This window comes from Bacillus sp. RZ2MS9, assembly GCF_001816185.2.
Taxonomy (GTDB): domain Bacteria; phylum Bacillota; class Bacilli; order Bacillales; family Bacillaceae_G; genus Bacillus_A; species Bacillus_A cereus.
In genome coordinates, this window is the sequence record NZ_CP049978.1 from 3809091 (window position 1) to 3866761 (window position 57671).

Here is a 57671-nt window from a genome sequence, read left to right on the forward strand (position 1 = left end):
TAAGCGAAGACCCACTAATTGATCTTCAAATTTAGGCCACAGAATACCTGGTGTATCTAACAATTCCATTTCCTTCCCAACTTTAATCCATTGTTGAGCTGTTGTCACACCTGGACGATCTCCTGTTTTAGCAATATTTTTCTTTGCCAATTTATTAATCAATGTAGATTTACCAACATTTGGTATACCTACAATTAATGCACGAATCGCTCTCGGTCTAATACCTTTTGCAACCATTTTATCAAATTTTTCTTTAACAAGCACTTTACAAGCTGCTGCAATTTCCTTCATACCTTGTCCAGCTTGCGCGTTAATTGAAATTGCCATATGGCCTTTTTCTTTAAAATATGCGATCCATTGTTTTGTTAAACGATCATCTGCCATATCCGCTTTATTTAAAACAACAAGCCTTGGCTTATGTGTAATGATTTCATCAATCATTGGGTTTCGAGATGATAATGGTAATCGAGCATCTACAAGTTCAATTACAACATCAATTAATTTTAATTTCTCCGTTACTTGGCGTCTAGCCTTCGCCATATGCCCTGGAAACCATTGAATTACCATGTTGCCACCTTCTTTTTCATTTATTTCACAATACGTGCGTCTTCTAACGGCCAATATAACATATTAGCTTTACCAATTACTTGATCCATTGAAATCGTACCGATTGAACGGCTATCTTTACTAAAACGACGATTATCACCTAAAACAAATAATTGATCTTTTGGAACGGTTTTCTTGCCTGTCATTTCTTCAAGATTAAAATCATATGTAAGCGGTCCGTCAGCAATTTGCTTTTTCTGCTTGTCTAAATACGGCTCCTCATAAGCCTTTCCGTTAATATACAGTTTATCATTACGATACTCTATTTCATCGCCTGGCAGGCCTATAATGCGCTTAATGTAATCTTTATCTTCTGTTGCTCGAAATACGATAATATCAAAGCGTTTTGGATCTCCAATGTGATAACCAATTTTATTCACAATCATTCGATCACGATCATGTAAAGTAGGTGCCATCGATACCCCGTCTACGAGAATTGGCGCAAAGAAAAACTGTCTAATAACACCAGCTAATACAACAGCAATCAAAATTGCTTTAATCCATTCCCAAAGTGAACTCTTCTCTTTTTTCATGCATTTCCCCTCCACGGTTATGTAAACTGCTCGTATTATACCAAAATTTCATATAGATTGGAAAAAGGGAGCTTGTGCATTTACAAGCTCCCATACATGTCTTATCGAATTTCTTTAATACGTGCTTTTTTACCGCGAAGGTTACGTAAGTAGTATAACTTAGCACGACGTACTTTACCACGGCGAAGTACTTCGATTTTCGCGATTCTTGGCGTGTGAACTGGGAATGTACGCTCAACACCTACACCGTAAGAAATCTTACGAACTGTGAATGTTTCACTGATTCCGCCACCACGACGTTTAATTACAACACCTTCGAAAAGCTGAATTCTTTCACGAGTTCCCTCAACAACTTTTACGTGTACACGTAAAGTGTCACCAGGACGGAATGAAGGAAGGTCAGTTTTTAATTGGCCTTTTGTAATTTCTGCGATTAATTGTTGCATATTAAATTCTCTCCTTTAAACAGATGCTCTTATAAAGTCTTAATAAATTACAGCGGAACATCGTTAATACGGCTACTGATTTCAGTAGCACAAATGTTATAATAGCATATTACTAGGCCTGTTGCAATAGCAAATATATGAAGTTATTACTGCTCTCGCTTTATTTCCTCAAGCCATTTTTTCTCTTGTTTAGATAGCTCTCTCTCATCTAATAAATCAGGTCTACGCGTATACGTTCGGCGCAAAGATTCCTTATGTCGCCATTCATCAATGTTTTTATGATTCCCTGACATTAATACATCCGGTACCTTCATACCACGAAAATCAGCTGGACGTGTATAATGAGGATGCTCTAATAAACCTGTACTAAACGAATCCTCTACTTGTGAAGCATGATTTCCTAGCACACCTGGCAAGAGACGTACCACACTATCAGTAATAACCATAGAGGCTAATTCTCCGCCCGTTAATACATAGTCACCAATAGAAATCTCATCCGTTACGAGATGCTCACGAATTCGTTCGTCATATCCTTCATAATGCCCACATACGAAGATTAAATGTTCTTCCCCTGCAAGCTCTTCCGCTTTCTTCTGCGTAAATCTTTCGCCCTGCGGACACATTAAGACAACTCTCGGCTTACGCTCTGTCTCTTTTGTCAAATCCTCTACAGCATCAAAAATAGGCTGAGGAGTAAGCACCATACCAGCTCCTCCGCCGTAAGGATAATCGTCTACGCTATTATGCTTACTTGTTGTATAATCACGAAAGTTAACAACACGAAGGTTTACCGCTTCTTTTTCTTGCGCCTTCTTTAATATAGAAGATCCAAATACACCGGTAAACATGTCTGGGAACAACGTTAAAATATCAATTTTCATTATAGCAGCCCTTCCATTACATGAATGGTTACTAATTTATTTTCAATATTAACTTGAAGTACAACATCATCGATATAAGGAATTAAGAGATCTTGACCCTTCGGGCGTTTAATTACCCAAACATCATTTGCACCAGGAGATAGAATCTCTTTGATTGTCCCTAGCGCTTCTCCTTCTTCCGTTACAACACTGCAACCAATAATTTCATGATAGTAGTATTCACCTTCAGCAAGTTCGCCTAACTGCTCTTCTGGTACTTTTATTAAAGAACCTTTAAACTTCTCTACTTCATCTACATTGTTATATCCTTCAAATGTTAATAAATCGAATGTCTTATGTTGGCGATGAGAAGTTACCTTCACCGGAAGATAGTCTGTGCCTTTCTCATTCGATATGTATAGCGTGTTTCCTACTTTATATCGCTCTTCTGGAAAATCAGTACGAGAAATAACACGGATTTCTCCTCTTACGCCATGAGTATTTACAATTTTCCCTACGTTAAACCATTTTGTCATAAATAGTATGTCACCCCTGGTTTCTATATAAATTAAGCATCTCCATTTCGCAGATGGAACATGCAATCTCTATTTAAATGTTAAAAAAGGGAGAGGAATAACTCCTCGCCCTTTTTACGTTTATTGAATTTCCAGTGTTACTTTTTCATCATTATGATGTCCCACTGAATACAAGAGCATTCGAATCGCTTTCGCAACTCTCCCTTGCTTTCCAATGACTTTTCCAACATCCTCAGGATGTACAGTTAATCGATACTTTATCTCTCCGTTGCAAAGTTCCTGTGTAACTTTTACATCTTCAGGATAATCGACAAGAGGCTTGACAATCGTCTCGACTAACTTCTTCATAGTCATCGCCTCAATTACTTACCTTGTTTAGATAAGTGGAATTTCTCCATGATACCTTGGTTAGAGAATAAGTTACGAACTGTATCAGATGGTTTAGCACCATTTCCTAACCATTTTAATGCTGCTTCTTCGTTGATCTTAACTTCAGCTGGTTGAGCAACTGGATTGTAAGTTCCGATTTCCTCAATGAAACGTCCGTCACGAGGAGAACGAGAATCTGCAACAACTACACGATAGAAAGGAGTTTTTTTAGCTCCCATACGTTTTAAACGAATTTTAACTGCCATTTATAAAGCACCTCCGAATTTATTTCACACAGATAATTATATTAGCAAAAAGACTATTGCTTTGTAAAGTATTTTTTCTTAACAGAGCCATCTTTTTTTCCTTACATGAATGGAAACTTCAATCCACCTAGTCCTTTTTTCTTACCTTTTTGCATTCCCGTCATCGTCTTCATCATTTTTTTCATGTCATCGAATTGCTTAATTAGACGATTGATTTCTTGTACAGTTGTACCGCTACCTTTGGCAATGCGCTTTTTGCGACTAGCATTGATTATTTCCGGTTGTTCTCGTTCTAATTTAGTCATAGAACGAATAATTGCCTCAATATGCCCAATTTGTTTTTCATCAACTTGCGCATTTTTCAGCCCTTTAATTTTATTTGCACCAGGAAGCATTCCTAACAATTCATCAAGCGGCCCAAGTTGGCGCACTTGTCCAAGTTGTTCTAGGAAATCGTCAAGCGTAAACGAAAGCGTACGCATTTTTTGCTCAAGTTCTTTTGCTTTCTCTTCATCAACTGTAGCTTGCGCTTTTTCAATTAACGTTAAGACATCGCCCATCCCTAAAATACGGGATGCCATACGCTCTGGATGGAACGCTTCAATTGCATCTAGTTTTTCACCCATACCAGCAAATTTAATCGGCGTGTTTGTTACAGCCTTAATAGATAATGCAGCACCACCGCGCGTATCACCATCTAGTTTCGTTAATACAACACCTGTTAAACCTAACTGTTCATGGAAACTTTGTGCAACATTTACCGCGTCTTGCCCCGTCATCGCATCGACAACAAGGAAAATTTCATCCGGTTTCGCAACTTCTTTCACTTTCGCTAATTCATCCATTAATTCTTCATCAATATGCAGGCGACCCGCTGTATCGATTAAAACATAATCGTGATGATCTTCTTTTGCTTTTGCAATCGCTTGTTTCGCAATTTCAACAGGACTTACTTGATCTCCTAAAGAAAATACAGGCATGTCCAATTGCTTCCCTAATGTTTCAAGCTGTTTAATCGCTGCTGGACGGTAAATATCCGCTGCAACAAGCATCGGTTTACGATTATGCTTTTTACGAAGCAAATTCGCAAGCTTACCTGTCGTCGTTGTTTTACCCGCACCTTGCAGACCAACCATCATAATAACAGTCGGTGGCTTATTAGCAACAGCAATTTTGCTTTGCTCTCCGCCCATAAGTTCTGTAAGTTCTTCCTGTACAACTTTAATTACTTGTTGTCCAGGTGTCAAACTTTTCATTACATCTTGTCCGACAGCACGTTCAGACACACGCTTCACAAAATCTTTTACTACTTTAAAGTTAACATCCGCTTCTAAAAGAGCTAGACGAACTTCTCTCATCATTTCTTTCACATCGGCTTCAGAAACTTTTCCTTTGCCGCGGATTTTTTGCATTGTCTGTTGAAGTCGGTCGGCTAATCCTTCAAATGCCATATTGCCGCCCTCCTAATCTAATTTTTCGATAGCTTCAACAACTTGTTTCATTTCTTCATTCACATGCTCTTCTTCGCTGATTAGCTGTTTTAGCTTTGCAACAAGTCGCTGTCGCTCTTGAAACTTTTGAAGTAATACTAATTTTTCTTCATATTCTTCAAGCATCGCTTCAGTCCGTTTAATGTTATCATACACGGCTTGGCGACTTACATCAAATTCTTCCGCAATTTCACCAAGAGATAAATCATCTAGATAATAAAGCGACATATAACTTCTTTGTTTTTGCGTTAACAACGATTGATAAAAATCAAATAAATAGTTCATTCTCGTTGTTTTTTCGAGCATGTTGGATCATCCTTTGTTAAGTGATTTCCCTTTACATGAATTAGTTTACATGTAGTCCAAAAGAGTGTCAAGTTTTTTTCTTAACATCATATATTTTTTATAGAAAAAGAAGCGGAAATACCGCTTCTTTCGCTTATACTTCTTCTGTTTCTACTAAGTTCGCAAATAAACCATACACATATTGTTCTGGATCAAACTGCTGCAAGTCATCCATTTGCTCTCCTAATCCAACAAACTTCACCGGTACATCCATTTCGTTACGAATCGCTAATACAATACCACCTTTAGCAGTTCCATCTAACTTCGTTAAAACAATACCAGTTACATTCGTTGCTTCACGGAATGTTTTCGCTTGGCTTAAACCGTTTTGTCCTGTTGTTGCATCAATAACAAGCAATACTTCATGAGGAGCACCTGGTACTTCACGCTCAATTACACGCTTCACCTTCTCTAACTCTTTCATTAAGTTCACTTTATTTTGCAAGCGTCCTGCTGTGTCACATAGTAATACATCTACCTTACGTGCTTTCGCTGCTTGTACAGCGTCATACATAACCGCCGCTGGATCAGATCCAGATCCTTGTTTAATCACTTCTACACCAACGCGATCGCCCCATACTTCTAATTGTTCAATCGCTCCAGCACGGAATGTGTCTCCTGCCGCCAATAGGACTGACTTACCTTCTGATTTAAACTTATGCGCCAGTTTACCAATTGTCGTCGTTTTTCCTACACCATTAACACCAACAAATAAAACGACCGTTAATTGGTCCTCTTGCATATTAATTTCGTTACTAAAATCGCTGTCACCTTTGTAAATTCCTACTAGTTTTTCTGAAATAACAGCTTGTACTTCTTTTGGATCTTGAATGTTACGACGTTGTACTTCTTCTTTCAATTGGTCAATTAATTCCATTACCGTCGCAACGCCAACGTCTGCACCGATTAAAATTTCTTCTAACTCTTCGAAGAAATCTTCGTCCACTTTACGGTAACGATACACTAAATCATTCACTTTATCCGCAAATGAATTTCTCGTTTTTTCTAATCCTTGTTTAAATTTCTCTGTAACTGTATCCGTTTGTTTTGAAATTTTTTCTTTTAGTTTTTTAAAAAAACTCATACTTTCCCATCCTTCCTATTCACTTGCAATAAGTTCTTCTCCGGCGTCTAAACGAACCGAAACAAGTTTAGATACCCCCGATTCTTGCATTGTTACACCGTACAACACATCAGACTCTTCCATTGTACCTTTTCTATGTGTAATTACAATAAACTGCGTCTCATCACTGAATTTCTTTAAATACTGTGCAAAACGAGCTACATTCGCCTCATCAAGGGCTGCCTCTACCTCATCTAGTACACAGAACGGTACTGGGCGTACTTTTAAAATACCAAATAAAAGCGCAATTGCTGTTAAAGCACGCTCTCCACCTGAAAGTAAACCTAAGTTCTGCAGTTTCTTCCCTGGCGGTTGTGCTACAATATCAATACCCGTATTTAGTAAATCCTCGGGATTAGTCATTACTAAATCCGCTCTACCGCCTCCAAATAATTCAGAGAATACCGATTGAAACTCCATTCTAATGCCTTCAAACGTAGTAGAAAAGCGTTTTTTCATTTCTTCATCCATTTCGGTAATAAGCTGGTGCAATGTCGCTTTCGCTTCTTCTAAGTCGTCTCTCTGCTCTAGTAAGAATGTATGACGCTCCGCTACACGTTCATATTCATCAATTGCCCCTAGGTTCACTGTACCTAACTCTTCTATGGATAATTTGATTAATTTTACTTTCTTACGCGCATCTTCTGCAGGCATTGTCATTGTATATTTTAGTTTTGCCGCTTCAAATGAAATCGTATATGTTTCACGTAAATGTTGTAATCTATTTTCCAACTCTACATCCAGTCGATTTATTCTCACTTCTTGATCTTTCAACATTTCAAGAACATATTTATGTTTACCTGTCGTTTCTTTCAAATTGCGCTCTAAATGTTCTACTCTCTCTTGCAACGATACACGTTGTTCACGACGAGAGCGAATTAATTCTGAAGTTTGATTACGATCATATGCTTTCTTCTCAATCATATTCGTAATTTGCTCTTCACCACTTGAATTAGATGTCATTTCTTGTTTTAAGAACGCTAAATCCTCTTTCGTTTTTACAAGTGTCGCATCCGTTTCTTCTTTTTCCTTCGTCAATCGTTCAACTTTTTCTTTTTGATTAGATAAGCGTTGTTGCTTTTCAGCTGCCAGCACTTTTAACTCAGTCATTTCTTTTTGAACTTTTTCTTTCGAAGAATGTTGCTCACTTTTTTGTTTTGTTAAAGCTACAATTTTACTATCTAACTTAGTGATTTCAGCTTGAAGATTCGTTAAAACCCCTTCTAACTCCTCTTTACGCCCTTGCATTTTTACTCGATCTTGTAAAAACCCTTCAATCTCTAAATCATAAATAGACAACCGATCATTAATACGATGTTCTTCTAATTCTAAACGATTAATCTCTTCTCTTAATTTCTGCTCATCTACACGATCTGCTTCTACAGTTTGCCTTAGTTCGCGTATTTTCACTTCTTTTTCTTGAATCTCTTGTTTTACTGCTTTAACAAAGTTTTCTAACTTCGTTGTTTTTTCTTCCATATCAGTTAACTTGCGAGTCCACTCTTCCAGTTCACGTTGGCGTCCTAATAAAGAAGATTTCGCTTGCTTTACCGCCCCACCAGTCATAGAACCGCCAGGATTCACTACGTCACCTTCGATTGTTACAATGCGATAACGGTATTGCAGTTGTTTCGCCAACTCATTTGCTCCACGTAAATCTTTCGCAACAATAACAGTACCTAATAAATTTGAAACTACATTTTCATATTTATTGTTGTACTGCACAAGTTCTGCCGCCACACCTACAAACGATGGGTGTTGATTTGCAATGCGTAATTGCTCAAATGATAACGATCTGCTTTTAATAACAGCTTGCGGTAAAAACGTTGCACGTCCATGTTTATTTTGCTTTAGAAATGCAATCGCATTACGAGCATGTTCCTCTGTTTGTACAACAATATGCTGCATCGCTGCACCTAGAGCGATTTCCATTGCAACTTCGTATTCTTTCGGTACCGTTAACAGTTCCGCAACAGCACCCTCGATACCTTGCAACCTATTTTCTCTAGCTTTCAATACTTCACGTACACCTTGATAGAATCCAGAATAATCTTCTTGCATCTCTTCAAGCATTTCTTTTCGAGAACGTGCCTGTTGCACAAATTGATATGCTTGATACAGTTTTGTTTCATTTTCACTATACTGCGTCTTACATTTCCCAAGCGCCGCCTCTGTCTTCTGTATATTTGAGAGAATGCCAGCTACTTTTTCTTTCGCTTGTTCGTAACTTTCTACAAGTTTCGTCTTTTTCGCTGTAATTTCCATACGCATTTCTACATATTTCGCATTCTCTTCATCTAGACGCTCGTTTTTAGACGTTTGCTGTTTCGATTGTTCTTCAATCATAGATAATTCATTACGATGACTAGCTTGTTGATTTAAAAGCTCAATATAGTCACCTTTTAAATTCTCAATCTGTTCCTCTAAATTGTCAGCAAAAGTAGCAAGCAGTTGCTCATTATCATGCAATTTTTGCTCCAACTCTTTTACTTCATTCACAAATTGCATTAAAGATTCTGTACTTGACTCAATCTCACCATCGTAACTTTTAGCTTTCTCAGTTAATTCAACAATTAACTGCTCAAGTTGCGCACAATGCGTCGTAGCATTTTGCTTTCTTTCTTTTAACAACTCACGCTGCCCTTCTAGTTTTTCTAGCTCTTTACTAGAAAGAAGAAGTACTTCTTGCAACGAGTCTACAGACTCGTCTACCGCTTGTAATTGTCCTCGTAATTCCTCAAGCTCTTCTTCACTTTTTTGTAAATTCGTTGACATTTTAGCTTCTTCGTTTTTATTATGCCCAAACTGATTTCGAAGCGCTTCCCATTTCTCATGCAATTCTTCAATTTCATGAACAATAAGCGCAGCTTCTACTTTCTCTAATTCTTCTTTATTCTCAAGATAATCTTTCGCAATAGAAGCTTGTCTTTCTAAAGGTTCTACTTGACTACTTAATTCATGAATTATATCTTGTACACGATTTAAGTTTTCTTGTGTTTCTGCTAGTTTCCCTTCAGCTTTCTTTTTGCGAAGTTTGTATTTTAGTACGCCTGCCGCTTCTTCAAATACACCTCGACGCTCTTCTGACTTACTACTTAAAATCTCTTCCACTTTCCCCTGGCTAATAATTGAAAAAGCTTCTCTTCCCATACCAGAGTCCATAAATAAATCGATAATATCTTTCAATCTACATGATTGTTTATTAATATAAAAATCACTATCACCTGAACGAGATACACGACGTGTTACACACACCTCATTGTATTCAATTGGTAAACGTTGATCTTCATTATTTAAAGTTATTGTTACTTCAGCAACATTAACCGCTCTCCTCGTATCACTGCCTGCAAAAATAATATCCTCCATCTTTGCACCACGTAATGATTTTGCAGATTGTTCACCAAGTACCCAGCGAATTGCATCAGTAATATTACTTTTCCCGCTTCCATTAGGTCCTACTACAGAAGTTACACCTGGGACAAAATCAACAGATACACGCTCAGCAAAAGACTTAAACCCTGCTATTTCTAATCTTTTTAAAAACACGAAAGGCCTTCCTCCTATTCTCCGTCGTTATAAATGTTCTCTATATAAAAACAAGTATTATACGGATTTACCTTCTTTTTCTTTATAAACAAAAAGAAAGTTTCATTCTATGCATAAGGAATCCCCCTCATTCAAAGGGGGATTCCTTATAGTTGTTCTTTTAATTTTTTCAATGCTTCTGCAGCAGCTTGTTGCTCTGCTTCTTTTTTCGACTTACCACTACCAAGACCTAAAGCTACGTTATTTAACGTAACACGTGACACAAATTCTCGATTGTGAGCTGGTCCTTTTTCTTGCAAAATTTGATACTCAACATTGCCACTGCCATCACGCTGAATCAATTCTTGCAACTGACTCTTATAATCCATCACATGAGAAAAAGCACCCTCATTAATTTTCGGATATACAATTTCTTTTAAGAATTCCCAAACTGTTTCTAGCCCTTGATCAAGATAAAGGGCACCAATAAACGCTTCAAAGACATCCGCTAATAAAGCTGGTCGTTCACGTCCACCTGTCATTTCTTCACCTTTTCCTAATAAAACAAGGCTGCCAAATGACAATTCGTTCGCAAAACGAACAAGAGATGGCTCACATACAATAGCTGCACGTAGTTTTGTTAACTCTCCTTCGCTCATTGTCGGATATTTTTGAAACAGATACTGTGATACAGTCAGTTCCAATACTGCATCTCCAAGAAATTCAAGACGCTCATTATCTTCATGCGGTTTTTTTCGATGCTCATTCACATACGATGAATGCGTAAATGCTTGAATCAATAATTTTTCATCTGTAAACGTAATACCTATCTTTTCTTGAAACACTTTAAATGCTTCACGATATTTTGTTTCGTATTTTTTTTCTCTATATTTTCGGTACGGCATAGGTCCCTCCAGATATAAGCCAGAAAGCCCCGCTAAAAAACGGGACTTCACTTAAGCATTATAGATGACTCTCTATGTAAGTCACAGCATCGCCAACAGTAGCAATCTTTTCAGCATCTTCATCAGAAATTTCCATTTCGAATTCATCTTCTAATTGCATTACAAGTTCTACTACATCTAGGGAGTCTGCTCCTAAATCTTCCTTGAAGCTTGCAGCTGGTACTACCTCAGTCTCTTCTACTCCTAAACGATCAACGATGATTTTTGTTACGCGCTCTAAAACATCTGCCATTCCATTCACCTCCCCTCAAATATTATATTAAATATTGACCAAAAAAACTAGGTGAAATCGATTCTTTTATTACATTACCATACCGCCATCAACATTTAACGTTTGACCTGTAACATATTTGCTTTGATCAGAAGCAAAAAACGTTACAGCATTCGCGATATCTTGCGCTTCACCAAATTGAGCAGCTGGAATAACTTTTAACATTTCGGCTTTAATATTCTCATCTAGTACATCAGTCATATCAGTCGCAATAAAGCCTGGCGCAATTGCATTCACAGTAATATTTCGACTTGCTAACTCTTTTGCAGATGTTTTTGTTAATCCAATAACACCCGCTTTAGCAGCAACATAATTAGCTTGCCCTGGGTTTCCTATAACACCCACAACAGAAGCGATATTTATAATTCTACCGTGACGTTGACGCATCATATAACGAGATACTGCTTTTGTACATAAGAATACACCTTTTAAGTTTGTATTAATAACTGTATCCCATTCTTCTTCTTTCATACGCATTAATAAATTATCTTTTGTTACACCAGCATTATTTACAAGAATATCAACTTGTCCAAATGTATCTACTGTTTGTTTCACCATATTTGTAACATCATCAGCATTTGCAACATCTGCTTTTACCGCAATTGCATCAGAACCTAATTTCTTAATTTCATCTACTACTTCATTTGCTTTTTGTTCATTACCTGCATAATTTACTACTACATTTGCCCCTTGTTTCGCTAAATCGATCGCAATCGCGCGACCAATTCCACGTGAAGCGCCAGTTACTAATGCTACCTTCCCTTTTAACATCAGTTTTCTCCTCTCAAATTTGAAATGGTATCTTTTAATGTCTCTTCATCATATATCGCATATGCTTTCACTGATGAATCAATTGACTTCATAAGTCCAGCAAGTACTTTTCCAGGCCCAATTTCAATAAATGTATCTACTCCCTGCTTCACCATACATTCAATAGACGGGTACCATAATACAGGCGAATAAAGCTGTTCGATTAACTTTTCTTGAATGTCGGCACCACGCGTAATAACATCCGCCGTAACATTTGCAATAACAGGAATATTCGTATCATGAATTGTAATTTCATTTAAAACACTTTGGAACTTCTCAGCTGCCGGCTTCATAAGTGAAGAATGGAATGGCCCACTTACTTTTAGTGGAATTGCTCTCTTTGCACCATTTTCTTTCGCTCTTTGAGAAGCAACCTCTACGCCTTGCTTCGTTCCAGAAATTACAATTTGCTTCGTACTATTCATATTAGCGATTTGCACTGCATATCCTTCACTTGTTACTTCTTCTGTAACTTGTTTCAGCATATGTGGGTCAGCACCTAATATAGCTGCCATTGCACCTTCCCCGCCCGGAACAGCTTCTTCCATATATTCCCCGCGTTTCCTTACAGCATATACCGCATCTTCAAAAGTTAATGCACCAGCTGCTACAAGAGCGCTATATTCACCTAAACTATGACCAGCGACAAAGTCAGGTGTAATGTCATACTCTTTCAAAGCTGTCAAAATAGCAAAACTCGTTGTTAATAATGCAGGCTGAGCATTTGTTGTTAATGTAAGCTTTTCCTGCGGGCCTTCAAAAATCACTTCTGAAAGTGACTCTTGTAACACCTCATCTGCTTTTGCAAACACTTTTGCAACCTCTTTATTATTCTCTGCTAATTGTTTACCCATTCCAACTGCCTGTGAACCTTGGCCCGGAAAAAGAAATGCTATTTTTCCCATTTCAAATCCTCCTCTTATTGGAGTGACTCTTTCTCCATTACGCTTGAAATTGTAGGAATTACTTCTTTCGCTACCATTTCTCTCGTTTGACGAATCGCACTAAATATCGACTGGTCATTAGAAGAACCGTGAGCCTTAATGACAGGTGCTTTCAATCCAAATAATGCAGCTCCCCCATACTCCGAATAATCCATTTTATCTTTTAATACCATAAGTTTTGGCTTTAATACCGCCGCTGCTAATTTGCTCGTAAACGAACTCATTAGTTGTTCTTTCAACATAGAGAATAGCGCAAGTGCTGTTCCTTCTAATGATTTCAACGCTACATTCCCTGTAAAACCATCACATACAACAACATCTGCTACACCTTGCAATAAATCTCTTGATTCAATGTTCCCAACGAAATTAATTGGCGCATCTTTAAGCATTGCAAATACTTGCTTTGAAAGCTCGTTTCCTTTTCCATCCTCTGTTCCAACGTTTAATAGTCCAACGCGAGGATTTTCAATTCCTCTTACCTTCTCAGCATAAACAGATCCCATTACTGCATATTGATATAAATGAATTGGTTTTGCATCAACATTTGCTCCAACATCTAACATAACAAAACCTTTTCCATCTACAGTTGGCATTGTAGGCGATAAAGCTGGTCGCTCAATTCCTTCCATACGACCGACAACAAATAATCCAGCTGCCATTAAAGCTCCTGTACTACCTGCGGATATACAAGCGTCTGCTTCTCCATCCTTTACTTGTTGTGCCGCAAGCACCATTGAAGCTTGTTTTTTTCGACGAACCGCTCTTACTGGTTCCTCCGTTGATTCTATTTTTTCGTCTGTATGAAGAATAGTAATTCGTTCATCACTCGTTAAGTATTGACGAATTTCCTCTTCTTTCCCTACTAACGTAATATGTAAATCAGAATATTCCTTAATAGCTTTCATTGCCCCTAATACTACAGCCTTTGGAGCGTGATCTCCGCCCATTGCATCTATTGCGATTTTCATAAGTTGTTACCTTCCTCACTATAATTACTAGATCGATACATTTCAAAAGTGCCTGTAAAAACAAGTTCTTCTCCAACGAAGCTACGCACTTTGACAACCGTCCGTCCCTTATCATTCTCTACATCTTCAACGCGCGCTTTTGCAACAACACGCTCTCCTAATTTTACAGGGCGAATGTATCGAATGGTAGACTTTGCAGTTAAAGCTAATTCTTCATCAATAACTGCAACAGCTAGTGAGTTTGCTTGCGCAAACAGATGATGCCCACGGGCAATTTGATTTCTTTTAAATACATGTTCTACCTTTACTTCAAAGATAGAGATTGCATGTCTATCTAATTCAATATCAATAATTTCTCCAACAACCTCTTCTAACGGTAAAGATTTCACATCTTCTTCATGTTGCTTTGTAGCTACATGTTTAATTCTCTCTCTTAATTCAGGAATAGACAATTCCATACGATCAAGTCGTACTGTTTGTATACTCACTTGAAATTTTTCCGCTAAATCTTCATCCGTAATAAAAGGATTTGATTCGATTGTTTGTTGTAATAACTCTTGTCTTTCTTTTTTACTTCTTCTTTTTTTCATACCGCACCATCCATTTTTATGACTAGGTACTAACAGTAGTATATAATCATTAAAAGTAGAATGCAACAAAAACTTTTGTTGACTCCCTTTAATCGAGCTTCTCTCCTTGGAACACACCTGTCCCATCAAGATACGTACGCAAGGCAGCGTACTGATCATTGTGCCAAAACGCTTCTGAATCTACTAGTATCGCCGCATCTTGCCTTGCTGTTTCTAACGCTCGATAATCATGTACCATGTCAGCAACCTTAAATTCTGGTAAGCCACTTTGCTTACTCCCAAAGAAATCTCCAGGACCTCGTAATTCTAAATCTTTTTCTGACAATACAAATCCATCATTTGTTTCAGTCATTATGCGCATTCTTTCTTTCCCTGTTTCTGATTTAGGGTCTGCTATTAATAAACAATATGATTGCTCACTACCACGGCCGACACGCCCTCTAAGCTGATGAAGCTGCGATAAACCGAAACGTTCTGCATCATAAATAACCATTACAGTCGCATTCGGTACGTTCACACCTACTTCAACAACTGTTGTCGATACAAGAATTTGCACTTTATTTTCACTAAACTGTCCCATTATCTCTTCTTTTTCCTGAGACGATAATCTCCCATGCATCAATCCAACTTGGCATTTCCCTTGGTAATGATGCGTCAGCATACTATGTAAGTCGATAGCATTTTGCACATCAAGTTTCTCAGATTCTTCAATTAGAGGACAAATAACGTATGCCTGTCTTCCTTTTTTTATCTCCTTTTCAACAAAACCGAGAACGCGATCTAACATATCATGTTTTGCCCAATATGTTTCAATCACCTTTCTACCTGCTGGCATCTCATCGATTATCGAAACATCCATCTCTCCAAATGCAGTAATTGCAAGCGTACGCGGAATTGGTGTCGCTGTCATAAATAATACATCTGGACTTTCACCTTTCTCCCGTAAAACTCGGCGCTGCGCTACACCAAATCGATGCTGTTCATCTGTAATAACGAGACCCAACCTATGAAATATAACTTCATCTTGAATTAAGGCATGCGTTCCAACAAGAATATCTATTTCTCCTTGTTCTAACTTCGCTAAAATTTCTCGACGTCTCGCACCTTTAACAGAACTTGTTAACAGTTCCACCTTCATACCAAAATGCGAAAACGTTTCAGCAAGCGACTGATAATGTTGCTCAGCTAAAATTTCTGTAGGAACCATTAAAGCACCTTGATAATGAGCTAATTTCGATGCATAAAGGCCAATCGCAGCAACAACTGTTTTCCCAGAACCAACGTCACCTTGCAATAGTCGGTTCATCCGATAAGGAGATGTCATATCTTTCAAAATTTCATCTACAACTCGGCGCTGCGCACCCGTTAATGGAAACGGCAGTGCATCGATAAATTCTTGTAATTCTACTGACGGAATCTCTTTCTTCGTCCCTTTTGAATTTTCCCTCTCCATTTTCCGGAGCGTTTGCATTTTCAGCTGAAATAAGAAAAATTCTTCATATACAAAACGGCGACGCGCTTGCTTCAAATCTTCCTGTCCTACCGGAAAATGCAATGCCCTAAGCGCTTCATATCTTGGTAATAATTTATATCGCCCTAACAAACCATCCGGTAACACTTCGACTATAGAATCTCCATATTCCTTTAACGCTTGAGCAATAAAACGACGCATCTGTTTTACTGTAAGTTTCCCCTTTACTGAATAAACAGGTTCCACTTCTTGTTGACGTACAACCGGCCCAAAATGAAGTTCTGATACAGCAATTGTTTGACGATGTTGATCCCATTTACCAGTAATCGTTACCGTTTCATCTAACTTTAATTTTTGCTTATAGTAAGGCCTATTAAAACATACCGCCGTAATTAAATAACGACCGACGAGAACACGAACTGTTAAACGCGATTTCTTCTTACCATAATATTGCAGCAAAGGAGCACTATGAATCTTCCCTTCAACCGTTACACGTTCATCATGCTTTACTTCAGCAAGATCTTTCATCGCATAATCTTCATAACGGTATGGAAAATGTTCTAATAGATGAGAAACTGTATAAATACCCATCTCATGTAGTAACTCAGATGTTTCTCCTCCGATCCCCTTTACATCCGTAACAGGAACTTGTACAACATCATTCAAGATTCTCACACCCCGTCACATTATTTTCTTTATTGCATTTTATTTGAGTACCAATTAGCATCTGTAATCGCTCTCTTTCACCTTATATATTCTATCATAGGCATTCTAAGAGAAACTACTCAAATCCCTTATATAAAACAAGTAAAAAAGAGCCTCACTATTAGCAGCAAGGCTCTTTTCTCTCTTCAATATGCTAGCCTTTTGAATAAAAACTAGTAATAAACTTCATATTACTACTTCTTATCCATTAGCAAGTAAGTAATCCATTTATTTTCAAAACGAATCTTATCTTATTCTACAGAGAAGATGAAAGAATACACTGGTTGGTTTCCAGCATGCACTTCTACTTCTGCATCTTCAAATTTCTCTTCTACAAATTCAACTAACTCCGCTACTTCTTCGTCAGTTGCATCTTCACCTTGTAGAATCGTTACGATTTCAGAATCTTCATCAATAAGCGCTTCTAGTAATTGCTTCGCAGCTCCTACTTTTTCAGCATTTGTAGATACAATTTTCCCATCTGCAATACACATGAAATCATCTTTTTGAATTGCTACACCATCAATTTCCGTATCACGTACAGCATACGTAATTTGACCTGTTTTCACATGAGATAAAGCTTCTTGCATGTTTTCTTCATTCTCTTCTAACGTTCCAACTGGGTTAAATGCTAACATTGCTGCCATACCTTGAGGAACTGTTTTCGAACGAACAACAATAACTTCTTGATCTACAACTGATGCCGCTTGTTCTGCTGCCATTACAATATTTCCGTTATTCGGTAAAATAATGATTTTTTCAGCATTTGCTTCTTCAATTGCCTTCACGATATCCTCCGTACTTGGATTCATCGTTTGACCACCTTCGATAACTTTCGTTGCGCCGATGCTCTCAAATAAAGTTTTAATACCAGACCCCATAGCTACAGTTACGATACCATATGGTTGTTTTTCTTTCGATTGAGCTGGTTGTTCAGGAACCATAGTAGGTTCATCTAATAAAGCAGTATGCTGTTCACGCATATTTTCTACTTTAATCTTAATTAAACTACCGTATTTTTGCCCGTAGTTCATAGCGTCTCCAGGATGTTCTGCATGGATATGAACTTTTACAATTTCATCATCAGACACAACTAGTAGAGAATCACCATATACACTAATATCTTCACGGAATTTTTGTTCAGAGAAATTATGCTCTTTCACCTTTTCAGCCTCTAATTTCACCATGAATTCCGTACAATATCCATACTTAATATCTTCTGTACTCAATTGGCTTTGTACACTACGGTGATGTTCTGCGCGTACCATTTCATTCATAGATGGTTGCGTCGGTGCATCAGAAGAAATCGTTTCTCCTTTTAAGTCAGCTAAAAATCCTTCGTATACCACTACAAGACCTTTACCACCGCTATCTACAACGCCAACTTGTTTTAATACAGGTAATAAATCTGGCGTACGATTTAACGATGCGTTTGCTTCTTTCACAACGTCTTCCATAAACAAAACAAAGTCGCGCTGTTTTTTCGCAACTGTTACTGCATATTTACCCGTTTCTCTTGCAACCGTTAAAATCGTTCCTTCAATCGGTTTCATAACCGCTTTATAAGCCGCCTCTACTCCAGCTTCTAGTGCTGCAGCAAAATCAACTGTTGTTAATTCTTCTTTTTGTTCAATGGATTTAGAGAAACCACGGAACAACTGAGATAAAATAACTCCAGAGTTACCACGAGCTCCCATTAATAATCCTTTGGCTAAACTTACGCCGACTTTACCAGCATGCTGTGAAGGGTTTGCTTTCACTTCACGCGCACCTGAAGTCATAGATAAGTTCATGTTTGTACCGGTATCGCCATCTGGAACTGGAAATACGTTTAATGCATCAACAAGCTGAACATTGTTTGTTAAATTATTCGCTCCTTGCATGATCATTTGTGATAAACGTTTTCCATCAATTTTTTGAATTGACACAGATTTTCCTCCTTAATGCACATTACAAGTTTATTACTTTAACTCCTTGTACGTAGATGTTTACAGAATCTACTGCTAGTCCTACAGTTTGATCTAATGTATATTTCACTTTCGTCTGCACATTATGTGCCACTTCTGAAATTTTCGTACCATAGCTCACAATAATATACATATCAATATGTACTTCATCTTCATCTTTACGAACAATAACACCTCTAGTGAAGTTTTCTTTTCGTAAAATGTCTGTTAATCCATCTTTTAACTGATTTTTTGATGCCATACCTACGATACCGTAGCAATCTACCGCGGCACCTCCAGCAATTGTTGCAATTACATCTGTACTAATATCAATTTGACCGTACTTCGTTTTAATTTCAATTGACATCTCGTTTCCCCCTTCATAAATGGTGAAAGTGAGCTAGACTACTTTAGTTACTATCATATAATCTTTTTAAAGAAAATTCCATCGTTCTTTCTTTTCACTCTCATATTTTATGTTTTAAATTACACTTTTTTATGATGAGCAAAATAGTCCATTGTTATTATACAACATGTACCACTATAATATGTCAAGCAATTTTTATGGATTTCAACTTTTCTTCATTGACATATAGTGTCAAGTAAATTTTCTTGATTTCTTTTTTCTACGGTGTTGCATTCTCTTTTTAGTTGTGTTAAATTATAGTAGTGTTTTTAGCATCGCATAAAAGACTAACATTGAAAAATTACGTATGGTAAGGTATCAAGGGAGGGAAATATAAATGGCTCGTGTTTGTGCTATTACTGGAAGAAAAGCTCGTTCTGGTAACTCTCGTTCTCACGCAATGAACGCTACAAAACGTAAATGGGGCGCTAACCTTCAAAAAGTTCGCGTACGCATCGACGGAAAAGTTCAACGTGTTTACGTTTCTGCTAGAGCATTAAAATCTGGCAAAATCGAACGTGTTTAATAATAAAAAAAAGAGCCGATAGGCTCTTTTTTTACTATAACAATGGAAAAAGCACCGGTGATAGGTGCTTTTTTTAATCTTTTTTGAAGGTATTTAACATTGCACGAACTATTCCACCAAGAAATTTAGGTAACTTAATTGTATAAAATCTCATGGTTTCCCTCCTAATCCCCATTACTCCACTTGGTCACTATATGATGTAAGGAGCAAAATTGTTTCTTCAATCAGTGCTTCTTATCAACATTAATATGCCAGAAGTAAATGAAAAAGTACCTTTTTCCTCAACGAGTTCGTTACTAATACAAAGTGTTGATCCCCACTCTATTGTTTTATTAGTAAGAGGGTACTTAAAACCAAACAATGTAATCCCTTCCACTATTTCAGTAACTGGTACAAAAGATACATAAGGAAAATTTTTATTTTCTTCAATTATATGTGTACCCATTTTTTTAACTGTTATTTCATTTTTATTGTCCACAATACACATTTCTATCTCTACTTCTAACCCTTTTAAAAGCATCTGTATATTTGCCAAACCGTGATCAAGCCTTCCACCAGTAGCACCAAAAATACGAATTAGTGCCGGCTTCTGTTCTAATGCCCAGTTGATTGCAATTTCTAAATCCGTTTGATCTTTTTCCCGCGGAACAATATGTAATTCGTTCGTTTGCTGTCCCATCCATACTAATTCTTCTTCAGTAACTGAATCGTAATCTCCAAACGCAACAGCCGGGGTAATCCCTTTCTTTAATAGACGGTATACTCCCCTATCAACCGCTGCCCACACTACTTCCTCATTCTCGTATCGAGCAAAATCTGCGCAATATTCCGAAGGTCCTCCTGCCAAAATATGAATAATCATTTTTTCTTCTCCTCCCATTGTAAAAAGGCAATCTGCCATTCGGTAGATTGCCTTTTTACATATTTTTATCCTATCCTATAAATGCCTTACTAGGATAAAAGTTCATCACTACCCACGAATTACGCGAATTGCTTCACCGCGGTCTTTTTGATTGTATACTGCTGACCCAGCTACAAGTACATTTGCTCCTGCTTCCACACAAAGTCTTGCTGTTTCAGCATTTACACCACCATCAACTTCAATTTCCACTTCTAGATTGCGCTCTTTCACCATGTCTGCAACTTGTTTAATTTTCGGTAATACAGAATGGATAAACTTCTGTCCACCAAATCCAGGGTTTACTGTCATAAGTAATACCATATCTATATCTTCTAATACATGCTCAATCACTGAAACTGGCGTATGTGGATTTAATACAACGCCCGCTTTAATACCATGAGATTTAATTAACTGAATTGTACGATGTAGATGCGGACACGCCTCTACGTGAACAGTAATAATATCCGCTCCCGCTTGTGCAAAAGTCGGGATATAGTTATCAGGATTTTCAATCATTAAATGTACATCTAATGGTAATGATGTAATCGGACGGATTGCTTCTACAATTAACGGTCCAATCGTAATATTTGGTACGAAATGTCCATCCATTACGTCAACGTGAATGTAATCCGCTCCGCCCTTTTCTACATCTTTAATCTCTTCCCCTAATTTTGAAAAATCTGCTGATAAAATCGATGGTGCAATTTTAATCATAACTAATACCTCGGCTTTCTCTCTCTAATTTCTTCTACGAATTGTTTATAGTTCTTATAGCGATATTCTGTAATCTTCCCTTCTTCAACCGCAGCTTTCACCGCACATTTCGGTTCAGAAAGATGTGTACACCCTCTAAATTTACAGTATTGGCTCGCTTCTTTCAACTCTGGAAAACAATATGTAAGATCTTCTACTTCTATATCAATGAAATCTAGTGAACTAAAACCCGGTGTATCTGCTACTAGTCCACTCCCAATTGCAATTAATTCTACGTGTCTTGTCGTATGCTTCCCGCGTCCTAAATGGGAAGAAATATCATTTGTTTTCAGCTCTAATTCTGGACGTAGCACATTAAGCATTGAAGATTTCCCAACACCAGATTGGCCCGCAACGACAGAAACACAATTTTCTAAGTATGGTTTTAATATATCAATACTTTCTGACGTATTAATAGAAGTAAATAAAACATCATAACCCATCTCACGATAATCATTCGCATAAGCTTCAACAGTTGCTTTCATCTTTTCATCTACTAAATCCATCTTGCTAATACAAATAATTGGCTTAATGTTATGATATTCAATCAGCACTAAAAATCGATCTAACAGTCCAGGATTAAAATCTGGTTCTACTGCAGAGAACACAAGGATCGCTTGATCGACATTAGCAATAGGAGGTCTAACAAGTTCATTTTTTCGATCAAACACTTCAAGCACATAACCTTCAGTTGGATTATCTGCCTGAAAAACAACTTGGTCTCCTACAAGTGGTGTAATTTTATTTTTTCTAAATACACCTCGCCCACGACATTGCGTAACCCCTTCTTCATGCTGCACGTAATAAAACCCACTTAAAGCTTTTATAATTTTTCCTTCTGGCATAGAATTCTCCTTTTTTGTATAAGGTGATGCTGAATTTAAAAATGAATGGATTTAAATTTTCCAAATAACGATTTCAAAACCTACCATATATACTTTCGCTAATATACATTGAATTTCCCATTAAATGCAAAAAAATATTTACAGCTGCATCACTTTACTAGCTTTTTGAATCATATATTTTTGCCTGCTATACCGTCCACTTTGTAGACAGCATAACAGGCAATAATAATAAGTAGACTTTCACTATTATTGAGTTGGATATGGTACTTCTTTATCAATAATCGTTACTCCATCCCGTACAATTTTATAGTGTCCCTTTGAACCTTCTTGAATTACAAATTCTAAAGAAATAGTCGCTGATTCAGTAATTGTTCTCGTTTCAACCGGTCTATCCATTTTTTGCTGCATGTCTTCTTTATAAATTTCTATTGTTTGCGGCTTTTTTTCACCTGTTACAGCAGGCTCATATGGGATAGAGATATTGTCCACTTTTACCGTTTTAGTCACTTTAGGCTTTTGACCATCAGAGATAATAATAGTTACTTTATCTCCCTCTTTTAATGGTGTACCTGGTTTTGGAAATTGCGAAATTACAAGTCCTTTTTCGACTGTATCTGAATACTCTCGTTTTATATCTGACGTTAGTTTTCTCTCATTCAAATAACCAGTTACACTATTTTCAGTCCACCCCGAAAAGTCACCTGGTCTAATTTGATAAGGCCCTTTACTTACCCAGATTTTCAGTTCTTGCTCCGCTTCTATAACCATCTGATCAGGCGTCGGAATTTGTTCTACAATTTCACCTTTCGGCTTATCATTTTCAATATAATTTACCGTAACTTGTTTATATTTTTCTTCTAACTCAGCTTTTACACTCTCAAAGTTTTGACCTGTGAAATTTGCCATCTTACTTTTCTTTTTTCCACCTGATTGATAGATAGTAATTTTAGCGTTTTCTTTTACGACTCTTCCTGCTACAGGGTCCGTTTTTATTACATCCCCAACTTCAACATCATCTGTATATACAATATTAGGCTCCGTCACCTCAAAGCCCTTTTCTACTAATGTATTTACAGCTGTCGTGTATTTCATACCAGCCACATCAGGAACTTTCACATCTTTCGGAATAAATAATCCTGGAATAACCGTAAGTGCTAATGTTATTCCTATTGCTAAAAATAAAAATGTTGAAATTAAAACTTTAAGCCACTTGCTACTCCGTTTTTTCTTCTTATCTAACTCAGCTGCTTCTGCTCTTATCGGTTCTTCCATCTTACTCCCTTTTAAAACAATCGTTTCATCACTTACATTTTCAAATAATTGTTCTTGTTGAATAATCGGAATCGCTTTTGTCGCTTCCATATCTTCCGGTATGTAAAATGGTTGCTCATTTATCCTCTCTGGATATAGCGCAGTTTCAATATCTCGCTTCATCGCATTAGCAGATTGATATCGGTGAAACGGATCTTTTGCAGTTGCCTTTAATATAATATTTTCAACACTTTGCGGAATATTTTCATTCCATCTTTTTGGTGATGGGATTTCACTTTGTAAATGTTTTAAAGCTATGGCAACAGCAGATTCGCCAGAAAACGGTTGTCTTCCTGTTAACAATTCAAACATAACTATCCCAAGAGAATAGATATCTGATTGTTTATTTGCTATCCCACCACGTGCCTGTTCTGGTGATAAATAATGGACTGAACCGAGCACTGAATTTGTATGTGTAATTGTTGTTGCACTTGTAGCTGTCGCAATTCCAAAATCTGTTACTTTTATTATTCCATCAGCTCGAATTAAAATATTGTGCGGCTTTATATCACGATGCACAATTTCAAAATGATGGGCATGTGCCATAGCGGATGTTAACTGCTCCATAATATCAAGAGCTTCTCCTATAGGTAACATCCCTCGCTCAATTATGTATTGCTTCAATGTTTGCCCTGGTACATATTCCATGACAAGATAGTATATACCATCTTCTTCTCCGACATCATACATATTCACAATATTTGGATGCGACAACGTTGTAACAGACTGCGCTTCTCGATGGAAACGTTTAATAAACTCTTCGTTATTTGAGTAGTCGAGTCTTAATATTTTTACCGCTACATCTCGGCCAAGTATATCATCATGAGCTAAATATACATTGGCCATTCCGCCACCACCAATCATTTTCAGCAGCTTATAACGGTCATTTAAGCGTTTTCCAATCAGCACGTTGCACTTCACCTACTTTCGTTTGTCGAACCCGCATAATCAATAAGAACAAGTGTGATATTATCTTCTCCACCGCGATCATTTGCCAATTGAATGAGACGCTGCCCTTTACCTTCAAGCTGTTCATTTAACTGTAAAATTTGTCGCATATCATCAATAGAAACTTTGTTTGATAATCCATCAGAGCAAAGAAGTAATTGATCATCTTCCTCAATCACCAACGTTTTAACATCTAACCCAACTTTTTCTTCTGTTCCTAATGCTCTTAATAACACATTCTTTTTCGGATGATACTCTGCGTCTTCCTTTGAAATTTCACCATGTTTCACAAGCTCATTTACAAGTGAATGATCTTCCGTTACTAGCGTCATTTCTCCTTCTGATACCATATAGCAACGACTATCTCCTATATGCCCTATTGTCACAAAGCTTGGTGTACAAACAGCTATTATAAGCGTTGTTCCCATACCATTACATTCTGCATTTTGCTGAGCGTATTCATATATACGCTCATTAATAATCCCAACACTAGTATGTAACCATTGTTCTACTTTTTTCGGCTCATTCATATTATGTGTTTGCTTCCAATAATCATGGAATAATTGAATGGCCATCGAGCTAGCTACATCACCAGCTCGATGACCTCCCATTCCATCTGCTACTACCGCTAATACATTTCCATCTAAATTGTGAAAAACTCCTGCACTATCTTCATTATGTTGACGAACTTTTCCTTTATCCGATAGAAATACGGCTTTCATCTCGTCACCTCGTCTCTTCTTTGCGCTCCTTCGCACGCAACTGACCGCAGGCTGCATCAATATCATGACCTTGTTCACGGCGAATCGTTACATTCACTCCACGATCTTTTAACGTTTTCTCGAACAAGAAAATTTGTTCACGTGGCGTACGTACATAATCACGTTCAGGTACGTAGTTTACCGGAATCAAGTTCACATGACATTTTACACCTTTTAAGAGCGCAGCAAGCTCTTCAGCATGCTCTACTTGGTCATTTTCTCCTCCAAATAATCCATATTCAAAAGTAATACGACGCCCTGTTCTATTTACATAGTATTTAATAGCTTCCATTAAATCTGGTAATTTATAAGCACGGTTAATCGGCATTAATTTTGAACGTAATTCTGAGTTTGGAGCATGCAATGAAATCGCAAAATTAATTTGTAGATCTTCTTCAGCAAACTTATAAATTTTCGGGATAATTCCACTCGTCGAAACAGTCATATGTCTCGCACCAATATGAAGTCCTTTTTCATGGTTAATGATGCGTAAGAATCCCATTAAATTATCATAGTTATCAAATGGTTCTCCAATCCCCATAACAACAAGAGAACTTACACGTTCTTCTGTTTCATCAAGCGCGCGCTGAACTTCTACTACTTGCGCTACGATTTCTCCAGCTTCTAGGTTTCGCTTTAATCCACCAAGTGTCGAAGCACAGAACGTACACCCAATACGACAACCAACTTGCGTTGTTACACAAATGGAATTTCCATATTCGTGTCGCATTAATACCGTTTCAATAGAATATCCGTCATATAATTGGAATAAGAATTTAATTGTTCCATCCGAAGACGTTTGTTTTACTAACGTGTTTAAAGTAGTAATATCAAAGGAATTCGACAATTTATCACGCAATCCTTTAGAAAGGTTTGACATATCCTCATAATTTTTTACACGTTTTTTATATAACCAATCAAAAATTTGTCCAGCACGGAACTTCGGTTCTCCTTGTTCCTTTAACCAATCTTGCATTTCATGAAGTTGTAAAGAGTAAATTGATGGTTTCTTCGTTTCTAAATTTTTCTTTTGTTTTCTTACAGTCGTTTCCATGATGCTACACCTTCTTCCTTAAACAAGCAATATAAAAGCCATCCGTCGCAAAATAATGCGGTAAAATTTGTACTTGACCTTCATCAATATACGGAGTTAATTTTTCTGGCATACGCTCTTTAAGCGTAGTATCCCATTCAAATTCAGGATGTTCTTGTAAAAATTTCTCTATTACTTGTTCATTTTCTATTTTCTCAATTGTGCACGTACTATAAACAAGACGACCGCCTTGTTTTAATAATGGTGCTATTTTTTCTAGTATTGCAATTTGAATCGTCGATAATCTTTCACTATCGCCTTTATCTTTTCCTAACTTAATATCAGGTTTACGTCTAATTACACCAAATCCAGAACACGGTGCATCTACCAATATTTTATCAAACGTTTCATTTGCAAAGTGCTCTTGCACTTTTCTAGCATCTAGCGCTTTTGTTTCGACATTTTCTAGACCAAGTCGCTCTGCTTGCTGTTTAATTAAACGTACTTTGTGTGCATGTAAATCAAGGGACATGACCTTACCAGTTCCCTTTAATCGTTCCGCGATATGCGTTGTTTTTCCGCCTGGAGCAGCACAACTATCAAGAACTGCATCTCCCGTATTCGGTTCTAAAGCGCGTGCTACAAGCATAGAACTTTCATCTTGAATAGAAAGAAATCCTTTTTTAAACGCTTCTGTATGCGCTACATTTCCTCTTTCAATCTGAATTGCATCATCTGACAAGTCACCACGTTTTGCTTCTATACCTTCACTTGCCAACAACTCAATCGCTTCTTCTACCGTTACCTTATCAACATTCACACGCGCTGTTGGTACAGGTGGTAACATGTTTACTTCGCACATTTTCTCTGCAGTTTCTAAGCCATATGCAGAAGTCCACTCTTGTACAAGCCAAACTGGATGACTTGTTGTAATTGCAAGACGTTCTACTGGATCCTTGATTTCATCTACAGAAGGTACACCTTCTCTCTGAATCGAACGTAATACACCGTTCACCATACCAGCAATTCCTTTATGCCCGCGACGCTTTGCAATCTCAACCGCTTCATGAATAGCCGCTCTTTCTGGCACTCGGTCTAAATAAATCATTTGATATAAAGATAAGCGAAGCAATACTCTTACCCACGCCTCAACCTTCTTTTTTAAAAAAGGCTGTAAATAATAATCTAATGTGTCACGACGTTGAATCGTTCCATATACAATTTCAGTTAATAAACCAATATCTTTTCTATCAATTGTACTTTTTTCAATTAGATTATTTAAAAGTAAGTTGCTATATGCACCACTTTTTTCCACTTGAATTAAACCATCAAGAGCTAATTCACGAACATTTTGTCTCATGCATTTTCTCCTAACTTCGTTCCAATTTCAGGTTTTGTTCCACGTAAAAATTGTGAACAACTCATACGCTTTTTACCAGAAGGTTGCAATTCAGTAATTTTAACACCTGTTTCATTACTCGTTGCTACAACAAAACCATCTTCTTCGATTGCAACAATCGTACCTGCTTCAGCCGGTTCAGTTACAGGCACTTTTTCTCCCCACCATACTTTAACAACTTGTCCTGCTAAAGTTGTATAAGCAACTGGCCATGGATTCAATCCGCGAATGTGATTGTATACTTCTTCACCTGTTTTTGTCCAATCAATTTTCTCTTGCTCACGTTTTATATTGTACGCAAACGTTACTTCTTCTTCGTTTTGTTTAATCGGTTCTAACTTACCTTGGATTAATAAAGGTACTGTTTTAGATAGAAGGTGTGCTCCTGCTTCACTTAATTTATCAAATAATGAGCCTGTCGTTTCACGCTCTTCAATTTCAACTTCCACTTGCGTTAAGATATCACCAGCATCCAATTTTTCTACCATATACATAATTGTAATACCTGTTTTTTCTTTACCTTCCATAATTGCATAATGAATTGGTGCACCACCACGAAGTTCAGGAAGTAAAGACGCGTGAACATTAATACATCCATACTTCGGTGCTTCTAAAATTTCATTTGGTACAATCTGCCCAAATGCAGCTGTTACAATTAAATCTGGCTCTAATGCCAATACTTTTTCATATTCATCTTTTTCACGAATTTTTAACGGCTGTAACACAGGGATACCATGTTTTTCCGCTTCAACTTTAACAGGTGTAGGTGTTAATACTTTTTTTCTACCTACTGGACGATCAGGTTGCGTCACAACACCTACTACCTCATAGCCATCTTCAATAAGACGACGAAGCACCGGCACTGAAAAGTCCGGTGTTCCCATAAACACTACTTTTATCATTTAAAAACCGCTCCTTTTAACACCTATTCTAGTTCGTTTTCTTCATAATATCTTGTCACTTTCGATGTAAATAAAACACCGTGTAAATGATCGATTTCATGTTGAATTGCACGCGCTAAAAATCCTTCCGCTTCTAATAAGAATACTTTCCCACGGCGATTTTGTGCTCTTACTTTAATATAATCGGCACGTTCTACTTCACCATAAAGTCCCGGGAAGCTTAAACAGCCTTCGGGACCTACTTGTTCACCACGTTTTTCTAATATTGATGGATTGATTAACTCGATTTTCCCAGTATCATCATCGACATCAACAACCGCTACTTGCAAGCTTACACCTACTTGAGGCGCAGCTAAACCGACTCCGTCCGCAATTAACATTGTTTCATGCATATCTTTCAACAATTTCACTAACTTTTTATCAAAGTTAATTACTCTTTCGCATGGTGTTTCTAACACTTCATTTGGATGCTTTATTATTTCTAAAACTGCCATATTTCCCTCCGCTACATTAACATTGTTGGATTAAAATCAATTGAGATTTGTAGCTCTTTTTGCATTTCTGCTTGATAATGTTCATTTACCATTTTGAGCACGTTCTTTAAGTTTGGTTCCCGTTTGTATTTTATCATGCATTGATAACGATATCTATCTTTTATCCTTGGAATCGCTGAAGCAACTGGTCCTAGCACCATTGTTTGCTGTGAGCAATGCGTTCGTAAATACGAGGCAATTTTTTCCGTCACTTGTACCGCTTTTAATAATTCAGGATGAGATACAGTTACGAGTACAACATAGTAATATGGGGGGTATTGTCTTGTTCGTCTCATTTGCATTTCTTGGTCAAAAAACACATCATATTGTTGGTTCTTCGCTAACTCTATACTGTAATGTTCTGGCGTATACGTTTGAATCACAACTTCCCCTGGCAATTCATGTCTACCCGCTCGTCCACTTACTTGCGTCAATAGCTGATATGTCTTTTCACTCGCCCGAAAATCAGGTAAGTGAAGCATCGTATCTGCAGTTAACACCCCAACGAGCGTTACTTTCGGAAAATCTAATCCTTTAGCAATCATTTGTGTTCCGAGTAATATATCTGCTTTTTCTTCCCCGAACGCCTTTAATAATTTTTCATGCATTCCTTTTCGACTTGTCGTATCTACATCCATTCGAATGACTCGTGCCTCTGGAAATAGTTTTGTAATTTCTTCTTCTACCTTTTGTGTACCTGTACCAAAGAAACGAATGTATGTACTTTGACAAGCTGGACACTCAGTTGGCATATTCTCTTCGTAACTACAATAATGACATTTTAAACGATGATTCATTTTATGATATGTCAATGAAATATCACAATGCGGACATTGAACAACATACCCACAATCACGGCACATAACAAATGTAGAATGACCTCTTCTATTTAAAAAGAGTACCATTTGTTCTTTCTTTTCTAATCGATCTGCTATTTTTTCATGCAGCGCCTTAGAAAACATTGATCGATTCCCGTCACGAAGTTCTTCTCGCATGTCAACAATCTCTACCGTTGGTAAAGCTTGTTCATTCATACGTTTTTCCATTGTTAATAGTTCATAAACACCTTTTTTCGCCCTTGCAAACGATTCAAGTGTTGGTGTCGCACTACCAAGAACGATAGGACATTTATGATATTGTCCTCTCCAGACAGCTACATCTCTTGCATGATACCTCGGATTATCTTCTTGTTTGTAACTTGATTCATGCTCTTCATCAATAATAATAATCCCTAAATTCTCAAAAGGCGCAAAAACAGCTGAACGCGCACCAACTACAACTTTCACTTCTTTTCTTAAAATCTTACGCCACTCGTCATACTTTTCTCCAACAGACAACGCACTATGAAGAACTGCAACTTGTGAGCCAAACCTACCTTTAAAACGATCCACCATTTGGGGCGTTAGTGCAATTTCAGGAACAAGAACGATAGCTTCTTTTCCTTTCTTGAGCACTGCTGCTATAGATTGTAAATATACTTCTGTCTTTCCACTTCCTGTAACACCATATAGTAAAAATGGATTATAAGTTTCATTTGTAATTGATGATAAAATCGGTGTAATAACTTGTTTTTGTTCCTCCGTAAGTGGAAATGGTTTTGTTTGTTCAAAATCATCATCGTCATACGGATTTCGGTATACTTCCACATACTTTTCTGAAATGAATCCCTTTTTAACAAGTGCTTTTATTGGAGCATCTGTTATTTGTAACTCTTCTGTAATTACTTTCAACGGTGCACTTTTATAATTTTCCACAAAATAATAAAGTACATCTTGTTGTTTTTTACTTTTCAGTTCAAATGCCGCTAATTCCAATTTATCTTCTGGCAACTCCGGCTGAACCACTCTTTGCTTCTTCTTTTGTACTTTATCTTTCACTTGATAAACGACTTCAACCGTACCATTTTTAATTTCTTGTTGAATAGTTCGGTATAAATGTGGCTGTTGCTCGATTACTTCAAAATCAATTGCTTCTTTATCCTGAAATAAATATAGTATTTCAGGTGCTATTTCTTCCTGTTTACAAAGTTGTAGACGTTTTTTATACGTTGCTTTTATCGCAGTTGGAAGCATCACTTGAAAAGCTGAAATCATGTAGCATAACGTTTCACTTGTAAGCCAATATCCAAGCTTTAATAATTCATCATTTAAAACCGGTGTTACATCTAATATTTCATGGATTGTCTTTAACTTCTTACTTTCTACATCCACCGAATCTTTAATCCCAATAATAAAACCTTGCAATTTTCTTGGGCCAAACGGAACTACTACACGCATTCCTGTCTGTACAATATCTTCCCATTTTTTAGGGATAATGTAATCAAATGGTCGATCTGTCTGACGGGCAGGTACATCAACAATTACACTTGCAAATTTCATAAACGATCATCTTCTAACATCATTTCAATTTGCTTCAATATTTCACGAGCTACCTCTTTTTTCATTAAAATTGGCAACTCAATAACTTTTCCATCTTTTCTATACATTGTTACAATATTCGTATCCGTGCCAAATCCAGCTCCTTGCGCTTTTACATCATTCGCGACAATCATATCTGCATTTTTCTCACGTAGTTTTTTCGTTGCATATTCCTCTACATTTGTCGTTTCAGCAGCAAAACCGATAAGTAACTGTTTATCCTTTTTCTGACCTAACGTTTTTAAAATATCCACCGTTCTTTCAAGTTCAATGACAGCATCACCATTTTGCTTTTTCATTTTATTCTCATGAACATATTTCGGACGATAATCTGCAACTGCTGCTGTTTTAATGACAACGTCTACGTTTTGATAATGTTGAAGAACCACTTCTAACATATCTTGTGCACATTCCACTTGCACTGTCGTTACATGTAACGGTGGATTTAATGCTGTCGGTCCTGAAACGAGTATAACATCAGCGCCTAAATTCGCTGCCACTTCCGCAATCGCATACCCCATTTTTCCAGAAGAAAAATTTGTCATAAAACGAACTGGATCAACCTTTTCACGTGTTGGGCCAGCAGTTATTAATATTCTTTTTCCCTGCAATGGTTTGTGTTCTGATAAAGCTTCCTCTAACCGTGCAATAATTGCTTCAGGTTCTTCTAGTCGTCCCTTCGCTACATATCCACATGCTAAAAAGCCTTCCCCAGGCTCAATAAATGTATATCCTAGCGTTTTCAATGTCATCATATTTTTTTGAACTATTTTATTTTCATACATATGCACATTCATAGCAGGCGCAATCCATACCGGAGCTGTAGTAGCTAACAAAGTAGTTGTAATCATATCATCTGCAATACCACCAGCTAACTTTCCAATACAATTGGCAGTAGCAGGTGCGACAAGTACAACATCCGCCCAATCTGCTAAATCAATATGAGCAATAACAGCTGAGTCTTTCTCATCAAATGTATCCGTATATACATCATGGCGAGAAAGCGCTTGGAATGTAAGAGGCGTAACAAACTTCATTGCCGACTCACTCATCATTACTTTTACAATCGCGCCAGATTGTGTCAATTTACTCGTTAACGCAGCTGCTTTAAAAACCGCAATGCCTCCTGTTACACATAGAAGTATCTTTTTCCCTTTTAGCATATGACTCGTCCTCTTTCTTTTTCAAACTTATAATACTGAAATAGAATTCTCAGCTCGTCAGTACCAATATTTCATTCCTTTCGTAAAAAAATAACAACCTACTTGTAAATAGGTTGTTACCGTTACATAGAAAATTATAAAGTCTATGTTTTATTTTGTCGAAGGCAAAGGCTTATTCAGCTACTTTATCTTCACTTGGTACGTAGCTTAATGCTTCTGCATCGATTTCTTCTAATGCTTTACCTACACATTTATGAGAAACAGGTTTTTCTACAACACAGTTATTAGCAAGTTGCATTTCACGCGCGCGTTTTGCAGCTACTGTTACTAATGTGTACTTAGAATCGATTTTTTGTAGTAATGAGTCAATTGATGGATTTAACATAATTATAGACCCTCCGTCATTTCTTTATAATATTTTGCTACCCTTTCGCGGCGGCAATGTTCGCCAACCACAATTGCTTTAATTCTATCACAAGCTAATTCAACTTGATCGTTTTCTACTACATAGTCGTAAGCGTCCATCATCTCGATTTCTTCTTTCGCTACAGTTAAACGATTTTCAATAACATCTTCAGTCTCTGTACCACGTCCGACAATACGGCTTTTTAGTTCAGATAAACTTGGAGGTGCTAAGAAAATAAATACACCTTCTGGGAAAGCTTTCTTAACTTGAATTGCTCCTTGCACTTCAATTTCTAAGAATACATCTTTTCCTTCTTGTAATGTTTTTTCAACATAGTCAATCGGTGTTCCGTAATAATTACCTACGAACTCAGCCCACTCAAGTAATTTTTCATTACGAATCATTTCCTCGAATTCTTCTCTTTCTTTAAAGAAATAATCCACACCATCTACTTCACCTTCACGCGGCTTACGTGTCGTTACTGAAATAGAGTACTGAAAACGTGTATCCTCATGGCTAAACAGCTCTTTACGAACCGTCCCTTTTCCAACCCCAGAAGGCCCTGAAAGAACGATGAGCAATCCTCTTCTACTTCTCATAAATATGTAAAACCTACCCTTCCTCACTTAAATCTTCTTTATTATTCAAACGATGTGCAATCGTCTCTGGTTGAATTGGACTTAATACAACATGCCCATCATCCATAACAATAACCGCCCTTGTTTTTCTCCCATACGTAGCATCAAGCAAAGCATTATGTTCGCGTGCTTCCTGTACTGTTCGTTTAATAGGAGCTGACTCCGGACTTACAATAGCAATAATTCGATGAGCAGATACAATATTTCCGTATCCAATATTTAAAAACCGCATGGCCATAGTTTGCGCCTCCTAGTAAGTCTATCCGATTTCTCCACCACGTATAACTTTATATATTTTTTGAAAGCTACTCAATATTTTGTACTTGTTCACGAATTTTTTCAAGGTTATTTTTCATTTCTACAACATATTTTGAAATTGTTAAGTCATTTGCCTTAGAACCAATCGTATTAATTTCTCTATGCATCTCTTGCACGATGAAATCCATTTTCCTTCCAACAGGCTCTTCAATCTGCAATGTTTCACGAAATTGCTCTAAATGACTTTGCAAACGAACTAACTCTTCATGAATATCACAACGCTCTGCAAAGATTGCGACTTCTGTTAGCAATCTTTGTTCATCTAGATCTTGATTATGTAATTCTTTTAAGCGATTTTCTAATCGTTCACGATATTTTTGTGTAACAATTGGTGCATGTGGAATAATTGCATTTACACAATTGCTAATCTCTTGTAAACGATACGCTATATCTTTATGTAATCGTTCTCCTTCGCCATCTCTCATCGTTTTCAACATATGAGCAGCTTGACGAACAGCCTCATATAAACTGTTCTCAAAATGTTCATTTACATTTTCTATTTCTTCAATTGCTGTTACTTCTGGCATTGCCATTAATTGCTGAAGTGTAATAGAATCTTGTAATTGAAATTTTCCTTTTATATCTTCCATCATCGATTGGTACTGCTCAAGAAGTGACCAATTCACACTTAATTTTCTTTCAACAAGTCCTTCACCCGCTATACTAATAGACACTTCAATGCGTCCACGTCGAACTTGCTGTGCAATTATTTTACGAATTTTGTCCTCAAATACCATCATTTGCTTAGGAAGTCGAATACTCATCTCTAAAAAACGGTGGTTCACCGATTTCATTTCTACTGTAATTTGAAAAGTATCACTTTCTACTTTCGATCTTCCAAACCCTGTCATACTAGAAATCATTTTTATCACATCCAAGCCATAAAATAACTCAATGAAAAAGGTAATAGAGACAAGGCTCTACTACCTTCTGTAAATTATATCACATTTTCATAACATTGACTATTTCAAGTTTAATCCCTTCTTATATAATATCGGCTTTTTCTTCTTAGCCTTTTTCCCTGTTAATAAAGAACCTACTAGTAAGAAAGTCGGAATTGATGACAAACCTCCAATTAATAACCAATCTCTTGCTTGTATCGGCATTGTGCTAAAGATTGGTTGTAACGGTGGATAATATATAACCACTAGCATGAGTAGTAACGAAATAATAACCGCCCCTACTAAATACACGTTCCCAAATGGATTACGGTGAAAGACAGAATGCTCACTACGACAATCAAATACATGAATAAGCTGAGCAAGTACCAACGTCGCGAACGCTACAGTTTGTGCATATTTCAGTTCATTTGGATGTTGGTTATACGCAATAATAAACGCCACTAACGTCACTGCTCCAATTAAAAACCCTCGACTTATTATTTTCCACGCAAGCCCTCTAGCGAATACCCCTTCTTTCGGGTGACGCGGTGTTCTCTTCATCACATCTCCTTCAGCCTTATCCAAACCTAATGCCATCGCTGGTAAACCATCAGTAACTAAGTTCACCCATAAAATTTGAATAGGAACCATCGGCAGTGGTAATGCAAGTAACATCGCAAATAACATAACTAAAATTTCTCCAACATTTGACGCCAATAAGTAGCGAATGAACTTACGTATGTTCTCATATATATTTCTTCCTTCTTTAATTGCTGATTTAATTGTAGCAAAATTATCGTCTAGTAAAACAAGTGAAGAGGCTTCTTTCGCAACATCTGTCCCTGTAATTCCCATCGCTATCCCAATATCCGCTGTTTTTATCGCTGGAGCATCGTTCACTCCATCACCTGTCATCGCTACTATATGTCCTTGATTTTGCAGTGCCTTAACAATTTTCAATTTATGCTCAGGTGATACACGAGCGAATACATACGTATCTTCTACAACATTTTCTAATTCCTCCACATCCATATTCGCGAGTTCTACTCCTTCAACAACGCGTCCATCTGGTGGTAAAACTCCTAATTGTTCAGCAATCGCCATTGCTGTCACTTTATGATCACCTGTAATCATTACTGTTCGAATACCAGCTTCTTTACACTCTTTTACCGCCTGCGCCACTTCTGGCCTTGGCGGGTCAATCATACCTTGTATTCCAACCAACATAAAATCTTTTTCAACGTCTCTTTCATGTTCAATAGAATCCGTGACTTTTAAAGGTTTAAACGCAACTGCAATTGTTCGAAGCGCTTGACTACCTAAGCTATGAATAGCCGCCTGTACTTCTTTTCTATATAGCTCACTTAACGGCTGCTGCTTATCCCCCCATAAGATTGTTTGACTCAGTTGCAAAAGAACATCCGGTGCTCCTTTCGTAACAATAAACTTTTTCCCCTCTCGATCTCGTACAATAACACTCATCATTTTTCGAGTTGAATCAAAGGGGAATTCACGAATAATTTCAAATTTCCCTTTTAATGCCTCACGTGTTATCCCAGCTTTCATTGCTGCAGCTACAAGCGCTCCCTCTGTCGGATCTCCATCTAATACGTACGCCTTTTTCTTTTGAATAATATTTGCATTGTTACATAGTGAACCAAATGTAAGTAGCTGATAAAGTGATTTTGTCTTAGCTGGATTCACTTCTTTTTCACCTTTCATAAAAGAGCCATTAGGTTCATATCCTTGCCCTGTCACTTTCCACAATTCTCCGCCTGACCACATATGTGTTACCATCATTTTGTTTTGCGTCATTGTTCCCGTTTTATCAGAGCATATAACAGAAGCGCAGCCTAACGTTTCTACGGCCGGTAACTTCCTTACAATTGCTCTCTTTTTTATCATACGCTGTACACCAAGTGATAAAGCTACTGTAACAATTGCTGGCAATCCTTCTGGAATAGCCGCAACAGCTAGCGATACGCCAGCTAAAAACATATGATATACTTCATTCCCTTGATACACACCAGCCAATACAACGAGCGCTGTCAAAATAAGAGCTACAATAATTAATATTTTTCCGAGCTGTTCTAACCTTCTTTGCAGTGGCGTTTCCATTTGCTCTGCATTTTGCAACATATTTGCAATTTGCCCCATCGCTGTATTCATACCAGTTGCTACAACAACTCCTGTACCAGATCCTCGCGTAATCATTGTCCCCATAAAAGCCATATTTTTTTGATCCCCAATTGCAACATCTTGCCCTTGCAATGCTTCTACCTTCTTTTGTACAGGTACGGACTCCCCTGTCAAAGCAGACTCTTCAATATATAAACTTGATGCCTCAACAAGACGCACATCAGCCCCAATACGATCACCACTGGAAAACTTAATAATATCCCCTAAAACAAGTGCTTTAGATGGTGCTTTTACCCACTTTCCATTCCGCATTACAGTAACTTGCGGAGCGGCTAGTTCCTTTAAAGCTTCCAATGATTTTTCAGCTTTTCTTTCTTGAAAAAAGCCGAGAATACCATTGATAATAACAATGGCAACAATAGCAATAGAATCAATGTATTCACCTAAAAACGCAGAAACAATTGTTGCTCCAAACAAAACGAGTACCATGAAATCTTTAAACTGTGCTAAAAATACCATTAGTGCAGAAGGCCTTTTTGCTTCTTCTAATTCATTAGTACCAAATTTCTTTACTCGCCCTTCTGCTTCTTTCTCTGTAAGTCCAACCTTTACATTCGTATTCGTTCTTTCTTCCACTTCATGTGCTCGCATTCCATACCAGTTCATCCTGCTATCGACCTCCTGATTCCAGACATACTCTATTGAAAGCTTATTCAGCCTCGTCCAAAAAAATGCTATAATTAACATTTAGTTAGAAAGGAGTGTTCATTTATGGCATTCGATGGATTATTTACAAGAGCGATTACACATGAAATTGAAAATTCTCTTTACACAGGAAGAATTTCCAAAATATATCAACCTTCAAAATACGAGATTTTATTACATATTCGAGCGAATGGAAAGAACCAAAAACTAATTCTTTCATCTCATCCTACATATGCGCGTATGCACTTAACGAATCAAAACTACGATTCGCCAGCAATACCGCCGATGTTCTGTATGCTTCTTCGCAAACATTTAGAAGGTGGATTTATTGAAAAAATTGAACAAATCGACTTAGAACGCATTATTCAAATTACAGTTCGCAGTCGTAATGAAATCGGAGACGAATCATTAAAAACATTAGTAATTGAAATAATGGGACGACATAGTAACATTATCTTATTAGATACGAAAACAAACGTGATTTTAGATAGCTTAAAACACGTTTCATTAGCCGTAAACCGTCACCGAACTGTATATGCTGGTGCTGAGTACGTCGCGCCACCAGCCCAACATAAAATCAATCCTCTGCAAATTGAAACCGCAGATGATTTTATTAGACCGCTAGACTTTCTATCTGGAAATATGGATAAACAACTCGTCGGTGCTTTCATGGGAATATCCCCATTATTTGCAAAAGAAGTAGTAAAGAAAGCCGGTATGGCAAACGAGAAAGCATTATCAGAAGCATTTTTCTCTATACAAACACCATTACTATCTCATGCATATACACCTACAATGATTACTGCAAATGGAAAAGAATTCTTTTATCTTTTCCCTCTTACACACTTGCAAGGAGAAGAAAAAACATTCTCCTCAGTGAGCGAATTGTTAGATCGTTTCTTCTTTGGCAAAGCAGAACGTGATCGTGTAAAACAACAAGCTCATGATTTAGAACGCTTTATGCAAAACGAAAAAAATAAAAACGAGAAAAAACTCATTAAACTCGAAAAAACACTGCAAGATGCTGGAAAAGCAGATAAATATCAACTATTTGGAGAGCTACTTACAGCCAATATGTACGCTTTAAAAAAGGGCGATAAAGATATTGAGGTCGTTAATTATTACGATGAGAATGGTGGAACTGTAAAAATTACATTAGATCCTTTAAAAACACCATCTGAAAATGCACAACGCTATTTCCAAAAGTATCAAAAAGCAAAAAATTCAGTTGTTGTTGTAGAAGAACAAATCGAAAAAACAAATGAAGAAATTCTTTATTTTGATAGCTTACTTCAACAAATGGAAGCTGCTTCTTCAAAAGATATTGAAGAAATTCGTGAGGAATTAGCTGAAGAAGGTTATGTGCGCAATCGCAAAACGAAAAACGCAAAGAAAAAGCCTACTAAACCAGTATTAGATAAATATGTAGCAAGTGATGGCACAGAGATTTTCGTTGGTAAAAACAATAAACAAAATGATTATTTAACAACGAAGTTTGCCCGCCGTGATGAAATTTGGTTACATACGAAAGACATACCTGGCTCTCACGTTGTCATTCGTTCTTTAGAGCCTGCTGAAGAAACTTTACTAGAAGCTGCCAAAATTGCTGCCTATTACAGTAAAGCGAAAGAGTCTAGCTCTGTACCTGTTGATTTCACCAAAATACGCCATGTCAAAAAACCGAGTGGTGCAAAACTTGGTTTTGTTACGTACGACAATCAGCAAACCGTATATGTAACACCAGATGCTGATATTGTAATGAAATTAAAAGCGTAAATAAAAAATGCGTTGCTTATAAGCAACGCATTTTTTTATATTCGTTCACACTAATTCATATACCCATTTACTAATTCATAACACCTTGCTTTTGTCATCTTATATTTCTCTTCTGAGGCTTCGATACGCCTCATCGTTCCGTTATTTGTATCAGTACCAATTGCTTTAACTTTACTTTCTTTTTCTTTAACCCACGCAATTTGTTTCGTTTTTAACGACTGGAACGCATCAGCTGACATCGTACTTTTTAATGTACTGTAAATTTCATTTAGTTTATTATCCCACAGTTCATAATTTCCTTCTATTTCATTTACTATATCATTGGTTGACATAGCATTCGTATGTTTTTCTTGTTTATCTATAGCAGCTAATTCGCTTAAAACATTTGCTCTATCTATCTTTGAAGAAGATTCTTTTTGCGATTGTTTCTCGTCTTTTGAGCCTGTATACGCACTGGAATCCTTTCTCTGTACTTGTTCTGTTTCTTGAATATTTCTTTCTTTCGTTACTTTTTCATACCTATTTTCATCTACATTGTATGAAATAAGAGATGTTTTCGCATTTACAGTAATTAATCCGTTACTATCTTTGAATATATATTTCTTATCGCCACTATTTTCTTCACTTACAAATGACACATTCTTATCGTCTGGCATTTGTAAAATTCTATTTGCTTCTTCTTTTGTAAGTTTTAAATCTTCAGGAAAAACGAATGACCATTTATCCATTAACCATTCCCCTTCTTTATACACCAAATGAAATTCCCATTCTTGGGCCGCATGACCTATTTCATCTTCTAAACTTAATGTATGTACCGTTAAATTTTCTTTATCTTGTGAAGAAGAAAATCTTATTTCAGATTGAAAATAATTTGGGAATGGTAACATATCAGTCTCTCTCGATCTATTAAAGTTATTAAGCAATTCAGGAAGCTGATTCTCTACAAACTTTTTTGAAACTAATCCCTTAACTCCTTTTTTAACTGTCTCTAAATCCCCAGGATTATTTCGGCTCCATCCATTTTCTTTTTCCATCTCACTAAACGCGTTTGCTATTCCATCTACACTCTTTCTTACAATCTTTTTTGCTTCTTTTTCTGTCACTTCTGGCGCTTCATCAAGCTGGTCAATCATTTTATTCACTTGAACTTTGTTTTCACTTGTTTCACACCCCGTTATAACAAGCATACTAGCGGCCAAACAAAATGACATTACTTTACTTAATTTCTTCATACATTCACATTCCTTAACTCAATTTTTTCGTTACATCTCTTTACCTACAAAAAAACGTAACAATCCCTTATTATACCAATTTTTTAATTTATTTATACAAAAAATATAATATTTAAATTAAAAAGATTTTGTTTGCAAGTTTACATTATTGTTCATTCACATAAAAACTTACTGTAAAAATTATATATATATTTTACATCCGTCTAGTTTTTTTGACACACAGCTACCCTCTTCTCTTTTATTCTAAATAAATATATTGGCACAATTCTTGCTTTATTAATGTAAAAAGGAGGAATTAAAATGAATATAAGAATAACTAACATCCAAAAACAACTACATAATTACGGAATCGACGGGTTACTTATTACAAAGAAAGAAAACCGTCAATATGCAACAGGCTTTACAGGTAGCGCTGGCGTCGTCTTAATCTCTGCCGATCAAGCTGTTTTTATCACTGATTTCCGCTATGTAGATCAAGCGAAATCACAAATAAAAGATGCTGAAATTATTATGCATAAAGGAAATTTAGAAAAAGAAATTGCACATCAAGTATCGAAATTAAACATTCAAAAACTTGGAATTGAAGAAAACAACATGACATTGCAACAATATAAAAACTTGCAAAAATACGTACAGGCGGAAATGATTCAAGTGTGCGAAATTATCGAAAATATTCGTATCATTAAAGACACGCCTGAAATAGAAACAATGAAAATTGCAGCTAATATCGCGGACGAAGCATTTCACCACATTCTTACGTTTCTAAAACCAGGAATAAGTGAAAATGCTGTACGAGATGAATTAGAATTTTTCATGCGAAAAAAAGGGGCTACATCTTCTTCATTCCAAATCATTGTAGCCTCAGGCGTTCGTTCTTCACTTCCCCATGGAGTTGCATCAAATAAAATAATCGAACGAGGGGATATCGTTACATTAGACTTCGGTGCACTTTACGACGGATATTGTTCCGATATAACACGTACTGTAGCAATAGGGGAACCATCGGAAGAATTCAAAAAAATATACAATGTTGTACGAGAAGCGTTAAAACGTGGGACTGAAGCGATTAAGCCTGGAGAAACTGCGAAAAGTATCGATGATATAACGAGGGATTACATTACAGAACATGGATACGGTCAATACTTTGGCCACTCTACTGGGCACGGTCTTGGGTTAGAAATACATGAACCGCTTCGCCTATCCCAAGAAAGTAAGGTAACTTTACAAGAAGGTATGGTTGTTACAGTTGAGCCGGGCATTTACATACCGAACTGGGGCGGTTGTAGAATTGAAGACGATATCGTCATTACAAAAGAAGGCTATGAAGTTATTACAAAATCAAATCGGGAACTAATTGTAATCCCTTGTTAATAACAAAACTTTTTCTTTGCACATAGAATTCCTTCTCTGGAGTATTCATTTAAAGAGGAGGAATTTTAATTAAATTTTATAATTGAGAAAATAGAGGGTTTACAAGGAGAATTTTCAAATCTTGTTTCCATGATGAATTACGCTCGCTATACAACAATGCAAGCAGTGGAAGGTTTAACAATTGAAGAACTTGATTATTTATATGATAAGGACGCAAATTCAATTGGTATGTTATTGTACCATATGGCTGCTATTGAATTTTACTACCAAATTCATACCTTTGAAGACCGTGAACCGACGGAAGCTGAATTAGAACATTGGTTACCTGCTATTGAGTTAGGGAACCTTGGACGCGAGAAAATAAAAGGAAAATCTATAAAATTTCACATCAATACATTACAAGAAGTACGTTCCAAAACGATTGCAACATTTCAATCATTACCTGATGAATGGCTGTTTAAAACAACAGACTTTTGGTATGACAAACCAGCTAACAACTACTTTAAATGGTTTCACGTTTTTGAAGATGAAATCAATCATCGCGGACAAATTCGTTTAATTAAAAAAATGCAAAAATCTCATTCAGTAAAATGAGAAAATGCCACCGAATAAGGTGGCATTTTCTTTTATTCATTAACGAATAACTTTTCGTTTACTTTTTTAACGATTACCACTACCGACATTAATATACATATTAAATACAGCATTTTCGCAATAAATAACCACCCTTGAAACATTACAATTCCATCTAGTATCTCATTTCCTTTCAATAGCAAAAACGGAATTGTGCTGATTATAATGACAAACTCAATGCTGAAAACAATTTTCTTCTTTCGACTATATACTTTCCATTCCTTCCAGCGATACATAGGTGCAAAAATCAATGCTCCTATACATAATATAATCGGTATCCATTCACTTTTAAGAAATTGCCCTGAAATAACTGATAATAGTAAACAAACGAGCACACCATAATACCCTATTTTCTCTCTCATTCATACTCCCCATTCTACTTCTCTTTTAATATGTAACTTGCTATGCTTATAACAATTTTCAGAAAAATAACAACGACAATTACAATATAAAGACCTTTTGCAGACGACATCCATTCTTGAAAAATAGAGATTTTTTCCATTCGTTTCTGCCCTTCTATTAAAATAACTCCTATAAAAAATGAGCAAACAACAATGACACCTATCATAATTCCGATACTTTTCTTACTATATTGTTTCATATCATTCCAGTTATATAACAGTACAAAAACAAAGCCGAAAACAGGTATGATACTGATCCATTCATTGTTTGTAAACAAATTTAAAGTGATTAATAGACTACAAGATATAGTAAATCCCCAAAACCCAATTTTTTTGCGCATAAGCCCTCCTCTAATTCCATTTTTAGGATTATTTGTATTGTAACATCCATTTATCGTTCTTACCATTACAGTACATGAAATTTTACTTTTTTCTTTTTCCTATACTCACATACTTTCATTGCTTTCATACAATAAACTACACGAATGCCTAAAGGATGTGAATGTTATGGGAGTTGAATTAACGCTATTACACGCTCTCTACATTATTTGTTTACTCACTATTATTACCTTTTTTATTCTCCGAAAAGATACGACTATCATTTGTATTGTTTTTATCTTTTTATTAGCATTAACTGCAACAAGTTCTATCCCTCTTGCCATTAGCGGAATTTTTCAAAGTTTCATTTACGCCATTACTGAGCTATTACCAACTATATTAATCATCTCCATTATCGTATCAATGAGCAATTTACTCGTTCATACTGGCATAAATGATACGATGATTTCACCATTTACAAAAATGATTCGTACACCTACACTCGCCTACTGGATTATCGGCCTTTTAATGATGACCATTTCTTTCTTCTTTTGGCCTTCTCCAGCTGTCGCCTTAATGGGAGCTATTTTATTACCGGTTGCTGTACGTGTCGGCCTTCCTCCAATTGGGGTTGCAATTGCTATGAACTTATTTGGACACGGCATCGCCTTATCTGGAGACTTCGTTATTCAAGGTGCACCGAAATTAACTGCAGACGCGGCTGGTCTCCCTGTTTCCAGCGTCGTATCTGCAAGTGTTCCACTCGTTATCGTTATGGGCATTGTGACAACTTCTGTCGCTTTTTTCTTCTTACGAAAAGAGTTTCATACAGGCTTATCTATACAAGAAGCTATTCCATCAACTGAGTTTTCTAAAACGCTCACTTCATTATCTCCTCGCATAAAAAAATGGCTCGCTATTTGTATCCCTATCATATATATCATTGATATCCTTTGCATGATTCAATTTAAATTACAAGGAAGCGACGCAACTGCACTTATCGGCGGAACGACTGTTATTATGATTATCATCATTTCCCTCATCGCCTACAAAGGAAATGGACTGAATAAAACGACCGATTATTTCATAGAAGGGCTCCAATTTGGCTTTAAAATTTTCGGACCAGTTATTCCTATCGCTGCACTCTTTTATTTAGGAGATAGTGGATTTGTAAAAATTATCGGTGACTATTTACCGAAAGGTTCACACGGAATCATTAACGACTTAGGCATCGCTTTATCTCAAACTGTTCCTTTAAATCAATATGTATCGGCAGGGACATTAACCATCGTTGGTGTCATTACCGGCTTAGATGGATCAGGTTTTTCAGGTATATCACTTGCTGGTTCCATTGCCAATCTTTTTGGAACAGCACTTGGCCATGGAACAGCTACATTAACAGCACTCGGGCAAATTGCAGCTATATGGACCGGGGGCGGGACGTTAATTCCTTGGGCGCTTATTCCTGCTGCTGCAATTTGCAAGGTAGATCCATTTGAACTTGCACGCCGAAACTTTTTACCTGTTATTATCGGTTTAATTGTCACCACGATCGTTGCGATGTTTATCCTATAACGTAAGCAAGTGTTCTCTTGCTTACGTTTTTTGCTTGTAAAATTCATCATGAATTATCAGTTTTCAAGAGGGATTCGTTATTACTTAGCGAAATTATATTAGGAGAGTAATTATTTCAAAATGTTTACGAGAAACAGATTACTGCAATTAGAAAAGGGGACATACCTATGAATGAATTGATTTTCGTCTTATTAATTTGTCCATTACTTATCTTTATCGTTTCTGTTATTGGAACGCGCAAGACGAAAACGTATTACGTAATGCCGATTGTAACGTTTGCTAGTTTTTTAATAATAGGTGTTATCGCCTTTACTCCAAAATTTTTCTTTTGGGTTGGCATGTACAGCATTTTCTCATTTATTGTTTCTTATGTGACTCTATTGTTTGTAAAAGGATATAAGCTTGCAGAAAGCGCTAAGTAGTTAAGGAGATTGTAATATGATTTTCTTTGATATTGATGGAACTTTACTTGAAATTATAACAATGATATAAAAAAACGACCGCATTCCCCCGCGGTCGTCTTTTTTCGTGTTACGCTGTGATCCAAGCTTCGTTAGCTGGATTTTTACGCCACTCTTGTAATTTCTTCGTTTCAGCTTGTCCAATCATACCTTTTTCTGCTGCAACTTCAGTTAATGCACTGTAATCACTTAAAGAATATGATGCTACGTTCGCTGCTTCTAACTTTTCTTTTCCTGCTTCTAGCTCGTATGTGAAGATTGATACGATCCCTAATACTTCACAGCCAGCTTCGCGAAGTGCTTCTACACATGTAATTGCACTACCGCCAGTTGAAATTAGGTCCTCTACTACTACTACTTTTTGACCTTTTTCAGCTTTTCCTTCGATTTGGTTCCCTTTACCGTGACCTTTTGCTTTACTACGTACGTAGCACATTGGTAAATCCATACGATCGCTTACCCATGCAGCGTGCGCAATACCAGCAGTTGCTGTTCCTGCAATAACTTCTACAGTTTGGAAGTGCTCTTTAATCAACTCTTCTAATCCAGCTGCAATCGCTTGACGTACTTTTGGATAAGATAAAGTTAAACGGTTATCACAATAAATTGGCGATTTCATACCTGAAGACCAAGTGAATGGATCATTCGGTTGTAAAAATACTGCTCCAATTTCTAATAAATGCGATGCGATTTCTTTTTTCATACTGTTACACCTTCCCACTGTTGTTTTACTGTTTTATACGCTTCAAGCGGATTTTCTGCTTTTGTAATACTACGTCCAACTACGATGTAGCTTGAGCCAAGTTCCCTCGCACGTTTCGGTGTTGCTACGCGCACTTGGTCATTTACATCATCGCTTGCAAGACGAATCCCCGGTGTTACTGTTACAAATTCATTTCCGCATACTTCACGTAATTTTGGAACTTCAAGTGTTGAACAAACAACGCCATCAAGTCCACTTTCTTTCGTTAGTTTTGCATAATGAGCAACCGCTTCTTCTAACGTTTTCTCAATGCCGATCTCTTTTTTCATCATAGCTTCCGAAGTGCTTGTTAGTTGTGTAACTGCAATACAAATCGGTCTCTCTTTTCCTTCTTGCTTACCTTCCTCTAATCCCTCAATCGCAGCTTTCATCATACTGCTTCCCCCAGCAGCATGAACATTTACCATATCAACATCTAGACTAGCTAGGCTACGCATAGCGCTTTTTACTGTATTCGGAATATCATGAAGTTTTAAATCTAGAAAAATCTTATGTCCTTTTTCTTTTAAGTACGTAATAATCGCAGGGCCTTCTTTGTAAAATAACTCCATACCAACTTTGACAAATAACTTTTCCCCTTCAAAGTGGCGCAAGAATTGTTCTACATCTTGTTTCCCTGGAAAATCTAATGCAACGATTAACGACTGTGACATGTTTGCTTCCAGCTCCTTCCTTGACATTCCGAAATGTGATCAAATCCTAATTCATCTAGTAATGCTGGTAACTCTTCAATAATTGTCGGACATACGAACGGATCAATAAAGTTCGCTGTACCTACTGCAACTGCGCTTGCGCCAGCATAGAAGAATTCAATTACATCTTCCGCTGTCTCAATACCACCCATTCCGATAATCGGAATGTTTACCGCTTGGCTTACTTCATGTACCATGCGAATTGCTACTGGCTTAATCGCAGGACCTGATAATCCACCTGTACGGTTTGCTAAAATTGGTTTAGCTGTTTTTAAATCTAGACGCATACCAAGCAATGTATTAATCATCGTTAAACCATCTGCACCTGCATTTTCAATCGCTTTTGCAATTTCCACAATGTTTGCCACGTTCGGTGACAACTTCACGTATACAGGTACTTCAGAAACCTCTTTTACTCGCTTCGTTAAATCAGCAGCAATTTCAGGATTTGTACCAAAGGCGATACCACCTGTTTTTACGTTCGGACAAGAAATATTTAATTCTAGTGCATGGACATTAGGCGCTTTAGAAATTTCCTTCGCAACCGCTACGTAATCCTCAGCTTGTGAGCCTGCAACGTTCGCAATAATTGGAAGGTCAAATTGTTCTAACCATGGTAATTCCGAATTCATTACTTTGTCTAATCCCGGGTTTTGAAGTCCGATTGCATTTAGCATGCCGCCTGGTGTTTCAGCAACACGAGGCGTCGGATTTCCATAACGTGGTTGTTCTGTCGTCGCTTTAATCATGATTGATCCTAATACACTTAAATCGTAAAACTGTGCATATTCACGACCAAACCCAAAGCATCCAGATGCCGGTATAATTGGATTTTTTAATGATAATCCTGGTAATTCAACTTGCAATCTGTTCATAGTACAACCTCCCCGATTGGAAATACTGGTCCGTCGCTACACACCTTCTTGTAAGAATGTCCACTTGGATCTTCTTGTAAGTGGCATACACATGCGAAACAAGCTCCAATACCACAGCCCATACGTTCTTCTAATGAAATATAGGCTTTTTTCTCTTTGTAACGTCCTTCTAATGCACGAAGCATCGCTAACGGACCACATGAATAAAGAATATCAAAGTCAATTCCGTAATTATCAATTACATCTGTGACAAATCCTTTTGTACCGTGTGTACCGTCTACTGTTGCAACGTACGTATCACCAAGTTCCGCAAATTTTTCTTCATAGAAAACTACATCTTTCGTTTGAAAGCCTAAGATGTGAATAACACGTACACCTTTTGCAACGAGGCGCTGTGATAATTCATAAAGTGGTGGTACACCAATTCCCCCGCCTACTAGTAAAGCTGTTTGACCAGCTTCTGCTTCTTCTACAGGAAAACCGTGTCCTAATGGTCCTAGTACATCTACCATTTCACCTTGTTTTCTAGTTGCTAATGTTTTTGTCCCTTGTCCTTCGGCACGATATAGCATTGTAAATTCGTTCTTCTCTTGATCTACATTACAAATACTAATTGGGCGGCGCAGAAGGGGCGCAATGCCCTCTGCTACCTTAATGTGTACAAACTGCCCTGGTTCGTTCATTTGCTGTACTAACGTTCCTTGAAGCACTAATTCGTAAATATTTTTTGCGATTTCTTTTTGATTAACGACGATCATATTTTGCTTTTGCATCATGCATGTACCACCTCGTGACGCTTTGTTTGCGTAATTTCTTTCATTGAATGAGCTGAGAATGTCATAGATTCTAATACTCGTAAGATTGCTCTCGTTGTATCAAGTGATGTTAAGCAAGCCACACCATTTTCTACTGATTCACGGCGAATGCGGAAACCATCACGCGCTGGTTGTTTACCTTTTGTTAATGTGTTAATTACAAACTGTGCTTTTCCTTGACGGATAATATCTAGTAAGTTGTAGTCTTCAGAATCAATTTTGTTTACAACTTGTACTGGGATATTTTGCTCTTCTAATGATTGTGCTGTTCCAGCTGTTGCTAATAAGTTATAGCCGATTTCGTGGAAACGTTTTGCAATTTCCATTGCCTCTTCTTTATCTTTATCCGCTACAGTAATGATTACTGAGCCGTGCGTTGGGATGTTAATTCCAGAAGCAACTAATCCTTTATATAATGCTTTTTCAAGCGTTAAGTCTTTACCCATTACTTCCCCTGTTGATTTCATTTCAGGTCCTAATGTTGTATCAACTGAGCGTAGTTTCGCGAATGAGAATACCGGAGCTTTTACATATACTTCTTTCTCTTCTGGGTGATAGCCAGTTCCGTATCCTTGCTCTACTAGGTCTTGCCCTAAAATAACTTTCGTTGCAACATTCGCCATCGGTACGCCTGTAATTTTACTTAAGAACGGTACTGTACGGCTTGCACGTGGATTTACTTCAATTACGTACACTTGATCTTTGAATACTACAAACTGGATATTTAGTAATCCAACAATGTTTAATCCTTTTCCAAGTGCAATTGTATGTTCAATGATTTGTTCTTTTAGTTTTTCAGATAAACTTTGTGGTGGATATACTCCAATTGAGTCACCAGAGTGAACTCCAGCGCGTTCAATATGTTCCATAATACCTGGAATGAATACATTCTCACCATCCGAAATTGCATCTACTTCAATTTCTTTACCAACCATGTAACGGTCGATTAATACTGGGTGATCTGCATGAACTTTAACTGCATTTTTCATGTAGTGCAGCAGTTCTTCTTGACGATATACGATTTCCATTGCACGTCCACCTAGTACGTAAGATGGTCTTACTAATACTGGGTAACCAATTTCTTCTGCGATTGCTACCGCTTGTTCTACAGTCGTTGCTGTTTTACCAACTGGTTGCGGGATGCCAAGTTTTGTTAAAGCAGCTTCGAATTTATCACGATCTTCTGCACGGTCTAAGTCTTCAAGTGATGTTCCTAAAATTTTCACACCGTGTTCTTCTAGTTTCGCTGCTAAGTTAATTGCCGTTTGTCCACCGAACTGAACGATAACACCTTCTGGTTTTTCTAAATCGATAATGTGCATTACATCTTCAATCGTTAATGGTTCAAAGTATAATTTGTCAGAAATACTGAAGTCTGTTGAAACTGTTTCTGGGTTGTTGTTAATGATAATTGCTTCATATCCAGCTTCTTTAATTGCCCATACTGAGTGAACTGTTGCGTAATCAAACTCAACACCTTGACCAATGCGGATCGGACCAGATCCTAGAACTACTACACTCTTACGATCTGTTACAATCGATTCATTTTCGTCCGCATATGTGCTGTAGTAATATGGCGTTGCAGATTCAAACTCTGCCGCACAAGTATCTACCATTTTGAATACTGGCATCATATTATTTTCTTTACGCATATCGTAAATTTCGCGCTCCGTTTTGTTCCAAGCTGCTGCAATGTAGTGATCGCTGAAGCCCATTTCTTTTGCAGTTTGTAGTACTTCCATATTTCCTACGTTCGCTTTTACTTCACGTTCCATATTTACGATGTTTTCAACTTTTTGTAAGAAGAAGAAGTCCATTTCACACCATTCATTGATTTCTTCTTTCGTTACACCTTGGCGAATTGCTTCTGCTACAATAAACAGTCGTTCATCATCCGCTTTAATGATACGTTTTTTCATCGTTTCTTTATCAAGTTCTTTTAAGTGGTCTAATTCTAAGTGATAAATGCCAAGCTCTAAAGAACGAACTGCTTTTAGTAATGATTCTTCTAAGTTACGTCCGATTGACATAACTTCACCAGTTGCTTTCATTTGTGTTCCAAGCGTTCTGTTCGCTGATTCAAACTTATCAAACGGCCAACGTGGAATTTTTGAAACAACATAGTCTAACGCTGGCTCGAAACAAGCGTAAGTTTTTTGTGTTACTGGGTTTACAATTTCATCTAACGTTAAGCCGACTGCAATTTTTGCTGCTAATTTCGCAATTGGATATCCAGTTGCTTTAGATGCTAGTGCAGATGAACGACTTACACGTGGATTTACTTCGATTACATAGTATTGGAAGCTATATGGATCAAGCGCAAGCTGAACGTTACATCCGCCTTCAATTCCTAGTGCACGAATAATTCGTAATGAAGTGTTACGTAACATTTGATATTCACGGTCGCTTAGCGTTTGGCTCGGTGCTACTACAATCGAATCACCTGTGTGAACACCAACTGGATCGATGTTTTCCATGTTACATACTACAATCGCGTTATCATTTGAATCACGCATTACTTCATATTCAATTTCCTTACAGCCAGCAATACTTTTCTCTAATAAACATTGTGTTACTGGACTATGTTTTAAACCACTTGTTACGATTTCAATTAGCTCTTCTTCGTTATGGCAAATTCCGCCGCCCGTTCCTCCTAATGTGAACGCTGGTCGAACGATTACTGGGTAACCAATTTCATTTACAAATCCATATGCTTCATCAAGGTTATGAATAATTTCACTTGGTGGTGTTGGTTCATTTAAATCTTGCATTAATGTACGGAATAAATCACGATCTTCCGCTTGCTCGATTGCTGATAATTTTGTTCCTAAAATTTCAACTCCGCACTCGTCAAGTACGCCTGATTTTGCAAGTTCAACAGCCATGTTTAAACCTGTTTGACCACCTAATGTTGGTAGGATTGCATCAGGACGTTCTTTACGAATAATACGGCTTACGAATTCTAATGTTAATGGCTCGATGTATACTTTATCTGCTGTTGCAGTATCCGTCATAATTGTTGCTGGGTTAGAGTTAACAAGGATTACTTTGTAACCTTCCTCTTTAAGAGATTGACAAGCTTGTGTACCAGAGTAGTCAAACTCCGCTGCTTGCCCAATTACAATTGGTCCTGATCCGATTACTAAAATTGTGTTAATGTCTAGGCGTTTTGGCATAACTCTTCCCCTTCTTTCTTGAAGTTTTCAATCATTGTTAAGAAATCTTCGAATAAATCATTTGCATCTTCTGGTCCCGCTGAAGCTTCTGGATGGTATTGTACTGTAAATGCTGGGAACTTCTTATGACGAAGACCTTCTACCGTTCCATCGTTTAAAGCAACATGTGTAATTTCAAGATCTGTATTTTCAACTGATTCTTCTTCTACTGCGTATCCGTGGTTTTGAGATGTAATTGCTACTTTTCCAGTTGCAAGATTTTTTACTGGATGGTTTAAACCACGGTGACCAAATTTCAACTTACTTGTATTTGCACCTGATGCTAGAGCGAACAATTGATGTCCTAGGCAAATTCCGAATAAAGGAACTTTACCGATAATGTCTTTTAACATTTCAATTGCTTCTGGTACATCTTTCGGATCTCCAGGTCCATTACTTAACATAATTCCATCTGGGCTAAGGCGTAAAATTTCTTCTGCTGTTGTGTTGTAAGGAACTACAATTACATCACAGTCACGCTTATTTAATTCTCGTAAAATACCATGTTTCATACCGAAGTCTACTAGTACAACTCGGTGACCACGACCTGGGCTTGGGTATGGATCTTTCGTTGATACGCGTTTTACATGATCTGTAAATACTGTCGCTTTTAATTGACTTACAATGTACTCTACATCTGCATCCATATTACAAAGGCGTCCGCGTAATGTACCGTATTGACGAATTTTTCTCGTTAATTTTCTCGTATCAATCCCTGCTAATCCTGGGATATTTCTTTCTTTCAAGTAATCATTTAACGAAATTTCATTACGGAAGTTTGATGGATGATCACAAATTTCGTTTACGATTAAACCATTTACAGATGGGTGAATGGATTCAAAATCGTCACGGTTAATGCCGTAGTTTCCGATTAATGGGTACGTGAATGTTACGATTTGACCGCAATATGATGGATCAGATAATGTTTCTTGATATCCAGTCATTCCTGTTGTAAATACAACCTCACCTGACTTTTCGATTTCGCCTCCGAAACCTGTTCCAATTAATACTGTTCCATCTTCTAAGATAAGTTGTCTTTTCATACTAATGCACTCTCCTTTTGCCATGCGATCTTACCACCAACGATTGTCATTACCGGCCATCCTTGGCATTTCCAACCTGCGAATGGTGTATTTTTTCCTTTTGATAAGAATGTTGTTGGGTCAATCTCTTCTTCTTGTTCTAAATCAATGATTGTAATATCAGCTGTTCTACCTTCTTTCAGGCGACCTGCTTCTAAGCCGAATGTATCAGCTGGCTTTTCTGTTAAGAATTGAATTAATTGTTCTAATGTAATAATTCCTTTTTTCACAAGGTTTGTGTATAGAAGCGGGAATGCTGTTTCAAAACCAGTAATTCCAAACGGTGCTCTTTCAATTCCTTGTGCTTTCTCTTCCGCTGTATGCGGTGCATGGTCAGTTGCAATCATATCGATCGTTCCATCTAATAAACCTTCAATTAATGCTGCATGGTCTTCTTTTCCACGAAGCGGTGGGTTCATTTTAAAGTTAGGATCAGCTGATGGGATATCATCTTCACATAACACTAGGTGATGCGGTGTTACTTCTGCTGTTACTTTAATTCCAGCGCGTTTCGCATCACGGATTACACGTACCGAACCTTTCGTACTTACATGACATACGTGATAGTGGCAATCTGCTGCTTCAGCAAGCAGTATATCCCTTGCAATATGTACAGATTCACATACTGATGGGATACCGTTTAATCCGTGTTTCTCAGAAAACTTCCCTTCATGTACACAACCTTTATTAATAAGCGTATTCTCTTCACAGTGCGCAACTACTGCCATATCTAATTTTGCTGCACGTTTCATAGCCGCTAACATCATGCTCGCATCTTGTACGCCTACGCCGTCATCTGTGAAAGCAAATGCTCCAAGTTCTTTTAATGTTTCGAAATCTGTCATTTCAGAACCAGCTTGACGTACTGTAATTGCTCCGTATGGTAGTACGTTAACATGAGCTTTTTCTTCAATACGTTTTTGCAAGTCTTCCATATGTTCTCTGCAATCTGGTACCGGACGTGTATTTGGCATTGCGCAAATTGTAGTGAATCCACCTTTTGCCGCTGCTAGTGTACCTGTTTCAATTGTTTCTTTATGTTCACCACCTGGTTCACGAAGATGTACGTGTACATCTACTAATCCAGGTGCGATTAACTTTCCGTTCACATCGATTACTTCAGCATTATCTGCCGTAATATTTTCTGCTACCTTAGCGATTTTACCGTCTTGTACGAGAAGATCCGTTGCTACGATTTTTCCTTCTTCATTCATATAACGACCATTTTTAAACAAATAATTCATGTTTCATTCCTCCTAATACATTTGGTAAGGCGCGTTTTAGTACAGCCATTCTTACGTAAACTCCATTTTCCATTTGTTTAAATATGCGTGAACGCTCACACTCAACAAGTTCACTTGCAATTTCAACATCACGGTTTACAGGAGCTGGATGCATAATAATGCTTCCTTCTTTCATACGCTTTTCTCTTTCTACTGTTAATCCGTGTTTCTCATGATATTCTTTCATAATGTCTGTTTCATAATGATCATGACGCTCATGTTGTACACGGAGTAACATCATTACATCAACTTCTGGAACAAGTTCATCTAATGGTTTGTATGTTCCAAATGTGTTGTCTTCATCTTTCCACTCTTCTGGACTTGCAAAGTAAATTGTTGCACCAAGCTTCGTTAATGCTTCTGCATTAGAACGTGCTACTCGGCTATGACGAACATCTCCTACTATTGCGATCTTCAAACCTTCAAATCTTCCAAACTCTTGTTTAATTGTAAGAAGATCGAGTAGGCACTGCGTTGGGTGGTTTCCGCATCCATCTCCAGCGTTTAAGATTGGAATATTCACCTGATCTTTTAGTTCATCGAAGTAGCGATCTTGCTCGTGGCGGATGACCACTGCTTTTGTTCCGATTGATTCTAGTGTTCTTATCGTATCGTATAAAGTTTCTCCTTTTTGTACGCTAGATGCATCAGCTGAAAAGTTTAAAACATCAAGTCCTAATCTCTTCTCAGCAACTTCAAAGCTAAATCTCGTTCTCGTACTATTCTCAAAAAACAAGTTCGCAACAAAAGTTTGCTCTGTCGTTTTGCTCTCTTTTCCATTCGCAAAATCTTCTGCATCTTTTAGGATTTCTGAAATTTCTACTTCCGATAATTCACTCATCGTTAACAAATGGCTCATCGTCATCCCTCATCTTTCTGATTTTTATGTTACCACTTTTGAATTTTTATAACAACCTTTGCATAAAAATACCCTAGTCATGTGAGACTAGGGTGCAAGAAAGAAGCCACCCTTTCCGGTCTCACAGGACTGAATTAAAAGGTTATTATTATGAAGCAATCTGCTTAGATTGTTTTATTTGTTTCGTTTCCGGTAGTAGTAGATTTAACAGTACACCTACAATTGCTGCTAGTGCCATTCCTTCTACTTGGAATGATTCTCCTACGTGAAGTACCGCTCCACCAATACCGATTACTAATATTACTGATGCAATCATTAAGTTTCGTTTGTCACTTAAATCTGTTTTATCATCTACCATCATGCGTAATCCGCTTGATGCGATTACACCGAATAGTAAGATTGATACACCACCCATAACTGGTGTTGGGATCGAATGAATCAGTGCAGAAATCTTACCGATAAACCCGAACATGATTGCGAATACTGCTGAACCGATGAATAAGTATACACTGTATGCTCTCGTAATTGCTAGCACGCCGATGTTTTCACCATACGTTGTATTCGGTGGCCCACCGATTAGTGACGCAATTAATGTTGCTACTCCGTCACCGAAGATTGAACGGTGTAAACCTGGTTTTTCAATTAAATCTCTTTTAATAACATTTCCAAGAACAATTTGATGTCCGATATGTTCTGATATTGTTACTAGTGCAACTGGTACCATCAAGAGTACAATCTTCCATGAAAACTCTGGTGTATATGTTACAAATGGTACTGTGAAATCTGGTACAACAAACCATTTTGCCTCAGCTACCGGCTTTAAGTCTACTAGCCCTTGGAAGTAAGCGAAGATATATCCGCCGATAATGCCAAGTAACACTGGTATGATACTGAAAAATCCTCTTCCAAATATCGAGCATATAATTGTAATTGCTAATGTTACTAGCGCTACTGAAAAGTGTGTAAAGCTATATTTGCCATCCGCACCGTTCATCGCCATATTAACTGCTGTATGTGCTAAAGCTAGACCGATTACCATTACTACTGGACCAACTACGATTGGTGGTAGTAATTTCATAATCCACTCTGATCCTGATTTCTTAATTCCTAGTGAGATTAAGATGTACACAAGTCCTGCTAGCAAACCACCAAGCATTGCTGCTCCCGGTCCACCTGCCGTTTTCGCTGTTATAATCGGTGCGATAAAGGCGAATGATGATCCTAGATAGGCAGGTACTTGACCTTTCGTTATAAGAAGGAACGCTAACGTTCCTAATCCACTTGATATTAATGCTACTGATGGATTCAATCCTGTTAAAAACGGAACAAGCACTGTTGATCCAAACATCGCGAACAAATGTTGTATACTTAAAAATAACCATTTTCCCGGTTTCGGTACTTCATTAACGTCTAACACTGGCTTTTGTTCCATTGTTACATCCTCCTTCAGTTTAAATCTTTGCAATAAAAAAACTCTTTGTGCCTGTGCACAAAGAGTCCTACACTTTCGTATGCCAAATTTGACATATGAAAGCCAAGACCCTTTGGCAGCCTCACAGGACTACATTTAAAAGGGCTTTACTTATCGTATATGCTTACTCGATCTTGTTGATCTGTCTCTTGCAAATCAACTTCGATACGCTCTTCACTTGATGTTGGAATGTTCTTCCCTACATAATCAGCGCGAATTGGTAATTCGCGATGACCTCTATCAACAAGAACCGCCAATTGGATTTGAGATGGTCTACCTAAATCCATAAGAGCATCCATTGCTGCTCGAACTGTTCTTCCTGTATATAATACGTCATCCACAAGGATAACTTTCTTCTTCGTAATATCTACAGGGATATCAGAACCTTTTACAAGTGGTTCTTTATTTTTCGATTGTAGTGTTAAATCATCACGATATAACGTAATGTCTAACTCTCCAACTTCCATTTCTTTTCCTTCAATTTGACCAATTCGTTCTGCCAAACGTTGTGCAATAAAAATTCCACGAGTTTTAATTCCGACAAGAACACAATTATCGACACCTTTATTTCGTTCCACGATTTCATGACTAATTCGTGTTAAAGCGCGGCGAATCATTTGGTCATCTAAAACGACAGCTTTCTCTTGCATGCTCTACACCTCCAAGCTTTTTTCTTGCGTGAGAGTAATGGTATAAAAAAAGTCCTCTCAGCGTGTGCGAGAGGACTTTTGAAAAAAGGGTACAACATACCCTAAGTATTTCAAACCGTTACCTTCTCAACCTCACGGGGCTGTGTTAAAGGATCATTATTTAACTGTTGTCAGTATCTCAGTTTTCTTATGATTTGTCAATACTATTTTCGTAAAATATTTAATAAGTCTTCAAACACTTCTGGAATCGGTGCCTCAAACTGAATATATTCACCAGTACGAGGATGATCAAAGCCTAAAATACCCGCATGAAGTGCTTGTCCATTCATATCTAACGTTTTCTTCGGACCATACTTCGGATCTCCTGCAAGTGGATAGCCAATATATTTCATATGAACACGAATTTGGTGCGTACGTCCCGTTTCTAAGCGACATTCTACAAGCG

The 57671-nt window shown here is 37.3% G+C and carries 57 protein-coding genes (2 of these 57 cut by a window edge); 6 read left to right on the forward strand and 51 right to left on the reverse strand.

From position 1 onward, the window contains the following. The 20 genes from ylqF to BHV55_RS19325 form a co-directional block, all read right to left on the reverse strand. On the reverse strand, positions 1 to 567 hold the 5' portion of the coding sequence (gene ylqF, locus BHV55_RS19230) for a ribosome biogenesis GTPase YlqF (protein WP_000236702.1). Its footprint begins 324 nt before the window's first position; only the first 567 of its 891 coding nucleotides appear in the window; its start codon is at positions 565 to 567; the stop codon falls past the left edge of the window. A 20-nt stretch (positions 568 to 587) separates the two neighbouring features. After that, complete coding sequence (gene lepB / locus BHV55_RS19235; protein WP_000711851.1) at positions 588 to 1139, reverse strand: signal peptidase I; 552 nt, start codon at positions 1137 to 1139, stop codon at positions 588 to 590. Between the two features lie 101 nt (positions 1140 to 1240). Further along, entirely contained in the window at positions 1241 to 1585 is a 345-nt protein-coding gene (gene rplS, locus BHV55_RS19240; protein WP_001186516.1) for a 50S ribosomal protein L19, read from the reverse strand. A gap of 146 nt (positions 1586 to 1731) precedes the next feature. Then, positions 1732 to 2466, reverse strand: a complete 735-nt coding sequence (trmD, locus tag BHV55_RS19245) for a tRNA (guanosine(37)-N1)-methyltransferase TrmD (RefSeq protein WP_000686903.1) — start codon at positions 2464 to 2466, stop codon at positions 1732 to 1734. Further along, positions 2466 to 2981, reverse strand: a complete 516-nt coding sequence (gene rimM / locus BHV55_RS19250; protein WP_000170278.1) for a ribosome maturation factor RimM — start codon at positions 2979 to 2981, stop codon at positions 2466 to 2468. Before rimM ends, trmD begins: the two co-directional genes overlap by 1 nt. 120 nt (positions 2982 to 3101) lie before the next feature. Next, complete coding sequence (locus BHV55_RS19255; protein WP_000737401.1) at positions 3102 to 3329, reverse strand: KH domain-containing protein; 228 nt, start codon at positions 3327 to 3329, stop codon at positions 3102 to 3104. A 14-nt stretch (positions 3330 to 3343) separates the two neighbouring features. Then, entirely contained in the window at positions 3344 to 3616 is a 273-nt protein-coding gene (gene rpsP, locus BHV55_RS19260; RefSeq protein ID WP_000268750.1) for a 30S ribosomal protein S16, read from the reverse strand. 101 nt (positions 3617 to 3717) lie between these two features. Then, positions 3718 to 5067 (reverse strand): signal recognition particle protein, encoded by a 1350-nt coding sequence (gene ffh / locus BHV55_RS19265; RefSeq protein WP_000863460.1) that lies wholly within the window; start codon positions 5065 to 5067, stop codon positions 3718 to 3720. Between the two features lie 12 nt (positions 5068 to 5079). After that, positions 5080 to 5412, reverse strand: coding sequence for a putative DNA-binding protein (locus BHV55_RS19270; protein WP_000891062.1), 333 nt, complete (start codon positions 5410 to 5412; stop codon positions 5080 to 5082). A gap of 133 nt (positions 5413 to 5545) precedes the next feature. Then, positions 5546 to 6535 carry a signal recognition particle-docking protein FtsY gene (ftsY, locus tag BHV55_RS19275; RefSeq protein ID WP_000007655.1) on the reverse strand — a complete coding sequence of 330 codons (990 nt, stop codon included), beginning with the start codon at positions 6533 to 6535 and terminating at the stop codon, positions 5546 to 5548. Positions 6536 to 6550: 15 nt separating this feature from the next. After that, on the reverse strand, positions 6551 to 10120 hold the full coding sequence (smc, locus tag BHV55_RS19280; RefSeq protein WP_000478977.1) for a chromosome segregation protein SMC: 3570 nt from the start codon (positions 10118 to 10120) through the stop codon (positions 6551 to 6553). 146 nt (positions 10121 to 10266) lie between these two features. Then, on the reverse strand, positions 10267 to 11004 hold the full coding sequence (gene rncS, locus BHV55_RS19285) for a ribonuclease III (RefSeq protein WP_001146875.1): 738 nt from the start codon (positions 11002 to 11004) through the stop codon (positions 10267 to 10269). A gap of 58 nt (positions 11005 to 11062) precedes the next feature. After that, positions 11063 to 11296 (reverse strand): acyl carrier protein, encoded by a 234-nt coding sequence (gene acpP / locus BHV55_RS19290; protein ID WP_000786062.1) that lies wholly within the window; start codon positions 11294 to 11296, stop codon positions 11063 to 11065. A 69-nt stretch (positions 11297 to 11365) separates the two neighbouring features. After that, complete coding sequence (gene fabG, locus BHV55_RS19295; RefSeq protein ID WP_000911769.1) at positions 11366 to 12106, reverse strand: 3-oxoacyl-[acyl-carrier-protein] reductase; 741 nt, start codon at positions 12104 to 12106, stop codon at positions 11366 to 11368. Continuing rightward, entirely contained in the window at positions 12106 to 13050 is a 945-nt protein-coding gene (fabD, locus tag BHV55_RS19300) for an ACP S-malonyltransferase (protein ID WP_000515910.1), read from the reverse strand. The genes fabG and fabD overlap by 1 nt, the downstream gene beginning before the upstream one ends. Before the next feature lie 14 nt (positions 13051 to 13064). Continuing rightward, entirely contained in the window at positions 13065 to 14057 is a 993-nt protein-coding gene (gene plsX / locus BHV55_RS19305) for a phosphate acyltransferase PlsX (protein ID WP_000684098.1), read from the reverse strand. Then, positions 14054 to 14647 carry a transcription factor FapR gene (fapR, locus tag BHV55_RS19310; RefSeq protein WP_000747349.1) on the reverse strand — a complete coding sequence of 198 codons (594 nt, stop codon included), beginning with the start codon at positions 14645 to 14647 and terminating at the stop codon, positions 14054 to 14056. The genes plsX and fapR overlap by 4 nt, the downstream gene beginning before the upstream one ends. A gap of 88 nt (positions 14648 to 14735) precedes the next feature. Further along, a complete protein-coding gene (gene recG, locus BHV55_RS19315; protein WP_001000813.1) occupies positions 14736 to 16784 on the reverse strand; it encodes an ATP-dependent DNA helicase RecG in 2049 nt (682 codons plus the stop codon). A 290-nt stretch (positions 16785 to 17074) separates the two neighbouring features. After that, on the reverse strand, positions 17075 to 18751 hold the full coding sequence (locus BHV55_RS19320) for a DAK2 domain-containing protein (protein WP_000027129.1): 1677 nt from the start codon (positions 18749 to 18751) through the stop codon (positions 17075 to 17077). A 22-nt stretch (positions 18752 to 18773) separates the two neighbouring features. Next, entirely contained in the window at positions 18774 to 19136 is a 363-nt protein-coding gene (locus BHV55_RS19325; protein ID WP_000021109.1) for an Asp23/Gls24 family envelope stress response protein, read from the reverse strand. A gap of 376 nt (positions 19137 to 19512) precedes the next feature. Between BHV55_RS19325 and rpmB the strand changes: the two genes are divergently transcribed. After that, positions 19513 to 19701 (forward strand): 50S ribosomal protein L28, encoded by a 189-nt coding sequence (rpmB, locus tag BHV55_RS19330; protein WP_000124776.1) that lies wholly within the window; start codon positions 19513 to 19515, stop codon positions 19699 to 19701. Positions 19702 to 19774: 73 nt separating this feature from the next. On the opposite strand, the gene spoVM is transcribed toward rpmB, so the two are convergent. The 17 genes from spoVM to BHV55_RS19415 all read right to left on the reverse strand — a co-directional run bounded on the left by spoVM (position 19775) and on the right by BHV55_RS19415 (position 37715). After that, positions 19775 to 19855: a stage V sporulation protein SpoVM gene (gene spoVM, locus BHV55_RS19335; RefSeq protein ID WP_001213599.1), complete on the reverse strand. Its 81-nt coding sequence runs from the start codon at positions 19853 to 19855 to the stop codon at positions 19775 to 19777. A 66-nt stretch (positions 19856 to 19921) separates the two neighbouring features. Then, on the reverse strand, positions 19922 to 20602 hold the full coding sequence (locus BHV55_RS19340) for a thiamine diphosphokinase (protein ID WP_002062149.1): 681 nt from the start codon (positions 20600 to 20602) through the stop codon (positions 19922 to 19924). Between the two features lie 69 nt (positions 20603 to 20671). Continuing rightward, a complete protein-coding gene (gene rpe, locus BHV55_RS19345; protein WP_000589974.1) occupies positions 20672 to 21316 on the reverse strand; it encodes a ribulose-phosphate 3-epimerase in 645 nt (214 codons plus the stop codon). Between the two features lie 2 nt (positions 21317 to 21318). Then, the gene (rsgA, locus tag BHV55_RS19350) at positions 21319 to 22200 is read right to left on the reverse strand and encodes a ribosome small subunit-dependent GTPase A (RefSeq protein WP_001113932.1); all 882 of its coding nucleotides are present in this window, start codon (positions 22198 to 22200) and stop codon (positions 21319 to 21321) included. Positions 22201 to 22446: 246 nt separating this feature from the next. Continuing rightward, positions 22447 to 24420 carry a Stk1 family PASTA domain-containing Ser/Thr kinase gene (gene pknB, locus BHV55_RS19355; RefSeq protein WP_058840176.1) on the reverse strand — a complete coding sequence of 658 codons (1974 nt, stop codon included), beginning with the start codon at positions 24418 to 24420 and terminating at the stop codon, positions 22447 to 22449. An 8-nt stretch (positions 24421 to 24428) separates the two neighbouring features. Next, positions 24429 to 25181, reverse strand: coding sequence for a Stp1/IreP family PP2C-type Ser/Thr phosphatase (locus BHV55_RS19360; protein ID WP_070756914.1), 753 nt, complete (start codon positions 25179 to 25181; stop codon positions 24429 to 24431). A gap of 4 nt (positions 25182 to 25185) precedes the next feature. Next, complete coding sequence (gene rlmN / locus BHV55_RS19365) at positions 25186 to 26274, reverse strand: dual-specificity RNA methyltransferase RlmN (protein ID WP_000450541.1); 1089 nt, start codon at positions 26272 to 26274, stop codon at positions 25186 to 25188. A gap of 4 nt (positions 26275 to 26278) precedes the next feature. Continuing rightward, the gene (gene rsmB / locus BHV55_RS19370) at positions 26279 to 27613 is read right to left on the reverse strand and encodes a 16S rRNA (cytosine(967)-C(5))-methyltransferase RsmB (protein WP_070756915.1); all 1335 of its coding nucleotides are present in this window, start codon (positions 27611 to 27613) and stop codon (positions 26279 to 26281) included. Further along, positions 27610 to 28554, reverse strand: a complete 945-nt coding sequence (fmt, locus tag BHV55_RS19375) for a methionyl-tRNA formyltransferase (RefSeq protein ID WP_000598805.1) — start codon at positions 28552 to 28554, stop codon at positions 27610 to 27612. The genes rsmB and fmt overlap by 4 nt, the downstream gene beginning before the upstream one ends. Before the next feature lie 23 nt (positions 28555 to 28577). After that, positions 28578 to 29048: a peptide deformylase gene (gene def, locus BHV55_RS19380; RefSeq protein ID WP_000279455.1), complete on the reverse strand. Its 471-nt coding sequence runs from the start codon at positions 29046 to 29048 to the stop codon at positions 28578 to 28580. An 11-nt stretch (positions 29049 to 29059) separates the two neighbouring features. Then, complete coding sequence (gene priA / locus BHV55_RS19385; protein ID WP_000666715.1) at positions 29060 to 31465, reverse strand: primosomal protein N'; 2406 nt, start codon at positions 31463 to 31465, stop codon at positions 29060 to 29062. After that, positions 31462 to 32667 carry a bifunctional phosphopantothenoylcysteine decarboxylase/phosphopantothenate--cysteine ligase CoaBC gene (coaBC, locus tag BHV55_RS19390; RefSeq protein ID WP_070756916.1) on the reverse strand — a complete coding sequence of 402 codons (1206 nt, stop codon included), beginning with the start codon at positions 32665 to 32667 and terminating at the stop codon, positions 31462 to 31464. Before coaBC ends, priA begins: the two co-directional genes overlap by 4 nt. Positions 32668 to 32839: 172 nt before the next feature. Continuing rightward, positions 32840 to 33052 carry a DNA-directed RNA polymerase subunit omega gene (gene rpoZ / locus BHV55_RS19395; protein WP_000933960.1) on the reverse strand — a complete coding sequence of 71 codons (213 nt, stop codon included), beginning with the start codon at positions 33050 to 33052 and terminating at the stop codon, positions 32840 to 32842. A 2-nt stretch (positions 33053 to 33054) separates the two neighbouring features. Next, positions 33055 to 33672 (reverse strand): guanylate kinase, encoded by a 618-nt coding sequence (gmk, locus tag BHV55_RS19400; RefSeq protein ID WP_001257741.1) that lies wholly within the window; start codon positions 33670 to 33672, stop codon positions 33055 to 33057. 13 nt (positions 33673 to 33685) lie between these two features. Beyond that, positions 33686 to 33949 carry an extracellular matrix/biofilm regulator RemA gene (remA, locus tag BHV55_RS19405; RefSeq protein WP_001251456.1) on the reverse strand — a complete coding sequence of 88 codons (264 nt, stop codon included), beginning with the start codon at positions 33947 to 33949 and terminating at the stop codon, positions 33686 to 33688. Positions 33950 to 34016: 67 nt separating this feature from the next. After that, positions 34017 to 34892 (reverse strand): YicC/YloC family endoribonuclease, encoded by an 876-nt coding sequence (locus BHV55_RS19410; RefSeq protein WP_000625869.1) that lies wholly within the window; start codon positions 34890 to 34892, stop codon positions 34017 to 34019. A 99-nt stretch (positions 34893 to 34991) separates the two neighbouring features. After that, positions 34992 to 37715: a calcium-translocating P-type ATPase, SERCA-type gene (locus tag BHV55_RS19415; protein WP_001104775.1), complete on the reverse strand. Its 2724-nt coding sequence runs from the start codon at positions 37713 to 37715 to the stop codon at positions 34992 to 34994. A 105-nt stretch (positions 37716 to 37820) separates the two neighbouring features. On the opposite strand from BHV55_RS19415, the gene BHV55_RS19420 reads away from it, so the two are divergent. Continuing rightward, on the forward strand, positions 37821 to 39530 hold the full coding sequence (locus tag BHV55_RS19420) for an Rqc2 family fibronectin-binding protein (RefSeq protein WP_000863279.1): 1710 nt from the start codon (positions 37821 to 37823) through the stop codon (positions 39528 to 39530). A gap of 50 nt (positions 39531 to 39580) precedes the next feature. Here BHV55_RS19420 and BHV55_RS19425 read toward each other — a convergent pair whose 3' ends face one another. Next, entirely contained in the window at positions 39581 to 40762 is a 1182-nt protein-coding gene (locus BHV55_RS19425) for a lysozyme inhibitor LprI family protein (protein ID WP_000736527.1), read from the reverse strand. Positions 40763 to 41062: 300 nt separating this feature from the next. Between BHV55_RS19425 and BHV55_RS19430 the strand changes: the two genes are divergently transcribed. Both BHV55_RS19430 and BHV55_RS19435 read left to right on the forward strand, forming a co-directional pair. Beyond that, positions 41063 to 42133: a M24 family metallopeptidase gene (locus BHV55_RS19430; protein WP_001026208.1), complete on the forward strand. Its 1071-nt coding sequence runs from the start codon at positions 41063 to 41065 to the stop codon at positions 42131 to 42133. Positions 42134 to 42262: 129 nt separating this feature from the next. After that, entirely contained in the window at positions 42263 to 42727 is a 465-nt protein-coding gene (locus BHV55_RS19435) for a DinB family protein (RefSeq protein WP_070756917.1), read from the forward strand. 32 nt (positions 42728 to 42759) lie between these two features. Here BHV55_RS19435 and BHV55_RS19440 read toward each other — a convergent pair whose 3' ends face one another. Together BHV55_RS19440 and BHV55_RS19445 are read right to left on the reverse strand one after the other, a co-directional pair. Continuing rightward, the gene (locus BHV55_RS19440; RefSeq protein ID WP_030027591.1) at positions 42760 to 43128 is read right to left on the reverse strand and encodes a YoqO family protein; all 369 of its coding nucleotides are present in this window, start codon (positions 43126 to 43128) and stop codon (positions 42760 to 42762) included. A 14-nt stretch (positions 43129 to 43142) separates the two neighbouring features. Next, the gene (locus tag BHV55_RS19445; protein ID WP_001227566.1) at positions 43143 to 43508 is read right to left on the reverse strand and encodes a YoqO family protein; all 366 of its coding nucleotides are present in this window, start codon (positions 43506 to 43508) and stop codon (positions 43143 to 43145) included. A gap of 166 nt (positions 43509 to 43674) precedes the next feature. Here BHV55_RS19445 and BHV55_RS19450 point away from each other — a divergent pair, with 166 nt between their 5' ends. Together BHV55_RS19450 and BHV55_RS19455 are read left to right on the forward strand one after the other, a co-directional pair. Further along, the gene (locus tag BHV55_RS19450; RefSeq protein ID WP_048567499.1) at positions 43675 to 45060 is read left to right on the forward strand and encodes a membrane protein; all 1386 of its coding nucleotides are present in this window, start codon (positions 43675 to 43677) and stop codon (positions 45058 to 45060) included. Between the two features lie 167 nt (positions 45061 to 45227). After that, entirely contained in the window at positions 45228 to 45482 is a 255-nt protein-coding gene (locus BHV55_RS19455; RefSeq protein WP_048567498.1) for a YbeF family protein, read from the forward strand. A gap of 109 nt (positions 45483 to 45591) precedes the next feature. Here the strand turns inward: BHV55_RS19455 and pyrE are convergent, their stop codons facing one another. From pyrE to BHV55_RS19510, 11 genes are all read right to left on the reverse strand, one after another. Then, positions 45592 to 46224 (reverse strand): orotate phosphoribosyltransferase, encoded by a 633-nt coding sequence (gene pyrE, locus BHV55_RS19460; protein ID WP_070756918.1) that lies wholly within the window; start codon positions 46222 to 46224, stop codon positions 45592 to 45594. Next, positions 46221 to 46937, reverse strand: coding sequence for an orotidine-5'-phosphate decarboxylase (gene pyrF, locus BHV55_RS19465; protein ID WP_000083505.1), 717 nt, complete (start codon positions 46935 to 46937; stop codon positions 46221 to 46223). Before pyrF ends, pyrE begins: the two co-directional genes overlap by 4 nt. Next, entirely contained in the window at positions 46922 to 47851 is a 930-nt protein-coding gene (pyrD, locus tag BHV55_RS19470) for a dihydroorotate oxidase B catalytic subunit (RefSeq protein ID WP_001081049.1), read from the reverse strand. The genes pyrF and pyrD overlap by 16 nt, the downstream gene beginning before the upstream one ends. Continuing rightward, positions 47848 to 48627 carry a dihydroorotate oxidase B electron transfer subunit gene (gene pyrK / locus BHV55_RS19475; RefSeq protein WP_000983359.1) on the reverse strand — a complete coding sequence of 260 codons (780 nt, stop codon included), beginning with the start codon at positions 48625 to 48627 and terminating at the stop codon, positions 47848 to 47850. Before pyrK ends, pyrD begins: the two co-directional genes overlap by 4 nt. Beyond that, the gene (gene carB / locus BHV55_RS19480; RefSeq protein ID WP_001126101.1) at positions 48624 to 51842 is read right to left on the reverse strand and encodes a carbamoyl-phosphate synthase large subunit; all 3219 of its coding nucleotides are present in this window, start codon (positions 51840 to 51842) and stop codon (positions 48624 to 48626) included. The genes pyrK and carB overlap by 4 nt, the downstream gene beginning before the upstream one ends. Beyond that, positions 51827 to 52924, reverse strand: a complete 1098-nt coding sequence (locus tag BHV55_RS19485) for a carbamoyl phosphate synthase small subunit (protein WP_000828680.1) — start codon at positions 52922 to 52924, stop codon at positions 51827 to 51829. Before BHV55_RS19485 ends, carB begins: the two co-directional genes overlap by 16 nt. Beyond that, entirely contained in the window at positions 52921 to 54207 is a 1287-nt protein-coding gene (gene pyrC / locus BHV55_RS19490) for a dihydroorotase (protein WP_001108366.1), read from the reverse strand. Before pyrC ends, BHV55_RS19485 begins: the two co-directional genes overlap by 4 nt. Further along, positions 54191 to 55105, reverse strand: coding sequence for an aspartate carbamoyltransferase (gene pyrB / locus BHV55_RS19495; protein ID WP_000018849.1), 915 nt, complete (start codon positions 55103 to 55105; stop codon positions 54191 to 54193). Before pyrB ends, pyrC begins: the two co-directional genes overlap by 17 nt. Before the next feature lie 148 nt (positions 55106 to 55253). Then, complete coding sequence (gene uraA / locus BHV55_RS19500; protein WP_000435928.1) at positions 55254 to 56537, reverse strand: uracil permease; 1284 nt, start codon at positions 56535 to 56537, stop codon at positions 55254 to 55256. A 146-nt stretch (positions 56538 to 56683) separates the two neighbouring features. Then, positions 56684 to 57226 carry a bifunctional pyrimidine operon transcriptional regulator/uracil phosphoribosyltransferase gene (gene pyrR / locus BHV55_RS19505; RefSeq protein ID WP_001156491.1) on the reverse strand — a complete coding sequence of 181 codons (543 nt, stop codon included), beginning with the start codon at positions 57224 to 57226 and terminating at the stop codon, positions 56684 to 56686. A gap of 203 nt (positions 57227 to 57429) precedes the next feature. Further along, positions 57430 to 57671, reverse strand: partial view of an RluA family pseudouridine synthase gene (locus BHV55_RS19510; RefSeq protein ID WP_048567497.1) — the 3' end only. Its footprint extends 667 nt past the window's final position; only the last 242 of its 909 coding nucleotides appear in the window; the start codon falls outside the window, past its right edge; its stop codon occupies positions 57430 to 57432.

Excerpts from the sequence above, each read along its gene's own strand:
- BHV55_RS19440 (WP_030027591.1), bottom strand. The coding sequence starts at position 43,128 with ATGAGAGAGAAAATAGGGTATTATGGTGTGCTCGTTTGTTTACTATTA.
- BHV55_RS19270 (WP_000891062.1), bottom strand. The coding sequence starts at position 5,412 with ATGCTCGAAAAAACAACGAGAATGAACTATTTATTTGATTTTTATCAA.
- spoVM (WP_001213599.1), bottom strand. The coding sequence starts at position 19,855 with ATGAGATTTTATACAATTAAGTTACCTAAATTTCTTGGTGGAATAGTT.
- ftsY (WP_000007655.1), bottom strand. The coding sequence starts at position 6,535 with ATGAGTTTTTTTAAAAAACTAAAAGAAAAAATTTCAAAACAAACGGAT.
- fmt (WP_000598805.1), bottom strand. The coding sequence starts at position 28,554 with ATGATAAAAGTAGTGTTTATGGGAACACCGGACTTTTCAGTGCCGGTG.
- ffh (WP_000863460.1), bottom strand. The coding sequence starts at position 5,067 with ATGGCATTTGAAGGATTAGCCGACCGACTTCAACAGACAATGCAAAAA.
- BHV55_RS19410 (WP_000625869.1), bottom strand. The coding sequence starts at position 34,892 with ATGATTTCTAGTATGACAGGGTTTGGAAGATCGAAAGTAGAAAGTGAT.
- rsgA (WP_001113932.1), bottom strand. The coding sequence starts at position 22,200 with ATGCCAGAAGGAAAAATTATAAAAGCTTTAAGTGGGTTTTATTACGTG.
- pyrD (WP_001081049.1), bottom strand. The coding sequence starts at position 47,851 with ATGAACAGATTGCAAGTTGAATTACCAGGATTATCATTAAAAAATCCA.
- BHV55_RS19435 (WP_070756917.1), top strand. The coding sequence starts at position 42,263 with ATGATGAATTACGCTCGCTATACAACAATGCAAGCAGTGGAAGGTTTA.
- def (WP_000279455.1), bottom strand. The coding sequence starts at position 29,048 with ATGGCAGTTTTAGAAATAATAAAGCATCCAAATGAAGTGTTAGAAACA.
- BHV55_RS19340 (WP_002062149.1), bottom strand. The coding sequence starts at position 20,602 with ATGGCAGATTGCCTTTTTACAATGGGAGGAGAAGAAAAAATGATTATT.
- pyrB (WP_000018849.1), bottom strand. The coding sequence starts at position 55,105 with ATGAGCCATTTGTTAACGATGAGTGAATTATCGGAAGTAGAAATTTCA.
- priA (WP_000666715.1), bottom strand. The coding sequence starts at position 31,465 with ATGAAATTTGCAAGTGTAATTGTTGATGTACCTGCCCGTCAGACAGAT.
- BHV55_RS19420 (WP_000863279.1), top strand. The coding sequence starts at position 37,821 with ATGGCATTCGATGGATTATTTACAAGAGCGATTACACATGAAATTGAA.
- carB (WP_001126101.1), bottom strand. The coding sequence starts at position 51,842 with ATGCCAAAACGCCTAGACATTAACACAATTTTAGTAATCGGATCAGGA.
- rpsP (WP_000268750.1), bottom strand. The coding sequence starts at position 3,616 with ATGGCAGTTAAAATTCGTTTAAAACGTATGGGAGCTAAAAAAACTCCT.
- coaBC (WP_070756916.1), bottom strand. The coding sequence starts at position 32,667 with ATGCTAAAAGGGAAAAAGATACTTCTATGTGTAACAGGAGGCATTGCG.
- rpe (WP_000589974.1), bottom strand. The coding sequence starts at position 21,316 with ATGATTAAAATTGCACCATCGATTTTATCAGCAGATTTTTCAAAATTA.
- BHV55_RS19455 (WP_048567498.1), top strand. The coding sequence starts at position 45,228 with ATGAATGAATTGATTTTCGTCTTATTAATTTGTCCATTACTTATCTTT.
- rsmB (WP_070756915.1), bottom strand. The coding sequence starts at position 27,613 with ATGAGACAAAATGTTCGTGAATTAGCTCTTGATGGTTTAATTCAAGTG.
- rpmB (WP_000124776.1), top strand. The coding sequence starts at position 19,513 with ATGGCTCGTGTTTGTGCTATTACTGGAAGAAAAGCTCGTTCTGGTAAC.
- BHV55_RS19415 (WP_001104775.1), bottom strand. The coding sequence starts at position 37,715 with ATGAACTGGTATGGAATGCGAGCACATGAAGTGGAAGAAAGAACGAAT.
- remA (WP_001251456.1), bottom strand. The coding sequence starts at position 33,949 with ATGGCCATGCGGTTTTTAAATATTGGATACGGAAATATTGTATCTGCT.
- rpoZ (WP_000933960.1), bottom strand. The coding sequence starts at position 33,052 with ATGTTAAATCCATCAATTGACTCATTACTACAAAAAATCGATTCTAAG.
- lepB (WP_000711851.1), bottom strand. The coding sequence starts at position 1,139 with ATGAAAAAAGAGAAGAGTTCACTTTGGGAATGGATTAAAGCAATTTTG.
- rplS (WP_001186516.1), bottom strand. The coding sequence starts at position 1,585 with ATGCAACAATTAATCGCAGAAATTACAAAAGGCCAATTAAAAACTGAC.
- fabD (WP_000515910.1), bottom strand. The coding sequence starts at position 13,050 with ATGGGAAAAATAGCATTTCTTTTTCCGGGCCAAGGTTCACAGGCAGTT.
- trmD (WP_000686903.1), bottom strand. The coding sequence starts at position 2,466 with ATGAAAATTGATATTTTAACGTTGTTCCCAGACATGTTTACCGGTGTA.
- fabG (WP_000911769.1), bottom strand. The coding sequence starts at position 12,106 with ATGTTAAAAGGGAAGGTAGCATTAGTAACTGGCGCTTCACGTGGAATT.
- BHV55_RS19255 (WP_000737401.1), bottom strand. The coding sequence starts at position 3,329 with ATGAAGAAGTTAGTCGAGACGATTGTCAAGCCTCTTGTCGATTATCCT.
- BHV55_RS19430 (WP_001026208.1), top strand. The coding sequence starts at position 41,063 with ATGAATATAAGAATAACTAACATCCAAAAACAACTACATAATTACGGA.
- BHV55_RS19360 (WP_070756914.1), bottom strand. The coding sequence starts at position 25,181 with ATGAAAGCCGTATTTCTATCGGATAAAGGAAAAGTTCGTCAACATAAT.
- uraA (WP_000435928.1), bottom strand. The coding sequence starts at position 56,537 with ATGGAACAAAAGCCAGTGTTAGACGTTAATGAAGTACCGAAACCGGGA.
- rimM (WP_000170278.1), bottom strand. The coding sequence starts at position 2,981 with ATGACAAAATGGTTTAACGTAGGGAAAATTGTAAATACTCATGGCGTA.
- gmk (WP_001257741.1), bottom strand. The coding sequence starts at position 33,672 with ATGAGAAGTAGAAGAGGATTGCTCATCGTTCTTTCAGGGCCTTCTGGG.
- BHV55_RS19425 (WP_000736527.1), bottom strand. The coding sequence starts at position 40,762 with ATGAAGAAATTAAGTAAAGTAATGTCATTTTGTTTGGCCGCTAGTATG.
- BHV55_RS19445 (WP_001227566.1), bottom strand. The coding sequence starts at position 43,508 with ATGCGCAAAAAAATTGGGTTTTGGGGATTTACTATATCTTGTAGTCTA.
- acpP (WP_000786062.1), bottom strand. The coding sequence starts at position 11,296 with ATGGCAGATGTTTTAGAGCGCGTAACAAAAATCATCGTTGATCGTTTA.
- rlmN (WP_000450541.1), bottom strand. The coding sequence starts at position 26,274 with ATGGAAACGACTGTAAGAAAACAAAAGAAAAATTTAGAAACGAAGAAA.
- pyrE (WP_070756918.1), bottom strand. The coding sequence starts at position 46,224 with ATGAAAAAAGAAATCGCATCGCATTTATTAGAAATTGGAGCAGTATTT.
- pyrR (WP_001156491.1), bottom strand. The coding sequence starts at position 57,226 with ATGCAAGAGAAAGCTGTCGTTTTAGATGACCAAATGATTCGCCGCGCT.
- plsX (WP_000684098.1), bottom strand. The coding sequence starts at position 14,057 with ATGAAAATCGCAATAGATGCAATGGGCGGAGATCACGCTCCAAAGGCT.
- pyrF (WP_000083505.1), bottom strand. The coding sequence starts at position 46,937 with ATGTCACAGTCGTTAATCGTTGCATTAGATTTTCCAGGGAAACAAGAT.
- rncS (WP_001146875.1), bottom strand. The coding sequence starts at position 11,004 with ATGCCGTACCGAAAATATAGAGAAAAAAAATACGAAACAAAATATCGT.
- fapR (WP_000747349.1), bottom strand. The coding sequence starts at position 14,647 with ATGAAAAAAAGAAGAAGTAAAAAAGAAAGACAAGAGTTATTACAACAA.
- BHV55_RS19485 (WP_000828680.1), bottom strand. The coding sequence starts at position 52,924 with ATGAAAAGACAACTTATCTTAGAAGATGGAACAGTATTAATTGGAACA.
- BHV55_RS19450 (WP_048567499.1), top strand. The coding sequence starts at position 43,675 with ATGGGAGTTGAATTAACGCTATTACACGCTCTCTACATTATTTGTTTA.
- BHV55_RS19325 (WP_000021109.1), bottom strand. The coding sequence starts at position 19,136 with ATGTCAATTGAAATTAAAACGAAGTACGGTCAAATTGATATTAGTACA.
- pyrC (WP_001108366.1), bottom strand. The coding sequence starts at position 54,207 with ATGAATTATTTGTTTAAAAATGGTCGTTATATGAATGAAGAAGGAAAA.
- pyrK (WP_000983359.1), bottom strand. The coding sequence starts at position 48,627 with ATGATGCAAAAGCAAAATATGATCGTCGTTAATCAAAAAGAAATCGCA.